This is a genomic window from Limnobacter sp. (genome assembly GCF_036846585.1).
Taxonomy (GTDB): domain Bacteria; phylum Pseudomonadota; class Gammaproteobacteria; order Burkholderiales; family Burkholderiaceae_B; genus Limnobacter.
Map to the genome: position 1 here is coordinate 1 of NZ_DAIUBR010000026.1, position 45,732 is coordinate 45,732.

Annotated in this window: 42 protein-coding genes; 12 read left to right on the top strand and 30 right to left on the bottom strand. The window is 50.1% G+C overall.

The annotated features are described in order from the left end of the window. The 7 genes from V7028_RS11660 to V7028_RS11690 form a co-directional block, all read left to right on the top strand. Positions 1–429: hypothetical protein (locus tag V7028_RS11660; protein ID WP_334120256.1), on the top strand; the 429-nt coding region annotated here is incomplete at its 5' end. Between the two features lie 32 nt (positions 430–461). Next, entirely contained in the window at positions 462–1,097 is a 636-nt protein-coding gene (locus tag V7028_RS11665; RefSeq protein WP_334120257.1) for a hypothetical protein, read from the top strand. Beyond that, complete coding sequence (locus V7028_RS11670; RefSeq protein WP_334120258.1) at positions 1,081–1,722, top strand: HAD family hydrolase; 642 nt, start codon at positions 1,081–1,083, stop codon at positions 1,720–1,722. Before V7028_RS11665 ends, V7028_RS11670 begins: the two co-directional genes overlap by 17 nt. Then, positions 1,715–2,470, top strand: a complete 756-nt coding sequence (locus V7028_RS11675; RefSeq protein ID WP_334120259.1) for a hypothetical protein — start codon at positions 1,715–1,717, stop codon at positions 2,468–2,470. The genes V7028_RS11670 and V7028_RS11675 overlap by 8 nt, the downstream gene beginning before the upstream one ends. 1 nt (position 2,471) lies before the next feature. Then, entirely contained in the window at positions 2,472–4,448 is a 1,977-nt protein-coding gene (asnB, locus tag V7028_RS11680) for an asparagine synthase (glutamine-hydrolyzing) (RefSeq protein ID WP_334120297.1), read from the top strand. Then, positions 4,441–5,595 carry a glycosyltransferase family 4 protein gene (locus V7028_RS11685; protein ID WP_334120260.1) on the top strand — a complete coding sequence of 385 codons (1,155 nt, stop codon included), beginning with the start codon at positions 4,441–4,443 and terminating at the stop codon, positions 5,593–5,595. The genes asnB and V7028_RS11685 overlap by 8 nt, the downstream gene beginning before the upstream one ends. After that, positions 5,595–6,935: a hypothetical protein gene (locus tag V7028_RS11690; protein ID WP_334120261.1), complete on the top strand. Its 1,341-nt coding sequence runs from the start codon at positions 5,595–5,597 to the stop codon at positions 6,933–6,935. Before V7028_RS11685 ends, V7028_RS11690 begins: the two co-directional genes overlap by 1 nt. Positions 6,936–7,005: 70 nt before the next feature. On the opposite strand, the gene V7028_RS11695 is transcribed toward V7028_RS11690, so the two are convergent. The 12 genes from V7028_RS11695 to V7028_RS11750 all read right to left on the bottom strand — a co-directional run bounded on the left by V7028_RS11695 (position 7,006) and on the right by V7028_RS11750 (position 21,005). Further along, positions 7,006–9,810 carry a YjbH domain-containing protein gene (locus tag V7028_RS11695; RefSeq protein ID WP_334120262.1) on the bottom strand — a complete coding sequence of 935 codons (2,805 nt, stop codon included), beginning with the start codon at positions 9,808–9,810 and terminating at the stop codon, positions 7,006–7,008. Positions 9,811–9,832: 22 nt separating this feature from the next. Further along, the gene (locus V7028_RS11700; RefSeq protein ID WP_334120263.1) at positions 9,833–10,510 is read right to left on the bottom strand and encodes a hypothetical protein; all 678 of its coding nucleotides are present in this window, start codon (positions 10,508–10,510) and stop codon (positions 9,833–9,835) included. A 104-nt stretch (positions 10,511–10,614) separates the two neighbouring features. After that, positions 10,615–10,914 (bottom strand): hypothetical protein, encoded by a 300-nt coding sequence (locus tag V7028_RS11705; protein ID WP_334120264.1) that lies wholly within the window; start codon positions 10,912–10,914, stop codon positions 10,615–10,617. Between the two features lie 160 nt (positions 10,915–11,074). Further along, positions 11,075–12,268 (bottom strand): GumC family protein, encoded by a 1,194-nt coding sequence (locus tag V7028_RS11710; protein ID WP_334120265.1) that lies wholly within the window; start codon positions 12,266–12,268, stop codon positions 11,075–11,077. A gap of 15 nt (positions 12,269–12,283) precedes the next feature. After that, on the bottom strand, positions 12,284–14,650 hold the full coding sequence (locus V7028_RS11715) for an SLBB domain-containing protein (protein ID WP_334120266.1): 2,367 nt from the start codon (positions 14,648–14,650) through the stop codon (positions 12,284–12,286). Positions 14,651–14,737: 87 nt separating this feature from the next. Further along, positions 14,738–15,754 carry an MraY family glycosyltransferase gene (locus V7028_RS11720; protein ID WP_334120267.1) on the bottom strand — a complete coding sequence of 339 codons (1,017 nt, stop codon included), beginning with the start codon at positions 15,752–15,754 and terminating at the stop codon, positions 14,738–14,740. A 412-nt stretch (positions 15,755–16,166) separates the two neighbouring features. Next, the gene (locus V7028_RS11725) at positions 16,167–16,499 is read right to left on the bottom strand and encodes a type II toxin-antitoxin system PemK/MazF family toxin (protein ID WP_334120268.1); all 333 of its coding nucleotides are present in this window, start codon (positions 16,497–16,499) and stop codon (positions 16,167–16,169) included. Continuing rightward, entirely contained in the window at positions 16,405–17,403 is a 999-nt protein-coding gene (locus V7028_RS11730) for a lipase family protein (protein ID WP_334120269.1), read from the bottom strand. The genes V7028_RS11725 and V7028_RS11730 overlap by 95 nt, the downstream gene beginning before the upstream one ends. A 182-nt stretch (positions 17,404–17,585) precedes the next feature. Further along, a complete protein-coding gene (locus V7028_RS11735; RefSeq protein WP_334120270.1) occupies positions 17,586–18,065 on the bottom strand; it encodes a DUF6795 domain-containing protein in 480 nt (159 codons plus the stop codon). 78 nt (positions 18,066–18,143) lie between these two features. Beyond that, positions 18,144–19,202 (bottom strand): Fic family protein, encoded by a 1,059-nt coding sequence (locus tag V7028_RS11740; RefSeq protein ID WP_334120271.1) that lies wholly within the window; start codon positions 19,200–19,202, stop codon positions 18,144–18,146. A gap of 200 nt (positions 19,203–19,402) precedes the next feature. Further along, on the bottom strand, positions 19,403–19,717 hold the full coding sequence (locus V7028_RS11745) for a transposase (RefSeq protein WP_334120272.1): 315 nt from the start codon (positions 19,715–19,717) through the stop codon (positions 19,403–19,405). A 121-nt stretch (positions 19,718–19,838) separates the two neighbouring features. After that, positions 19,839–21,005 (bottom strand): nucleotide sugar dehydrogenase, encoded by a 1,167-nt coding sequence (locus V7028_RS11750; RefSeq protein WP_334120273.1) that lies wholly within the window; start codon positions 21,003–21,005, stop codon positions 19,839–19,841. 84 nt (positions 21,006–21,089) lie between these two features. Between V7028_RS11750 and V7028_RS11755 the strand changes: the two genes are divergently transcribed. After that, positions 21,090–22,028 (top strand): UDP-glucuronic acid decarboxylase family protein, encoded by a 939-nt coding sequence (locus tag V7028_RS11755; protein WP_334120274.1) that lies wholly within the window; start codon positions 21,090–21,092, stop codon positions 22,026–22,028. On the opposite strand, the gene V7028_RS11760 is transcribed toward V7028_RS11755, so the two are convergent. The 17 genes from V7028_RS11760 to V7028_RS11840 all read right to left on the bottom strand — a co-directional run bounded on the left by V7028_RS11760 (position 22,004) and on the right by V7028_RS11840 (position 41,201). Then, complete coding sequence (locus V7028_RS11760; protein ID WP_334120275.1) at positions 22,004–23,953, bottom strand: polysaccharide biosynthesis protein; 1,950 nt, start codon at positions 23,951–23,953, stop codon at positions 22,004–22,006. The two genes, V7028_RS11755 and V7028_RS11760, sit on opposite strands and share 25 nt — an antisense overlap. After that, complete coding sequence (locus V7028_RS11765; RefSeq protein WP_334120276.1) at positions 23,953–24,513, bottom strand: sugar transferase; 561 nt, start codon at positions 24,511–24,513, stop codon at positions 23,953–23,955. The genes V7028_RS11760 and V7028_RS11765 overlap by 1 nt, the downstream gene beginning before the upstream one ends. Positions 24,514–24,531: 18 nt before the next feature. Next, positions 24,532–25,455, bottom strand: coding sequence for an NAD-dependent epimerase/dehydratase family protein (locus V7028_RS11770; RefSeq protein ID WP_334120277.1), 924 nt, complete (start codon positions 25,453–25,455; stop codon positions 24,532–24,534). A gap of 13 nt (positions 25,456–25,468) precedes the next feature. Then, the gene (locus V7028_RS11775; protein ID WP_334120278.1) at positions 25,469–26,224 is read right to left on the bottom strand and encodes a glycosyltransferase family 2 protein; all 756 of its coding nucleotides are present in this window, start codon (positions 26,222–26,224) and stop codon (positions 25,469–25,471) included. Continuing rightward, on the bottom strand, positions 26,221–27,588 hold the full coding sequence (locus tag V7028_RS11780; protein WP_334120279.1) for a capsular polysaccharide export protein, LipB/KpsS family: 1,368 nt from the start codon (positions 27,586–27,588) through the stop codon (positions 26,221–26,223). Before V7028_RS11780 ends, V7028_RS11775 begins: the two co-directional genes overlap by 4 nt. Beyond that, positions 27,585–29,066 (bottom strand): lipopolysaccharide biosynthesis protein, encoded by a 1,482-nt coding sequence (locus tag V7028_RS11785; RefSeq protein WP_334120280.1) that lies wholly within the window; start codon positions 29,064–29,066, stop codon positions 27,585–27,587. The genes V7028_RS11780 and V7028_RS11785 overlap by 4 nt, the downstream gene beginning before the upstream one ends. 1 nt (position 29,067) lies before the next feature. Continuing rightward, a complete protein-coding gene (locus tag V7028_RS11790) occupies positions 29,068–30,435 on the bottom strand; it encodes a surface carbohydrate biosynthesis protein (protein WP_334120281.1) in 1,368 nt (455 codons plus the stop codon). 3 nt (positions 30,436–30,438) lie between these two features. After that, positions 30,439–31,494 carry a pseudaminic acid synthase gene (gene pseI / locus V7028_RS11795; protein ID WP_334120282.1) on the bottom strand — a complete coding sequence of 352 codons (1,056 nt, stop codon included), beginning with the start codon at positions 31,492–31,494 and terminating at the stop codon, positions 30,439–30,441. Next, positions 31,487–32,002: a UDP-4-amino-4,6-dideoxy-N-acetyl-beta-L-altrosamine N-acetyltransferase gene (gene pseH / locus V7028_RS11800; protein WP_334120283.1), complete on the bottom strand. Its 516-nt coding sequence runs from the start codon at positions 32,000–32,002 to the stop codon at positions 31,487–31,489. Before pseH ends, pseI begins: the two co-directional genes overlap by 8 nt. Next, positions 31,999–33,036, bottom strand: a complete 1,038-nt coding sequence (gene pseG / locus V7028_RS11805; RefSeq protein ID WP_334120284.1) for a UDP-2,4-diacetamido-2,4,6-trideoxy-beta-L-altropyranose hydrolase — start codon at positions 33,034–33,036, stop codon at positions 31,999–32,001. Before pseG ends, pseH begins: the two co-directional genes overlap by 4 nt. Continuing rightward, positions 33,026–33,718 carry a pseudaminic acid cytidylyltransferase gene (gene pseF, locus V7028_RS11810; RefSeq protein ID WP_334120285.1) on the bottom strand — a complete coding sequence of 231 codons (693 nt, stop codon included), beginning with the start codon at positions 33,716–33,718 and terminating at the stop codon, positions 33,026–33,028. Before pseF ends, pseG begins: the two co-directional genes overlap by 11 nt. Further along, positions 33,715–34,878 (bottom strand): UDP-4-amino-4,6-dideoxy-N-acetyl-beta-L-altrosamine transaminase, encoded by a 1,164-nt coding sequence (gene pseC, locus V7028_RS11815; RefSeq protein ID WP_334120286.1) that lies wholly within the window; start codon positions 34,876–34,878, stop codon positions 33,715–33,717. Before pseC ends, pseF begins: the two co-directional genes overlap by 4 nt. Before the next feature lies 1 nt (position 34,879). Continuing rightward, positions 34,880–35,884: a UDP-N-acetylglucosamine 4,6-dehydratase (inverting) gene (pseB, locus tag V7028_RS11820; protein WP_334120287.1), complete on the bottom strand. Its 1,005-nt coding sequence runs from the start codon at positions 35,882–35,884 to the stop codon at positions 34,880–34,882. 3 nt (positions 35,885–35,887) lie between these two features. After that, the gene (locus V7028_RS11825; protein ID WP_334120288.1) at positions 35,888–38,137 is read right to left on the bottom strand and encodes an N-acetylneuraminate synthase family protein; all 2,250 of its coding nucleotides are present in this window, start codon (positions 38,135–38,137) and stop codon (positions 35,888–35,890) included. After that, positions 38,134–38,826 (bottom strand): acylneuraminate cytidylyltransferase family protein, encoded by a 693-nt coding sequence (locus tag V7028_RS11830; protein ID WP_334120289.1) that lies wholly within the window; start codon positions 38,824–38,826, stop codon positions 38,134–38,136. The genes V7028_RS11825 and V7028_RS11830 overlap by 4 nt, the downstream gene beginning before the upstream one ends. Further along, complete coding sequence (locus V7028_RS11835) at positions 38,819–40,045, bottom strand: O-antigen ligase family protein (protein ID WP_334120290.1); 1,227 nt, start codon at positions 40,043–40,045, stop codon at positions 38,819–38,821. The genes V7028_RS11830 and V7028_RS11835 overlap by 8 nt, the downstream gene beginning before the upstream one ends. 73 nt (positions 40,046–40,118) lie before the next feature. Then, positions 40,119–41,201: an AI-2E family transporter gene (locus V7028_RS11840; protein WP_334120291.1), complete on the bottom strand. Its 1,083-nt coding sequence runs from the start codon at positions 41,199–41,201 to the stop codon at positions 40,119–40,121. Positions 41,202–41,391: 190 nt separating this feature from the next. On the opposite strand from V7028_RS11840, the gene V7028_RS11845 reads away from it, so the two are divergent. The 4 genes from V7028_RS11845 (at position 41,392) to V7028_RS11860 (ending at position 43,845) form a co-directional block, all read left to right on the top strand. Continuing rightward, positions 41,392–43,131, top strand: a complete 1,740-nt coding sequence (locus tag V7028_RS11845) for a hypothetical protein (protein WP_334120292.1) — start codon at positions 41,392–41,394, stop codon at positions 43,129–43,131. Positions 43,132–43,199: 68 nt separating this feature from the next. After that, entirely contained in the window at positions 43,200–43,448 is a 249-nt protein-coding gene (locus V7028_RS11850) for a nucleotidyltransferase family protein (protein ID WP_334120293.1), read from the top strand. Between the two features lie 38 nt (positions 43,449–43,486). Then, entirely contained in the window at positions 43,487–43,726 is a 240-nt protein-coding gene (locus V7028_RS11855; RefSeq protein ID WP_334120294.1) for a HepT-like ribonuclease domain-containing protein, read from the top strand. Beyond that, positions 43,723–43,845 (top strand): HepT-like ribonuclease domain-containing protein, encoded by a 123-nt coding sequence (locus V7028_RS11860; RefSeq protein ID WP_334120295.1) that lies wholly within the window; start codon positions 43,723–43,725, stop codon positions 43,843–43,845. Before V7028_RS11855 ends, V7028_RS11860 begins: the two co-directional genes overlap by 4 nt. On the opposite strand, the gene V7028_RS11865 is transcribed toward V7028_RS11860, so the two are convergent. Beyond that, positions 43,822–45,732, bottom strand: a 1,911-nt coding sequence (locus V7028_RS11865; RefSeq protein ID WP_334120296.1) for a S8 family peptidase, incomplete at its 5' end; no start/stop codon positions are given. The two genes, V7028_RS11860 and V7028_RS11865, sit on opposite strands and share 24 nt — an antisense overlap.

The following is a 45,732-nucleotide window of genomic DNA, read 5'->3' on the forward strand; positions in this document are numbered from 1 at the left end:
AACGTAAACTATACCGATCTGATTGAAAACTCTGTGACATTGAAAAGAATTCTCACCATAGAAGATGACCCTTCAAAACAGGCCAGATTTGGATCGACAGAAAATATAGAGTACGACCTGCATTTTTTATTTGGACACGGATTAGACACCACGAACTTCCAATCAATAGCTGCGAATGGACTTGCATTTCTCATATACTCCTTTGGAATTTTTGGAACTCTGATGCTATCAGGAATGACAGTATATTTATCACAAACAAAATTATCGACTTTAGTTATCGTCGCTTTTTCTCTAACGACATTTCCTATGTTCTCATACATGTTTTATTGGGTTTTTCTAGCTTGGATAATATCAGGGTCTAACAACCGAGCAACAACCTTTCATTTACAACAATCACAACCATCAAAAAGCTATAAAATCATTTCTTAAGAATTTTTTTAGCAATATCACAATAATCAATCATGAAAATACTTGCGCATCGAGGAAAATGGAAATCAAACGAGGAGAAAAACTCAATCACTTCTCTTCTTAACTCTTTTAAATTTGGCATGGGAGTAGAAACAGACGTAAGAGATTGTAATGGCAGAATAGTAATATCACACGATCCGCCAAGAGATTTAATCTCAACATCCTTAGATGAACTTCTTGAGAATATGTCCACTGAAGACAAGAATTTTTTCATAGCATTAAATATCAAATCAGATGGCATACAACGCTCTCTTCTCACGTTGCTGAATAATCACAAAATAAATAATTTTTTTGTCTTTGATATGGCTATACCAGATATGCTCGAGTATCGAAAACTTAATATTCCCTATGCAACTCGGTTAAGCGAATACGAAAATCCCAACGATCTCACAGAAGACGCAGACTGGATATGGTTGGATTCTTTTCAGAAGGACTGGTTTGATAGGAATTTTCTTATCGCATGGCTAAATAAGGACAAAAAGATAGCGGTTGTATCACCAGAGCTACATGGAAGATCACATACTCCTGTTTGGGAAATTCTAAAAGAATTTCACAACCATCCTAATCTCTATCTTTGTACTGACTTAATTGAAGAATCAGAGAGGTATTTTCATGAAAACCAATATTAAAGCAATAATATTCGACATGGACGGAGTTCTGATAGATGCAAAAGATTGGCATTATGAGGCCCTCAATCGTGCATTAACTTTATTTGGAATGGAAATAAACCGTTATGATCATTTAGTTACATATGATGGTCTTCCGACACGAAAGAAACTAGAGATGTTGAGTATTGAACGTGGCCTGCCTGTTTCTCTGCACACATTTCTAAATGATTTAAAACAGATCTATACAATGGAGATTACTGCAACTCGATGTCGACCAAGTTTTCAGCATCAATATGCACTTCATAAGTTAAAAGATTCAGGGTATCGTATTGCTGTTTGCTCGAATTCGGTTCGAGCCTCAATTAATCTGATGCTACAAAAATCCTCACTTTCGCAATATATTGATTTTTCTTTATCCAACGAAGACGTGAAAAACAGCAAACCAGACCCGGAAATATATCTAAAAGCCATATCCAAACTTAACATTTCGCCACAAGAATGTTTAATTGTAGAAGACAATCCGAATGGAATAGCAGCAGCGCGCGCCTCGAAATCTCATGTCTTGGAAGTCAATTCAGTACATGATGTAAATTTAAGCAATATTCAATCTGCTATTATCAAAGCCGAAGAGGAATCAAATGCTTAATGTTATTATTCCAATGGCCGGAATATCAAAAATCGCTGATGATCTTGAATATCCCTACCCATCGCCGCTAATAGAGATTAATGGAAGACCATTGATCCAACTTGTGATCGAAAATATCAAAAGTTTAGCTTCGAATATAAACTTCATAGTGATTCTACGCGAGGATGACTGTCGAAGATTTCATCTAGATAGCACTATTCAACTTTTAACATCTAAGGATATAAAAATCGTTCGACTTAAACAGGAGACGGCTGGCGCGCTTTGCTCCACTTTGCTCGCCGTTGACTATTTTTCCACTGATGAACCATTGCTAATAACGAATTCCGATCAACTTTTTGAGAACAATTCACTATCCAAAATTATGACGGAAATTAATAGAATTTCACCAGATGCGGCTTGCCCTATTATTGAATCAGTTCACCCAAGATGGTCTTATGCTCGGATTATTGACAATAACATCATAGAGACAGCAGAGAAAAATCCGATTAGTTGCAACGCCATTCCCGGTTTTTACTATTTCAAAAGTGGTTTTCAATTCGCCAATCTAGCAATGCGAACTATTATTAATGGACGTCACACCGAAGGTCGATACTATACTTCTGCAGTACTAAATGAATATATTTTAGAAAACTTGAATGTGTGTGCAATTCCGATTTGCAATGACGACTACGTTTCTTTTTTCACTGCACAAAGAGTACTTGACTACGAAAGACGCTCTACTAAAGATAACAAATACGGCTTGGTTTAATATGTGTGGAATAGTCGGGTTTATATCAGCAAAAACACCAGTTAAATTTGACATCAATGAATCACTTGAAAAGATGTGTCAAGCACTCAAGAATAGAGGTCCAGACGCCGGAGGTGCTTGGGTAGATAATACATATGGTGTAGGCTTGGGTCATCGTCGCCTAGCAATTTTAGATGTTAGTCCGGCAGGTTCCCAGCCTATGACATCCTCCAATGGACGTTATGTTTTAGCATTTAATGGTGAAATTTATAATCACCGAGAATTAAGAAAATCACTATCTTCGCTGGAATTATCTCGTTTTAAGTCATCTAAACTTGAAAATTACGACATCATATGGAATGGCCAATCAGACACAGAAACAATACTTGCATGCATTGAAAGATGGGGCATTAAAACTACCTTAGAGAAAGCCAATGGAATGTTCGCGATCGCATTGTGGGATCGAGCTAATTGTTCGCTTACCTTAGCCAGAGATAAATTCGGAGAGAAACCCTTGTACTACGGGTGGCAAGGAAAAGGAAGTGAATCGGTCTTCCTCTTTGGATCCGAGCTCTCTGCTTTAAAATGTCATCCAGTTTTTGAGTCTAATATAAATAGAGATTCAGTATCTTTGTTTATGCGCCACAATTGCGTGGGTGGGGAGAACTCCATCTATAGTGGAATTCAAAAGCTTCAGCCTGGCCACTACCTTACGGTGTCGAACAAATCACACACCCTAGAACCAAAAGCATGGTGGTCATTATCCAATATAATCATGCAAGGCGTTAGACAACCCTTTTTGGGCTCTTTGGAAGACGCTACTAATAAGCTAGAGGAACTACTTAATAATGCAGTTTCAATGCAAATGATTGCAGATGTTCCTTTAGGAGCATTTCTATCCGGCGGCGTCGACTCCTCCACCATTGTTGCATTAATGCAAGCGCAGTCTAGCAGGCCTGTGCGCACCTTTAGCATTGGTTTTCACGAGATAGGGTATAACGAAGCAGAGCATGCTAAAGCAGTTGCAAGTCACTTGGGAACAGACCACACAGAGTTATATATAACCCCAGAGCAGGCATTGGCTGTAATTCCACAACTGCCCTCACTTTATTCTGAACCCTTTGCAGACTCATCTCAAATACCTACTTATCTGGTTAGTCATCTGGCACGACAACACGTTACCGTTTCGCTTTCCGGAGACGCTGGAGATGAGTTATTTTGCGGCTACACGCGATACCAAGTGACGGCACGTCTTTGGGGAAAAATTTCGTGCTTGCCTGGACCACTCAGGAAAATTGCAGCTTGGCTTATCAAATCGTTTCCGCCACACAGTTGGGACAAACTTGGTAGGTTACTGTCAGTATCAAGGGCGGGGGATAAACTACACAAAGGAGCTGATCTTCTAAACAGCGCATCTGTAAATGAATTGTATAAAGGAATGGTATCTCATTGGAGTGATCCTGCCAGTTTAGTGATAGGATCAACCGAGCCGGCAACGGCACTAACCAACTCTTTGGATGCGCTAAAGGAATTAGGAGACGTCGAGAGAATGATGGCGCTGGACATGCTTACTTACTTGACCGATGACATTCTTGTAAAGGTGGATCGTGCTGCCATGGGAGTAAGCCTTGAAACACGAGTCCCCTTCCTTGACCACAATGTGGTTGAATTTGCGTGGTCTTTACCCCTAGAATATAAATTACGAAACGGTGTCACAAAATGGCCATTGCGACAAGTGTTATATAGACATGTGCCGCAGAAATTGATTGAACGACCGAAAATGGGGTTCGGCGTACCAATAGACCAGTGGTTGCGTGGGCCGTTACGTGACTGGGCGGAGTCTCTGCTATCAGATTCACGATTGCGAGCTGATGGTTTCTTTAGACCTGAACCTATTCGACAAAAATGGCAGGAACATTTGTCTGGGCAACGTAACTGGCAGAATCACCTTTGGAGTGTGCTCATGTTCCAAGCTTGGCTAGAACATCAAAATGACTAATCGAAAAATTGCTTATATAGTAAATCATGTGGCATTTTTCGTGTCGCACCGCTTACCGCTAGCTATTGGGGCCAAGAGTGCGGGTTTTGATGTCGCTCTGTTCACTGGACAACCCGGTAGTGATTTAATGGAGGGCGAAGCAGTTAAAAAACTTGCTGAAGAGTACATTCCACACAAACGAGCAATATTCCGAAGCTCAGGATTAAATCCACTCATAGAACTTTTGGGATTATTACAAATTGTAATATTCTTATTAAAGTTTAGGCCCGATATAGTTCACTGCGCTTCTCCGAAAGGAGTTCTTTATGGTGGCATTGCAGCGCGAATTTGTAGAGTTCCGGGCTTAGTATTGGCCGTATCTGGCATGGGGTATGCGTACACGAAAGGCTCAGAGAAACGTTGGACAAGAATTTGTATTAGACAAATCTACGGTTTTTTGGCGAAGCTAGCTTTTAGTCATCAGAATCTAAAAGTCATAGTTCAGAATAAAGATGACTATTTATCATTGATTAACTCTAAACTAGTAAAGAAATCTAGCTTGACTCTTATCCCTGGCTCCGGAGTTGATTTATCTCTATTTAATAATTGCCTTCCGGACAAGAAAAAACATATTGTTTTACTTCCGGCTCGTATGCTTAAGGACAAAGGCGTGTCGGAGTTTGTATCTGCTGCACGAAAAATTAGAATAATTGAACCGGAATGGCGGTTTGTTTTAGCCGGTGCAGCTGACTATAAAAATCCATCATCCATCTCTCAAACAGACCTTCGGAACTGGCAGATAGAAGGTATAGTGGAATGGATAGGTCACGTGGATAACATGGTGCCGTGGTTCCGAGACGCAGCTTTGGTCTGTCTTCCTTCCTACCGAGAGGGTATGCCAAAATCACTTCTAGAAGCGGCGGCCGCGTGTTGTGCAATCGTAACCACCGATGTGGTTGGCTGTCGAGAAGCGATTGAGCCAGCCGTAACCGGAGACCTGGTGCCAGCGCATGATATCGATGCCCTGACCGAAACGTTGCTTTTGCTTATTCAGGACAAAAGCCGCCGCCAAACCTACGGTAAAAACGGTCGAGAGAGAGCTCTCAGGCTTTACTCTATTCATTCAGTAGTAAATCAAACCACACAAATCTATAAAGGGTTATTTTGATGAATAGCTCCAAGGGAAAGCTAATTCTGCTTGAGTTAAATGAAATAAACTTTGATGTAGTTAATAAATACCTGGATTTACATGCCAATAGATTTCCGGCACTCAAATCCATACTTGCCGGCCCATGGATAAGGACAACCTCTGAAAACAAGTATGAAGAGTTAGAACCATGGATACAATGGCCGTCGGTGCACACAACAAAAACTTACGCTGAACATGGTGTGTTTCGCTTAGGGGATATTGTTTATTCCGATACACCCCAAATATTTGAAAAATTGGAAGATGCTGGCTTTAAAGTCGGTGTAGTTTCGGCAATGAACGCTGCGAACCGACTCAAGAACCCCGCATACTTTATTCCAGATCCTTGGACTCAAACACCACCCGATTCATCCTGGTGGAGTAGATCATTGAGTGAAGCTATATCCCAAGCAGTAAACGACAATGCGCAGGCTACAATTAGTTTGAAATCAAAGTTTCGGCTAGCTCTTGGATTACTTCGCTTTGCTCGGATCTCCCATTACTCAAAATATCTATCCTTAATTATTAAAAGCAGAAAAAAACCTTGGCTGAAAGCATTAGTACTTGATTTATTTTTACACGATTTTCACTGGAGTATTTTTAAATCAAAAAATCCCAATTTCTCCACGTTATTTTTGAATGCTGGCGCCCATATACAGCATCATTATTTTTTTAACTCGATCCCATTACGAAAGGATTTAACTGAACGAAATCCAGAATGGTATGCAAAAAGTAACAATGACCCTTTAGCAGATGCGCTGGATTTATATGATTTGATTATAGGTGAGTATTTCTCTCGCTCTGATATAGATATAGTATTAGCTACCGGACTAGCACAAAAACCATACAACCAAGTTAAGTTCTACTATAGACTACAGTCACACTCCGATTTTCTTAAAGATTTAGGCATAAACTTCAGTAGAGTTTTCCCGCGGATGACCAGAGACTTCCTTGTTGAATTTGACAACGAAAATCAAGCTATTGAAGCCAAGAGAATATTATCGAGTGTGGTAGTGCAGAACGAAGGGTTGCAGCTATTTGGAGAAATCGACTACCGTGGCACTAGCTTATTTGTGACATTGACGTACCCCAATGAGATTAACAGTAACACGCTTTATACGAGAGGTAATCGAACAGAGCATTTGTTGCCTAGAGTAACCTTTGTGGCAATCAAAAACGGAACTCACCAAGCAGAGGGCTTTGCATTCTTTACGCCAGGAATTTTATCGCATGCTCCATCCAACTTATCCCATGTCGCATGTTTAGGAATGACTATCATGAAATACTTTGGCCTAAACGCATCGGAAAGACCACCGCACTGATTAATCGAAAAATCACCTGCACAGTGCAAACAAAAAAATAAACATGAGATCCTCATAACCATAGAAAAAACTAGGGCCGATAGTTCAGTATTTTAGGGTTGCGCACTTTGGCTTCACTGTACAAACTCAGTGGTCGAATCAATTTAGCACCACCATCTCGCGTCAGCGGTCGCCATAAAAACTGTGCATCTCCGGGAATAGATTTCGTAAAGAAAGCACTGAACGGAATTGACACGTAAATTCCTTTGTCAAAACTTCCCTCACCAAAGTCTTCCGCACTTACATTGGTGCGCGTGGCGAATGCGCCCATGCGCACACCGCTGTTGAATTCCCGGGAAACATCCACTGTTACCCCTTTATCCCCAGCCAAGTACTGCCCCGCGCTAACCGTGGCCAGTATGTCTTCAATGCCGGTGTCCACGTATGCAGTAATGTGGCCGGTATTCACTTCATATTCCTGCAAATCAAAGTCTTGCTCAAAGGCCCGCTGGCGCACTTTGTTTACGTCTACGCCCAAGGCAAACCGCCCATTGAATGGCCGGTACAAATATTCACCACCCACACCTGCAAACATTTGTTCAAGCAAACCACCATACACGCTGTAGTAATGCCCTTCGCTTAGTTTGCCCATGTGCATCAAATTCAGATTGGGAATGGTTAGGTCGGAAGTAATGGCGTATTCACGAAGATTGGTTCGCACCTGTGGCAAACGGCTAACACCTGCTTGTTTGAATTTCTCGTAATTGTCCGCAAGGCGATAAGCCAGGCGCCCATCAAGCCAGGTGCTTTCACTAAAATTAATTCGTGTGTCGTTGGCCAACAGGAACTGGTACAAATAACCATCGGCACCGCCAATCAGCTGGCGGTAACCCAAAGCCACTGTGTTGTTGAACCGTTTCAACGGTTCTTGGTGCAATGTGCGGTAAGGGAAGTTGTACCCCTCAATGGCGGCTTGGTCGGGGTAATCTTCTGTTGCTTGCGGATCATATTCAGTGCGGCGGGAAACAAACTTGTCACGATCAATTACATGTTCGCCCATGGTGGTGCCATTGCGTTCATAACGCATGCTGAACCATTTAATGTCTTCAGGCAGGTTTTGGTGCAGCACTTCTGCAGCGCGGTCCAGGCTTTGGTTGTAATAAGCTGCATCGCCGTTGCGTACATTCAGCTTTACTTCGCTACCGCGTTGTTCAACCTGGCTTACTTTCCAGTCGGTTTGTTGTTCCAGTTGCTTCAGTGTTTTTTCCCAGCTTACGCTGTTGGCGCGTGGGCCTGTTGTAACTTGCAGTGGCTTGGCTTCAGTAATTTTGGGTGTGTTGAAGGTACTTAAATTTTCAAACAGGCTAAGCCCAACACTTAGGGTGTTGCCACGTTCCATGCCCAAATGCAAATTAACGGAATCGGAAATCTTGTACACAACACCGAAGTTGATTCGACTGTCTTGAACCTGCGGGTTTGATAGTGGTTCACTTTGGTAGTTGTTTCCATCGTACTCAACTTTCACCACCAGGTTGTCAATCGGTGTGTGCCACTGCACACCACCAAACAGCGATGTGCGGCCACGAAAATAGGTTCCAGCGGAAAGTTGACCACCCTGCGCCGAATCAACTGTTGGGCGATTGTCAAACTTGTTTGAAATAAAACCCAAGGGGTTGCCATAATCGCCAGCAGCACCCAAATAACCCCAACCCAAGCCCAGCGATGCATCAAAATTTCCAAAGCGTTTGTTGGCCACCAGGTATTCACTGGCAAACAGGGCGGTGCCGCCTACATCGTTCAAGCCAATTGCAATTTCAGGAAAGTAAGCACTTTCTTTCCACAAACGTAGTTTGGCATCAATGTTTTTATCAAGGTACTTTTGGTCGCCACTAAAATCTTGCGGACCAAAATCACGGTTCGTAATTTTTGTGTAGCGAAACCCGCCTTCTAGCCAGTCGAATGGCTGCAAAATAAAGCTGTAGCGGCTATAGGGTTCAACGCGGCTAAGCGTTACGCTGGCGCTACCAGCTTCCCGCATGCGGGCAGTTGGGGTTTGCATTAAACCCACCCAGCCAAATGTGCTGCTGCTAACCGGTAAGTTGCGAAGGGGCCGCTTGCTGGCCGCTTCAGCAAATGCTTGTGAATTGTGGGTTTTGGTTTGTATTGCAGCGGGAACAAATGCATTGCCCTGCGTGGCCAGAAAATTTGCCAACTGTTGTTGCGTGCTGGCATTCAAGGTGCTGCGCCGTGAAGGGGCCAACAACCAAGCCCCGGGCATGGGCGCTATTGGGTTGGTGGCATTCCACAAACCCACATTCAACTGCTGTACTTCACCGGTGGGTTGTACAAGCCACAACACATCAATGGCATAGGCAGCACACGATTCTGCGTAGGCCAGCGCTGCCACACCAGCTTGGTACGGCAGCTGGCACAGCCCTTCGTCAGTTAGCACCGCCAGTGAATGGGCAACAGGGGGTAGTACAAGGCTGTCGCCCGGTGCCAACACCGGGTTCAGGTTGGGCCGCATTTCAAGAAAATCAGCATCCGCGCTTTGCAATACCAAACGCCCGGTGGCGGGCAGTGCATTCACCAATTCAGCATAAGGGTTGGCTTGGCCAGCTTTGGTGTGCATGAGCAGGCTGGTTAGCAATTGGGTGCGTTGTAATTTCTGTTGTGCCAACAAGCCAGGTTTGTTCAACACAAGCGGAGGCAAATACCCCTGCCCGGCTTGCAGCACGGTGGGCAACAAGTTGTTGCGCCGCAGATAAACCGACAGGCGCTCACCGGCCTGTACATTCGGCAATTCCGGAGAAGCCGTTACGGGTGGGGCAGACCACGCAGGCAAGGAAAGTGTGGCAAAAACCAGCGCCGCTGCGCATTGTGCATACGTGTTCATACTGCGTTTCAATTTCATGGTTTCACAGGTTTTGCGCTGCGGTGCGCCTTAGGTATTCAATGCAATAGTTGGGGGTGGGGCAATGCTGGCCATACACCCAGCCGGGTTGCCCTTTTACAGTACCCAATACTTGCAAATTGTTGTTGAATTCGGCAGCAGGCCCAGCCACCGTGTTTATACCTTGCCAGGCTTGCAAACTGAAGCCTGCTTGTTTGGCTGCTCGCTTCATCAGCGGTGTGCTTTTCAGGTTCAATGTTTCCGCTGGCAAGGGGTTTAACTGCTGCTTTAACTGGTACACACCACCACTGGGTGAATTTAACACCCATGAAACAGGTTCGCCCTGTGCATTGCGCTGTACATCGGCTTGTTGCAGAACCTTGGGCACACCTTCGCTGCCCACTACTAAACCGCCTTGGGTACGCAGCACCTCCAGTGAAGCACTGACCCAGGTTTCAACCGGGATGCCACCGCCCGCAGGCTGGTCGACTGTGGCCAGCACCATCAAAGCGCGGGCTGAGGGTGAAACCACTTCAAGGTAAACATAGCGGGGGTCTAGCGGCTGCGCAGCGTAACCGCCAGAAAATGCGCTACTGTAATAGGCCTTAACGCCTTCAACAGCTGTGCCACCGATATTGGAGCACGATTGCAAAACCGGAATAAATGCCAGCAAGAAAACCAGCCGAAAAGCCAAGCGCTGCATGGTTTGGGTTATCCGAAAATAATTAGAACAATTTGGATTGAACTACTCAAAACAAAAAAGACCCTAAGGGGGCCTTTTTTGGGTACGGCATAGACAGCAGCTATTTAATTGCTGGTGCTTGTCGCGGTAGTCGTGGCAGCCACCGCGCTGTTGTCGTTGGCAACAGAGACAGCCACCGCCAAACCGATAGCACCTGCTGTGGCAGCAGCTACACCTAAACCACCAGCTGCTGCACCAGCGCCAACACCAACACCGCCTGCTGCACCAGCACCGGCGCCACCCGCTGCACCACCTGAAGCTGTGCCGCCTGCCGCACCGCCAGATGCCTCAACACCAGTTGGGGACTGGGCAATGGCAACACCGCTAAACGCCAACATGGAAATAATGGCCAAAAACTTCTTCATAGAATTCTCCCTACCTAATTAGGATTTATAAACGCGCGTTTTTAGAAGTTACAACAAATTTAACAGACGCGCTACCTTTCAAAAGCTTATTTCAAGCCAAAAACAACCATCAACCAATTTTGGTGGGGGTTACGGCAATAACCGCCGAAAAGCGCGGGCCTTAGCCTTTGAAGCCCCATGCCTTTTTTAAAGCCAGCAAGCCTTGTTTGCTTTCTTCATTGTTGGCGGCTTTTCGCAAGGCAGCACGCAAAAATGCAATAAGAACCGCCAAAAACCCCGCAGCCAGCACAGTGGCTAACACGATAATTGCTTTTTTAGGTTTGCTTTTGCGTTCAGGCGGTACAGCGGCATCCAATTGCTGCACGTTGCCACCGTCTTTCGCCTCATCTACTTTGGCCAGTTCAAACTGTTTGGCCATGATCTCGAACACAGCTTCTTGGTACTTTACCTCGCGCAGGGCGCGAACGTATTCAAGGCCTTGTTCAGGCAAGTTACCGGCTGAAACAAGGCCCAGTTCACCGCCACTGCCGCCTTTGTCAAGCTTCTTTAATTCAGCACGCAAGCCATTCAATTCAGCCACCACGCGGCGGTAATCTGAATTCTCGGCTGTGGCAAAGGTGCGCATGGCACTAAGTTGCACTTCACGCTGGGCAATTTCGGCACGTAAGCGGGCCACCGCACCAATGGTGGCTTCGGCCTGGCTTTTCAGTTCAACAAGGCCTGTGCGTTCTTGTGTTTCTTTTAACGCCACTTCGGCATCAGAAAGTTCTTCTTTGGCCTTGGCAAACTGGTCTTCAAAGAACTGGCGGCGCTGTTGGGCCTCTGTTACAGCAACACGGGTCATCAAGCCCTTCAGCACTTCGTAGTACGCATTGGCCACATTGGCTGCAAACTTGGGGTCTTTGTCGTCTACCTCGATGGTAATAACATTCGACTTTTTGTCGCTGCTTACCCGCACAACTTCATCCAATGTTGTGTAAACGTCTTCACGCAAATCGGCTTCGTAGTAATTCACCAAATCGAACTGATCAATTATTAGGTCTTTCGCGCTGCGGCTTTTCAGCATAGCCATTACCGTGTCGGCGGTTGTGCCCCCCGCGCTAACACCAGCCAAACCTGCCAAACCACCCAAGCTGGCCAGCGCGGCGGCCGCTGCCCCGCCACCACTGCCGCTTTGCGGCGGCAACAGTGTGGTTTTCGCCGTGAATATGGGGGTAAGCAGCAGGCTGACAACAATAGCCACAATGCCTGCCACAAAGGGCAAACCGAAAATCAGCTTTTTTTCTTCGCCAAGGGTGGTGGCCAGTTCCACAAGGCTGATTTCGTCGTCGTAGGAATCAATATTCGAGTTCATGCTTGTGGCCTCGGCTTAATCTTTGATGGCGTTAACAGAAGCCGCACCCAAACCAATCTGGAACAGAATTTGGGAATAATCAAGCAGGGTTTTTGTCAGCGACACGCGTTCGAAATCTTCAGGCACATAAATGGCATCGCCGGGCAAGGCACGCTTGCCATACAAGCCACTGACAAACGGCACCCAACCTTGCTGGGCACTGTCCACTTTGCCGTTGGCGCGAATTACGAAGATGGAACCTTTGTCGGAACCCTTGGCTGCGCCGCCTGCCATGCCCAGGTAATCAAACACGGTATTGCCAGATTCAAACGCATAAGCACCCTGGCTGTACACAGAACCAAACACCACAATTTGCCCCGGCACGGCGGGAATGGAAACAACATCGCCATCGACCAATTCTAGCGGCGGCACCTCAGCAATACTCATGGCATTGGGTTTAATGTCCAGCACCACCCGGCCATCGGGTTTCAAATTACGCAAACGCTGCAGGTAAGCACGCTGGGTTTCAGCCTGCTTTTGTGCATTGGCTGCATCGGCTGCGCTAAAGGCAGAAGCAGTGTTGCTGGCCTGGGCAGACACCAGCATGCGCTCGGCCTGATCAAGCGCTTTTTGTTTTTGTATTTCCTGTTCAGCCACAATTGAACGGCGGCTAAGCTTGACACCAAACAAATATGCATCCTCGGCCAGACCACCGGCTTTTACAATCACGTCCCGAAGGGTTTCACCGGGCGCAATTTGGTAATAACCGGGGGCTTTTACTTCGCCGGTCACTTTGATCAGTGCGGTTTTTCTGGATTGAGGTATTTCTGCATCATTCGCGCTGAAAATGGTCACCACATCGCCTGCCTGCAACAGCAGGTTTTGGCTGGGGTCGCCAGCCATGGCTTTGCGCAGGTTAAAGGGTATTAGCGTGGTTTGAAGTTCTTTCCGGTCCAGGCGCTCGACCACAGCGTAATCCCAGTTAATTTGGGAAAGCAGACTGGTGATGGTGTCTTCAAGCACTTCAATTTTTTGTTCGCCTTTCTCGCCTTCGTCTGTCTTGCTAAAAAGCTTGGAATCGTCCAGGCCAAGTTGGCTTTGCAACTTGGGATCGCTTACCGCTTTGCGTGCCTCGCCTTTGTTGAACTGAACTAGCGCCCCTTTCTTTTTGAAATAACTGTCTTGAATTAGCGCATCAGTGTTGGGCACCAGGTCGGCAATGCGCATGCCTTCGAAATAGGGGTAACGCGCGGCGGCGGCCACATTGCCTTTCAGGGTTACGGCATTGGCAAATTCATGACGGGCTTGGAACAGGGTAACAATGTCGCCGTCTTGCAGGGTGGCCTGGTTCAATGCGCGGCTGTAGCTAAGTTGCTCCACGGCGCGCGGTGCTTTGGGATTGGCAACATTGAAGCCTTCGATAAGAACCGTGTCTTGTCGAAGCAGGGTTCGATCTACCCCGGAAATTTCAAGTATGTCGATCAAGTTTTCGCCGGGTTTCATTTCAAAAATTGCAGCAGATGGGCTGTCGATGTTCAATGCCACGCGCGCACCCACTTGGCCTACAAGAATAACGTCGCCAGCACGCAGTTTGCGGTCGCCGTTCAGTTCGCCTTTGCGCAACAGGTCGTAAAGATCGAAGGTGGCCACTGTTTCGCCACCACGCTTTAACTGCACATTCCTGAAGCTGCCATTGATGCCAGGCTGCGCCACGGAAAACACCACCGAGGCCAATGTGCTGGTGCTGCTTACTGTGTGCAGGCCGGGGGCCAAGGCCTGCCCCGCCACATATATGTTGACCCCGCTGAGCTTGCCCAGCGTGGCGCTTAGATTGAAGTTTTTGTAGTACTTGCTGATTTCAGCAATAAGAAACTGGTCCAGGTTGCGAGCCCGCACACCAGCAACAGGAAAGGTGCCCACGGTAGGAATGGTGAGTTGCCCGTCGCGGTCAACAATGGCTGTGTGGTTTACATCGATGGCGCCCCATACCCGCACCAAAATCTGGTCGCCAGCACCAATTTCATAGTCTGCGGACACCGGGGTATTGGAAGCACCGCCCAAGGAGAATTCTTTTTGAAGTGCACTGCTGCCAAACGGATAGAGCAGCTTGCCGGTGTTTTCAAACACGAACCGCTGGAATGGACTTAATTCACGATCAGGTAGCGCTTTGGGCTTGTCGGCTTTGGATGAATCAGAATCAGACTCCGCTTTGTCTTCCCGGCCTTGAATGGTCTTAAAACGGTTCAGTTCTTTGTCGGTAAGGCCCCTGCTGGGGAGCTGGTTTGATTCTTCAGAAAAACCGGAACGATCAGTAAAACCTGACAAGCCAGAAGAAGGTTGTTGCTGCGCAAACACACCGCCCGCGAACAGCAAGGCACCAAGGAACACAAGAACGCGATTCATGCAAACAAATTCCAGGGAATTAAACAAATTGATTAAAGCTGCCAAAGCAGATGCACCCAATACTATCAGAAGGATTGGGGCTTGCCGTTAATGAGCCAGGCGCACGGGCTTTTGGAAAAAAATACCCAGCCGAACCATGCGGCGATAGGCGCGCTGATAAACAAAGAAACTGAGCACCAGCCAAGCCCCCACCATGCCCAGGCTTTCCGGCCAGAAAATTGCGCCCAGCATGGGCACTGCGGAATAAACCCACATGAAGGGGGATGTCATGGCGTTGCGCTGCCACGCAGGTGCATTGGGCATTAATTTGCGAGACACCACGCGGCGATAAATCAAACTGTGCAGGTGTGACGCATCTGGGGTGCCGGGGCTGCGCCTGCGCTTGCGGCCAAGCCTGCGATACACACTGAACAGGGTTTCAATGAAAGGATAGCCACACACCAGCAGCATGGCCCATGGGCTGACGGCACCCACATTGCGAACGGCAAGTGCAACCGCCAAAACGGCCACAAAATAACCCAGGGAGTAGGCGCCGGCGTCGCCGAGAAAAACCAGGCCTTTCGGGAAATTGAGAAACATGAAACCCAACACGACTGCAACGCCGCCCAAGGCAAGGTTAAGCACAACGAAATCGTCTACGCGAAATGCGATGGTCGCCAAGGTAAGCAGCATAAGCACCACCACACCACTGGCCAAACCGTTGAAGCCATCAATAATATTCACGCTATTGGCAATACCGGAAACGGCAAACGCGGTGAACAAGATACCAATGGGTGCCAAGGCCAACAGAAAATCGACACCGGGCAAGCTCACGCTGCTGATCCAGTAGCCACTGAGCAGGGCAAATGCGAAACCGCTGAGGGCTGTGGCAAGCAAGCGTGCCATGACCGATACTTTTTTGGTGATGTCCTCAATCAAACCGGCACCGAAGGCGGGCAGCGACCCCAGCAAGATCAACCCTAGAAGGTGCCGCGTTTCCTCGCCCAGCGCGGTGTGGCTGGGCAGTGCCCACCAGGTGCCAACAGCCCCTGCCAGCAGGGCAATACCGCCGATGCGCGGGGTGGGAATGGTGTGGAACTTTTGAACGCCACATGTGCCGTCCATACTGAATGCGCCGTGCCAGCGCTTAGTGGCAACAATTAAAATGCTTGCCAAGAAGGAGCAAAAAAGCCCTGTTACTGCTGCTGGCCAAAAGACTTGGAATGTCTCGAGGTTTTGCATGTTGCTCCCGATTTATAAATTGCCCGGCCTACTTAAAGCGACCCGCTTGTTGAAACTATTTAACTTCAAAGGTGCAACTTGCTTTCCAATATTAAAGTGCACAATTGTGCACCTGCAACATGGCAGTTTTATTACCAACAACAGCCCTTCAGTATAGCACCACCAATGCGTTTGGTTAATTTTTGTAAAACTTGTTGCCCGCAAGATGATACCCCGCAACATGGAATGTAGATGCGAATTTATCCCCCTATAAATGAGGGGGCGTAACTTTACGGACAGGTGGATTGTGTGCGGTTTACTTCGCAATGCCTAGAAACACTGCCAAGGTACGCTCTATTTCAATAAGCCCGTTGGCACCGATACGCCCGAAAACTGGGCCTACCTTGTCGCGCTTCACCGTGATGGCTTTATCGATCATGATTTGTGAAGTTTTTTGCAGCCCGTTTTCTTCGCTAGGTTGGACTGTTACGCGAAGCAAAGGCGCTGAGGCAAGCGCGCTTAGCCCGAAAACCACCTGAACCTGCGGTGAAAGATCACCGCCCCACCAGCTGAATGGCCTGCTTGGCCATGGCGTTGACCGATTGGTGCAGCAGCCCGAACACCCAGCGTATGGTGGCCACTGATGCATCTGCCACCATCTGGGTTGAGCGCCCAAGGTAGGCCATGACCGCATTGAGCAGGCCTTGCATTTCTTTGGCTTTTTGGTGGCTTGCCTGTGCGTACCGGGCGAGAATTTCTGCCATTTGATCGAGCACGGTGAATGCCCCTGTGCCGTATTGGCTGACGCTAAGCAGGCTGTTGGCGCCCAGCCGGGTCAACATGTCGTTGATGGCCATGTTGATCATTTTCAACAGGCGGCCACTGAGCATGGCGCCGGGCGTTTTGATCATTTGTTCAAAAGGGTGTGCATTTTGACGGTTGGCGGGGAACATGGAGTTGTAAAGGTGCTGCTGCTTGCCCTTGCTTTGGCTTTGCATTTGCGTCCAGGTGCTGTTGACCATGGTTTTGTAGCCGTTGCCCAGCATGTGTTGCATGGGGTTGATTTTCAGCATGCCGCCGTCGAGCAAATAGGTGCCGTGTACGTAGGGTGAATGCACGAAGGGAAAGCATGGAACCATGGTGACAATGTCGGCTTCATTGGCCACGCGGTATACATGTGCGGCATTGATCTTCTTGCTGAGGTGTTCTGCATAGGGCACCAGCCCTACGCGCGGGGCGGCCACGCTGTACAGGTAGGAGTTCATGCCCAGTTCGGCACAAGCGGCTGCATTGATGTTGGCCAGCGCGCCGCCCAAGCTGTGGCCCATGCAGTGCACGGCGGTGGGTTTGAAACCCAGGTTCTGTTGTTTGATAAAGGCGTTCAGTTGCTGCACGTAGCTTTTGAAGGTGTTGCCAAAGCCTTGATGTATCAAGTGCCCTGTGGGGCCGGGGGTGGACGCTGCGTTAATGTCGGTGCCCCAATCGGAAGCGGTCAAAGTGCCACGGGTGGCGATCACAATTTCAGTGGAGCGGCCGCCGTTGAGCTGAGCCATGAAACCGAAGCCACTAAGGACTGGGGTGAACAGGCTAGAGGCGGCGGTGATAATTTTGAGAGAATCCTTGTTGACAAAGGGTAACTTCACATTCACCTGCCTCCTGAACATTTGCTCACTCAGTGATTCAGTGTTGTAAGCGAAAAGAGACAGATCAAAAATCTGTGTTGGATTCAATTCATTCATGGTTGACGAACCCCGTTGTGTTTGCAGCGAACAATTCTTCCATCGGAATCTTCCTCATATTTGGATAGATCACAGTCAACCCTTAAGACTCCACCAATGGCCTCAGAACCAAGATCAAAATCTAGCTTATCGTGAGCCCAAAACGTGTATTGTGTTCCCTCATGGCTGACCCACAAAAATTGAGTCACGCGTGGGTTCGCCGACAACAAATCGGGCCTTAGAAACCTTCGTTCCTCAACCACAGCAAACTTGAACTGGCCTTGCGCATTGGTAGTTGCGGTGTCGGTGTATTTCCCGCCTTCAAACCCGCCGCTGTAAAGTTCGCGCGTTGCAACAACATTTGCCAAGGGCTTGCCAGCCCAATGAATCAACCCTTCAATTGGCGAGCAATAAACAATTTTCCTGAACACAAAAGCCTCCGAAGGTTGAGGAAAAAATGGCAGCAGCAATACCAAGGCGAACAATGCGCGAATCATGATTGAAGCGTTACCGTGTTGATCAATTCAACACGTTAGCATTGCGTAGGCGGATCTCAAAAAGACACGCCCGGCGGGTCACTGGATGGAGGTAGGGCAATACCAAACACCCCGGCCACTGCCCTGCTGGCTTAAGTGCCCGCGCTCTACCAAATTGCGCAGATGGTGTTTGACAGTGTTTCGATTGGCCCCGGTAATTTGAACAATTTCAGACATGGTTGAACGTCCGCGTTCGCGCACTAGGTCAACAATCTGCAAAGACAGCTCTGGCAGGCGAGCCAATACAATTTTTTCTCGCTCAACTTTACGTTCAAGCCGCTGCACTTGCTCGGCCAAGGAACGCAAGAAAAAAACCAGCCAAGGCTGCCAGTTCGGTTCATTGGTGCGAATGGTCCCCTGTGTTTGGCGCAACGCCAAGTAGTAGGCTTCTTTGTTTAGCTCTATCACGCTTTCCAATGAGCTAAAAGGCACGTAGGCATAGCCAGCCTGAAGCAATGTGAGTGTGGTGAGGGCTCGGCTGATACGGCCATTGCCATCCTGAAAAGGATGAATTTCCAAAAAAACCACGACAAAGATTGCAATAATCAACAAGGGGTGCAAAATCCTGGATTCGCGTTGCTCGTTCACCCAAGCGACCAACTCAGCCATCAACCGCGGGGTATCAAAAGGCGATGCCGTCTGGAAAACAATGCCTATTTGCTGACCTTGCTCATTGAAAGCGGCCACGCTGTTTGTGTTGGTTTTGTACTGCCCACAGTGCCAAGCGTCTTTCTGGCTAAACTGAAGCAAAATTTGATGAAGTTGTTTGACATAATTTTCAGTAAAGGGAATGTTTTGCCATGCAGCAAACACGATATCCATTACCGCTGCGTAGCCAGCCACTTCCTGTTCATCACGGGTATCGAAACGTTTGATCTCAAGATTAGCCAACAACTGCTCAACCTGACGGTCGGTCAACTTGCTACCCTCAATACGGGTTGAAGACCCAATACTTTCGATGGTGGCCACGCGGCGTAGGGCTGACAAACGCTCGGGGGCGAGTGTTCCAAAGGCGCGCCAAGCCCCCTTGAATTCATCGATTCTGGATATTAACGCGAGAATTTCTGGCGTGATCTGGAGGGTGTGGGTTTTAAGCATGACCCAATAATAGACCCATTTTGACCCATTAACAACAGACTCGCCCAACGAAGGTCAGAAGTGGCTCGGTTGGTTTGAACAGCCTGACCCCGCTTGATAAGTAAATTGGGGTGGTCTGAAATCTGTGCGATGTTATCCACTTGGAGAACTCGGGGCACACCGGAAACTGCATCTTACGCTTAGTGTGTGGGTTCGGTCTGTCATTTGTCTGCGCTCAGCAATCCCGCTTTGTTGAGCGCGCTTTCTAAAAAATCAATCTCCAAAGCCTGTTGACCTATTTTGGCGTGTAGTGGCTTTAAGTCCACCGCCTCAATGACTTTGGACTCAAACCCAAACGCACCGCTTGCATTGGCCAACAGTTGCTTTTTCCATTCAACGATTTGGGTGGGGTGCAGTTCGAACTGCTGGCACAATTCTGCCAAGGTTTTGTCTTCTCGCAACGCGGCCAAAGCCACCTTGGCTTTGAACTCAGAATTGAACACGCGCCGTGTGCGGCGCCCTGACGATTTACTCATGATGGTCTCCAATACAGGCTGTTAAAAAGCCTACCTTAAAAACCCCAATTTATACTTATCTCAACTGTTCAGTTTTGCCGGGCCACTTCTGCCGCCCCGGGGCCACCTGAAACGCTGCAAGTTAATCGTTACCAAATAAATCCCTGGTATACACCTTGTGTGCCACGTCACTTAATTCATCAACACGCCGGTTACATAGAATCAAATCGGCCTGTTGCTTGAATTGCTCAAGATCGTTCACCACCCTGCTTCTGTAAAATTCGGACTCACTCAACACAGGCTCGTAAACAATCACTTCAATTCCCTTGGCCTTGATGCGCTTCATGATGCCCTGAATGGCTGACGACCTGAAGTTGTCGCTACCCGCCTTCATCACCAACCTGTAAACGCCCACAACCTTGGGGTTCCTGGCCACAACATCCGCTGCGATAAAGTCTTTGCGTGTGGTGTTGGCGTCCACAATCGCTTGAATCATGTTTTGTGGCACATCGCTGTAATTGGCCAGCAGTTGCTTGGTGTCTTTGGGCAAACAATAACCGCCATAACCAAAGCTTGGGTTGTTGTAGTGGTTGCCTATTCGGGGGTCGAGTGCCACGCCTTCAATAATTTGGCGGGAATCTAAATTGTGCCGCGCTGCGTAAGTGTCCAGTTCATTGAAATAGGCCACACGCATGGCCAGGTAGGTGTTGGCAAACAGCTTGATGGCCTCAGCTTCTGTGCTGCCGGTAAACAGGGTGGGTATATTTTGCTTGATGGCTCCTTGCTGCAGCAAGGAAGCAAACTGTTGGGCGGGCTCGCTTTGCTCGCCAACCACAATGCGGCTGGGGTAGAGGTTGTCGTGAAGAGCTTTGCCTTCACGCAAAAATTCAGGGCTGAATATGATTTGCTGCGTGTTAAATCGTTTGCGCAGTTGTTCCGTATAGCCCACCGGTATGGTGCTTTTAATCACCATGGTGGCTTGTGGGTTAATAGCCAGTACATCGGCCACCACCGCTTCAATTGATTTGGTGTTGAAGTGGTTGGTTTGCGCATCGTAATCGGTGGGAGTGGCGATGATTACAAACGTGGCCCCCCTGTAGGCATCTTCTTTGTGGGTGGTGGCTTTGAAGTTGAGCTGCTTGTTGGCCAGAAAGTCCTCAATCTCAACATCATGAATGGGCGATTTTTTCTGGTTCAGCAAATCAACCTTGGCTTGAACAATATCAAGCGCGACCACTTCATTGTGCTGGGCCAGCAGCATGGCGTTCGATAGGCCTACATAGCCGGTGCCTGCAATTGCTATTTTCATGAGAAACCCGGGCTTACGCCCTGTAAATGTTGAATGGCTTTAGAATAACGGATTGCGCAAAGCACAAAAGCGGAACTCGAACGAATGAAAAGCAGAATATTGGTAACTGGTGGTGCAGGTTTTTTGGGGTCGCACCTGTGCGAACGTTTGCTGGCCGAGGGCAACGAGGTAATTTGTGCTGACAATTATTTCACCGGCAGCAAAGAAAATGTGGCGCATCTGCTGAGCAACCCTTATTTTGAGTTGATTAGACACGATGTTACGTTTCCGCTTTACATCGAAGTAGACCAAATTTACAACCTGGCTTGCCCTGCAAGCCCGGTGCATTACCAGCACGACCCGGTGCAAACCACAAAAACCAGTGTGCACGGCGCAATCAATATGCTGGGTTTGGCCAAGCGCGTGAAGGCCAGAATTTTCCAGGCCAGCACCAGCGAGGTGTACGGCGACCCGGAAATACACCCACAGCCAGAAGAATACTGGGGCCGCGTGAACCCGATTGGTATTCGAAGTTGTTACGACGAGGGCAAGCGCTGCGCCGAAACCCTGTTTTTCGATTACTACCGCCAACACAACCTGGACATTAAAGTGGCCCGAATTTTCAACACCTACGGCCCTCGCATGCACCCCAACGATGGCCGCGTGGTGAGTAACTTTATTGTGCAAGCTCTGAAAGGCCAAGACATTACGATATTTGGTGACGGTAGCCAGACCCGCAGCTTTTGCTACGTGGACGATTTGATCGAAGGTTTTATTCGCTTGATGAACACCGAACCCGGCTTTACAGGGCCGGTGAACTTGGGCAACCCCGGCGAATTCACGATGCTGGAACTTGCAGAAAAAGTAATTGAATTGACAGGATCGAACAGCAAGCTGACCTTCATGCCGTTGCCGCAAGATGACCCCAAGCAGCGCCAACCCAATATTGAACTGGCAAAGGGGAAGTTGGGGTGGGAACCGGCAGTGCGGCTTGAAGAAGGCTTGCGAAAAACAATCGATTACTTTAAAACCGTGGTTGGTTGATTGCTTTCTTGATAAACCCAATCGACCAGTTGGGTTGTACCCGTGTACCCAGCCACCATAGTTTGCAGCCAGTCAATGCTTTCTGGCAGCCTTTCAAGTTGAAGGGAGTGTTGCAGGGCCTGTAACTTGCCCTGCAATTCTTCCCAAGGCAAAAAGCTTTCATGGGCTTTCATAATGCGAGGGTGGCTGGTGTTCTCGGGGTTGTCACCGATCAACAGTTCTTCATAGAGCTTTTCGCCAGGGCGCAAACCGGTGACCTGGATTTCAATGTCACCTTGCTGATTGTTGCTGTCCAGAACGGTAAAGCCCGACAATTCGACCATGCGCTGTGCAAGATCATAAATTCGCACGGGCTGACCCATATCGAGCACAAATACATCCCCACCTTTTGACATGGCGGCAGCCTGAATAACCAACTGGGCGGCTTCAGGAATGGTCATAAAATAACGGGTAATATCTTGGTGAGTCAGTGTAATTGGGCCGCCTTCCTTGATTTGACTGCGAAACAAAGGTACCACTGAGCCCGAGGAACCTAATACATTGCCAAAACGCACCATCGAGAAACAAGTGCCATGCAACGGTGCACCACCCTGCCCTGTTTCAGCCAAGGCTTGCAACACCATTTCAGCCACGCGCTTGCTGGCCCCCATGACATTGGTGGGGCGCACTGCTTTGTCGGTGCTGATCAACACAAAATTTTGAACGCCAAACCGGGCGGCACTTTGCGCGCAGGTTAGCGTGCCCCAAATGTTGTTCAGCAGGCCCTGAGCAATGTTGTGTTCAACCAGTGGCACATGCTTGTAAGCTGCAGCGTGGTAGACGGTTTCAGGCTTCCAGGTGGACATGAAGCGATCCATGGTGGCCTGGTCACGAACGGAGGCCAACAGGGGCACAACTGAAATGCCCTGTTGTTCAAAAGGCTGAAGCTCGGCGTGGATGTTGTACAACGCGAATTCACTTTGCTCAACCAGCAAAACACGGCTGGGTTTGCAAGCCACGATTTGGCGGCATAGTTCGCTGCCAATGCTGCCCCCCGCGCCCGTGATCATGACGGTTTTGCCCATGATGTGGCGATTCATCAATTCCGGGTTGGGAGCAACTGGGTCACGCCCAAGCAGGTCTTCAATGTCGAGTTCGCGAACGTCAGTAGTACGCACCCGGCCAGAAAGAAGGTCGCCCAAGGTAGGCACCGTGCGCACGTGCACGTTGTGGCGCCCCAGTTCGTTCAAAATTTCATTTCTGCGCTGACGGCCTATGGAAGGCATGGCCAACCATATGTCGGTGGCCTCCAGCCTGCCAATCAGCTTTGACAGGTTAATGGGGTTGTAAACCACGCGACCATCGATGCGATTGCCTTGCAGTGTTTTGCTGTCGTCGAGAAAACCAAGCACACGGAAATCGCGACCACGATCCAGCGCGGCCAACAATTGACGACCAGTTTCACCTGCGCCATAAATAAGCACGCCAGGTAGCAGCCTGTTGCGACTGGAAAACCGATGATCGCTGCCAAACCAATAACCCACAGTAACCCGACTGGCGGCCACCGCCAGGAAAAACAGTACTGGCTGGATTATGCCCATGGAGCGCAACAATTCAGGCACGCTGATTACGGTAAAAATAAGTGCATACAAGAAGCCGTAAAGTAAATTGGCCTTGGCCACGGTCAGCAACGCATTCCAGCCGCTATACCGAAAAATGGCATGGTACAAACCAAACTTGGTGAATATGGGTGTGGCCAGGCCAATGGAAACGCCGATGTACCAAAGATGCTGGGGCTCGAACCGCACCCACTCCTCTAGGCGCAGACAAAGCGCGGCCCACACGGTAAACACGGCCAAGGTCATATCAAGCCCCACCGCCAACAAGCGCTTGGCAATGCGCGGCATGTTGAGCAAGGGCTCGGTAATTCGTTGGCGAGCCCCCATTAGTGAGAAACCCCTTCGGTACGAACCACTTTGAGAAAGGTCAAAAACAGTATCTGGATATCAAACCACAAGCTTTGTTTTTGTGCATATTCAAGATCAAAGGCCACCTTTTGGGGAATAGGAATTTCATCGCGCCCGTTAACCTGTGCCCAACCGGTAAGGCCGGGTTTAATCAGATGAACATTGCATTGAGTGCGTGCCTCAATGAGATCGTGCTGATTGAACAATGCCGGGCGCGGCCCCACAAAACTCATTTCACCTTTAAAAATACACCACAGTTGTGGAAGCTCGTCGAGGCTGCTTTTGCGCAAAAACGAGCCAATGGGTGTGAGGTAGATTGTCGGATCTTGAAGCAGGTGGGTGGCTACTGCGGGGGTGTCTATTCGCATGCTTCGAAACTTCGGCATTTTGAAAATGTGGTTGTTCTGCCCCACCCGGTCAGACCAATACAGAACAGGCCCCGTGGAGGTAGCACGCACCAACACGAAAAGTACCATGCAGGGCAGTACCAAAAAAGGCAAGAGGGCAAAGCAAAGTAACAGATCCAGTAGTCTTTTCATGCGTTTCGGCGTGTGCGGTTAAACTTCAATGGGTAATAGGCGAGCGCGGTAACCCAAAGTGCGCTGAAGGTGAGCGGAATCAACCTGCAAATTGGCAGTCAGTTGATCGGCCATGGCTTGCTTGCCCAACAATTTACCCACCCAACGCAACCAGTTTAGCGGAAGCCCGAACAAGCGAGGCTGAACCCCCAGACAATTGCCGACACCGTTAAGAATATCGGTAGTCGAATAGTCGACTGAATCTGCAACATGAAAAATCTGCTGGTGTGCCGAAGCATGGAAGGCTAACAATTCAATGGCCTGAACCAAGTTTTCTACATGCACAAGACTACGCTGATTGCGCAAGCCAGCCAACGGTAAAGGGATACCTTTATTGACCCAGGCTGCCAACTTGGCGAGATTGCCCGGCGCGCCAAGACCATGAACCAAGGGGGGACGAACAATAGCGTAGCTGCCGTTCAAGTGCCGGGCGACATCGGCCAGCGCCTGCTCTGCTTGCAATTTGGACAAAGCATAGGGGCCGGAAGGATTACACGGCGTGTGTTCGTCAAGTTTATTGCCAGGGATGGTGATATTACCCACAGCACCAATCGAACTGACCAATACAAAACGATGAACACCCGCGCGAAATGCAGTTTCGGCAAGGTACTGTGTCCACTGCACATTCACTTGCTGAAAAGGCTCATGCTGCTGGGCCAGCCGGGCATTGGTGATGTGCGCCAAACCGCCCACGTGCAACACCACATTGACACCCTTGCAAGCTTGGGAAAAAGTGGCTTTGTCGGTAACCGACTGCATGAGGTACATCTGCCCACTGTACGGAATATGCAGAGGCAAAGGGTTGCGCAACAGCAGCCGAACGTCATGACCCTGCCCTTGCAAATGCGCAAGTAAGTGTTGCCCAACAAAACCTGAGGCACCTGTGAGCAGAATTACCGCCATATCTTATTGCCTTTTAAAACTTTCGGTACTTAAGCAGGCCGCGCATGGCATATTGCAAGAAATACCAAGCCGACTGAATTACATTGAGCTTTTCAAGGTCGCGATAAGCGCGCCAAACATGCAAAGCCGATTTCTTTTTGTTGCGCGACACAGACTGCCCGAGTACACGGTAGCGCATGAGGTCTTTGTTCAGTCCATGTGCCATGTTTCCACGCTTGAGGATTTGAAGCCAGCAATCGAAATCATCGTAGTAGGTTTTACGCATAACCACCGGCCCAGACTTGCTACAGTCCACCAATACGGTTGATGTGGCTATTGCGGTGTTGCCCAGCAACTGGTGATAGCTCAACGAGGCGGGCACGGTGACCGGTTTGCCAACCTGTGCGCCATCTGCAGAAATTCGCCGAAAGGCGGTGTACACAATGGCGGCCTGAGTGGCGTGCGCGTGGGTCAGGGAATCCTGTAACTTGGTGGGCAACCACAAATCGTCGCTATCCAGAAATGCGAGCCAGCGGCCTTGGGCCTGCGCAATTGCACCATTGCGGGCAGCGGCCGGACCGCCATTTTGAGGCATGTTGATCAAGCGAATTCTGGGGTCACGCTGGCAATAGGCTTGAACCACTTCAGCAGTGTTGTCGGGTGAACAATCGTTGGCAATCAGCATTTCCCAATGCGGGTAAGTTTGAGCCAGCACCGATTCAATTGTTTCGCCGACATACGCGGCAGCTTTGTAGGCAGGCGTGATGATGGAAACAAGTTGATCGTTCATTCCCGCCCCTCCAGGGCTTGGAGCATGCCTTGCGTGAAATTGTCGACGCTGCTGTCTTCGGCCACATACAGTTCACCGGCCACTGTATGTTCCCACACTTTGGCAAAATACCTTTGGATGCCTTCTTCGGTGCGCGCGATATGCCGACCAGCCAGATTACTTGCAATGGTTTGCGGTAAATCTTTTAAATTGGCAACGTACTGAACAAGCGGGCAATGGGTGTAGAACGCGTCGCCCAGTGCAATCACTTGCTTGTCAAGCAACAGGGCCTCTGCTCCACTTTTTGAATTGATCGACACCACCAGATCAGTTTTTTTCAACACCTCATAGTTGTTGGTCGAGGGACGGAGTAGTTTAAGATTGTCATGCTTTTTGAGCAAGGCAAGTACGCGAGCACTGTCGATTGCACCAACCATGGCGGGGTGTTCTTTGAAAACCACGGTGTGGGTGTGCGGTACAGACCTGCAAATGAAATCGACCAAAGCCAGCTGGTCGAGCAAATGCGGAGTGCGCAAGGTAAGTGCCATGTCGCCGGGCACGTGCAGGGGGTAATACACAAACTGACCACAGTCGGTCAAGCTTGAGTAGCTGCCACGCAGACGAAAACTGCTCCACAACATACGTGCATGGGTGGCTACATAACCACCGATGTATCCAAATTCTTGCCGCTTACCCAACAGGTATTTGTCGACTACTTTTTGCGCCAGACGCTTGGCATTGCGTACATTGACAATCTTTTTCCAGGCTGTGGTGTACTGGTGTTTGTCTTTTTGAGGAACAACGATTGTGCTTTTGCTGACCGTGTCTTGAAGATAATCCTGCACGGCTCGAGGAATTTCGTCATTTGAAGAATCGGAAATACTGAGCGCCTTGAAACTGTTTTGAATGTAAAACAAGCGGCCACGAAAAAAACTGGGTTCGATGAAGTAGTTGTTAATACCTTGGTTGCGTGCAGCAAAATAACTGCCGATGACCGAAAGGAATCCGCCCAGTTCTTGAACCATCATGAAGGGGCCCTTTTCACCGAAAGTGGTGCAAGCTTGTGAGGCCGCCTCAAGCGCAACGAGTAATTTTCGCTGTAGCTCGGTTGAGTCATGCAGACCAAACGCAAACCGTTCATGGCCGAACCAAAAATTGAGCTGATCGATGCCGTACTTCTGCATGACACTGTCGAAAGACTGTGATGAGACATCCACCTGTGTTGCAGAAAAAACCTGCAAGCCAGCTTGCTGAAGCATTTCAGTGCTGCGGTCGTCGAAAGAAATGAACGCTGCTTCATGCCCTTGCTTACGCAGTTGCAAGCCAACCTTAAGCCAGAACGCAGTTTGATATTCGGCCAGTGTAGTGATGAGAAAACGTTTCATGATTTGAATTTTTGAATTAGGTTGTGCCTGAAAGCAAGGCCGAAACTGATCACTATCATTGCTGTTACAGACAACGCGCCAGCCAATGCCAGCTGTAACAGATTGCCGACCTGCGATGCGAAGTAATAACAAGGCAATGAAAAAGCCAGCACACTTACTACCACCACAGACAGCTTGCGGTAGGTACCCGAGGGCAAAGCAATCGCCTGTTGAATAACCCTGAACTGAAGTACAAATGCTATGCAGGCAGCAACCACCTGCCCAACGATGAAGGCGAACTCGCTAAGCCAAGACTGCAGCAAAAATCCAATGAGCAATTGTACAACAATGAACAATACGGCTATTCGGTTAAACCTTGAAACCGACTGAACCCGACCAATCAGGGCAGAAGCACCAAAGCCTACCAAACCTGCAAGGGCCGGAAATACAAACAATGCGCTTTGCCAGTACCACAAACCCGAGAATTCATTGGAGAGCCACAGACGCAACATAGGCTCGGAAAAGGCCATGGCACTGGCATAAAGCGGCAGTACAACGCAGGCCAACAATAACGTACCATTGCCTATAAGCTTGGCCATGTCGGTTGCACCCTGAGCCCCATGATCAAGCCGTGCAGCCAAAGGCTGGACGATACCGTTGACCAAGCCAACAACTGATTTGGCAAAACGCGGAATTCGGGACAACGCTTCGTATACGCCAACACTGCTTGGGCCGAGCAAAAAACTGATCAACAACACAGGCCCATTGGATTGGGTTGTGCCAAGTATTTTGCTGGCACTAAGGCCGGGGCTGCGGGCACGAATTTCGGCCCGGGCAATGCGATCAAACCCCGAAAAAGATACGCGGTGTGGGTCAAGCAACCTAACTGCGAATACCAGTGCAAGTACTGCACGCCCCGATTGCGCAAATAAAAATACTGCGCAAACCCAATACAGACCGAATCCTTTCCATATGATGTAAACCGCGCCAACCGTGTAGGCCAAAGCCGCTGCAACTTCAATTAAGCGCTGTAATTTGAAATTTTCGAAACCCTTGATAATGCCCTCAAAAACCAATGACGCAAACAACAAAGGCAACAACAAGGCAGTAAGTTCTAGCGCCAGCTGAAACTCGGTGTATAGCACGCCTGTAATTGACATCCAGTTACCCAATGACGGGGCCAATAGGTAAAGCACACCACCCAGAACCGCCCCGATACCCAGTGCCAGCAAACCGATTTGAAGCAACACCGCAAGGGCGTGCGCCCACTGGCCTTCAGCCCTGGCCCGTGCCACACTGTGAGTGGCAATTTCACCAAACCCAAGATCGAAAATACCCATACCCATTAACGGGATGAACAAACGTGCCATTGAAATAACACCAAAGCCCGCCACACCATAAGCCGACACAAGATAAGGCACCAGCAACAAACCCAATACGCTGACGGCAAAGAATGCGACGCCCGAGATGAGTGTGTTTTTAATGAGGCTTTTAAACATGTCAGTTGACAACAGAACTGGATTGAATACAAATGGTGTTGCCGCTGGCCAACCTTGGGCGTACTACAGTTACTTTTGTTGCAGGTGATGCGATTGTATCGAGGGAACTGGGCGGTGCTACTGCTTCGATTCGATTGAGCAACGGTTGAACCTGCTCTGCTGTAAAAAGCTTGCTGGACTTTTTTTGAACAAACGCAGGATCTGCGAATTTTCGTTCAACCCACATGGCCAACCGTGCACCCAGTGCGCGACGAATACTCCAGACCAGCCTGGACTTTAGAGACGGCGATGGAACACCAATGCTGCGACTGGCAGACTGCCCAAGCACTTGCATGACTGAATGAACCGTACGGGCTGATGATTGCCCATCGATGCTGTGATAAATACTTTCAATTTGCTGTGTTTTCGCAGGGGCGGGGGCGGCAAACAATTCCTTGAGGGCCAACAGGCTTGATGCATGTTGACTGACCTGATGCGGCCCTGGCACGCGCAACGCAGGTGTATCAAGCCAGGCGGGTGAAATGGCAGGCTTGCCCAGCATGCTGGCTTCCACTGCGGTGCTGCAATTAAGATGCAACAGCAGGCTACATTGATTCAGCCATTCAAGTGATGTTCCTTCTTGTCTGATCTGAAAATTCGCATGTTTGCTCAAACCCTCATAGGGGTCTCGAGACTCAAACGGGTGTGGGCGTAATACAAACTGTTGAGCAGGAAATCTTTCGCAAAGCGTATCGATCAATTTGACCATACCTTGATTGGCCTGCCGCGCATCGGCAATGTATTGCGTAGCGAATTCGGCATCGAACCCGGCAGAAAGCATGGTTTTAAATTCATCATGACTGCCCGCGGAATACCGTGGGTTAACAATCGGGAAGTTGGTATTGACCAGCACATAACCTGGCTGAATTTGTGGCTTGGGCAACGCATTGCGCCACGGGTCGGCGCAAAAGTCGTAGCGCGGGCAACCCGTAATGGAAATGCGGTCGGCGGGCACAACGCCTGCCGTTTCAAGCGCCGTTGCCTGGCTACTGCCCCAAGTGCAATACAAGTCGAGGTGCTGCGCGCCACCACTGCTGCCCACCAGTTTGGCAAACTCTTCCGGTGTTTTCCCGCCGGTGCCTTCGGTGTCCAACACCCCCACCTTGATACCTTCTTGCAGGTAGGCGTAAACATGCTGAAGATTATTATTGCGCACGTAGTTAAGCAATACAAAATCGGGGCGAATTGCGCGAATATCAAATGATTGGTCGTACATGGGCACAAGCCACACTTGAAAGTTGTGCTGTGCGAAGTGCCAGGCCAGCAAAACGAGTCCGTCCAGATCACGTAGCGGATTGTCAACAACCAAACAAATTTTCTGTAGTGACATGGTTTATTCCAGGCACTCGGGGCGAACTGCTGTGTTGACCTCAATGTCTTTGTTCACTTTGCGCCCCAACAGTGAATCGAAATACTTGGGCGCCATACCAAAGCCGGGGCGTACGCTGCGAATGTGTTCGGCGGTGATGGTGTCGCCTGCCTTCATTGGTTTCACAAAATAAAGCGATCGGCGAAATTGCGCGTTGCCTACTTCGCTGGACTTGCGCCCGTAATCAACATTGCCCATAGCCTGCCATGCCGTTTTGGCACCCAGGCAGAGTTGCTCCAGTTCATCGGGTTGAAGGGAGAAACTGTCGTCGGGCCCACCATCGCTTCGGTCAAGCGTAAAATGTTTTTCGATAATGCATGCGCCTAGTGCAACGCTTGCGATGGCCGTGGTGTTGTCCAAGGTGTGGTCGGAAAGGCCGGTGAGTACGCCAAAGCGGTTGATCATGTCGGGAATGGTTCGCAGGTTGTAATCACCTGCGGGCGCGGGGTAGCCGCTTACGCAATGAAGCAGAGCCAATTGCGAGCAGCCGCCTGCGCGTGCCGCATCTACAGCCTCTCGTATTTCTTCTGCGTCAGCCATGCCAGTAGAGATAATCATGGGCTTGCCAGTTAAGGCCACATAACGAATCAATGGCAGGTCGATTGCCTCGAAGGAGGCAATTTTGTAAGCGGGGGAATTAAGATCCTCGAGCAGGTCCACTGCCGTGGTATCGAACGGTGAACTGAACATGGTAATGCCCTGCTTGGCAGCGTGAGCGAACATTTCACCATGCCACTCCCAGGGAGTGTGAGCTTCCTCGTAGAGTTTGTAGAGCGATTTACCATGCCACAGACCGCCACTTATCATGAACTCTGGGGCTTGAGAGTTCAACGTGATGGTATCGGCACGGTATGTTTGAACTTTGACGGCATCGGCACCACGCGCTTTTGCAATGCTGATTAATTGCAAAGCCTTGGACAAGTCGCCATTGTGATTGGCTGACATTTCAGCAATGACATAAGGCGCATATTGCGGGCCAATGGGTCTTCCGGCAATTTGATACTCAGGTATTTTATTCATTCGATTTTTCCTGTGAATGAAGCCACTCGCTGCGAAGCAAGCCGAAGTGAATAAGATTGACGTACTGGGTTTCAACCTGGATTTGACCACGTTGTTCGCCTTCTCGCGAGAAACCAAGGCGCTGGTGATACGCCAAAGATGCCACATTAAACGCCAAAACAGCACCGCATATTTTGTGAATCCGGTATTGATTAAAAGCCAATTTAAGCGCGGCCATGCCCATTCGTAAACCCGTGCCTTTGGCTGCCTGTGGGCTGGTGTAAAAGCCCCACTCGACAACCTGACCTGCCTGAGCACCGGAAAAGTTGACATGCCCGAGTGGCTGCCCTTGTTCTTCGTACACCAACAGCACTTTTTTTCCTTCGACTTGGGTGCGTTGAAACCAGCTGAGGTGGTCGGCGTACTCAATCCTGGATTGAGTGAGCATCATTGATCTGTTTTCTTCATGATTGCGCCATTCAAGCAGAAGGGCCAAGTCGCGCTCAACAACAGGACGAAGCAAACTCATAACAAGGCTCCTACTGACTGGGCCACTCGACTGGCCCCCGCCCCATCCACCAAGGTGGCCGCCTTCTCGGACATTTCAAGGTAGGTTTTAGTGTGGTTTAGTTGCTGCAAGCACCTGTTAAAGTCTGTATGAAGCTGGGCCGGGCTGAGCAATACAAGGGCGGCCCCGGCTGCCTGCAAACCCTGCAAAACAATGGTTTGGTTGGCTGCGATTCCAATTGCGACAGAGGGCAAGCCCATGGTGCAGCGCTCCCATGCACTTGACCCGCCTGCGCCTATTGCAAGGTCGGCACACAACATGAGTTCGCCTACATTAGCCACTTGGGTGTGCACAGCAATTGGAAGCGATGATTTTCCAACAAAAGCCCGCAATTCTCGGTGATGCGGATAGGCATTGCCAACAACCACATCGATCAGCGAAAGCTGTTGCGCTGAATTGGAATTGAGCTGTTGCAATACACTGAGGGTCACGTTGGTAGGGTCGGCACCGCCCAAGGAAATGAGTACTCGCGCAATGCGGTCGAATTGCAGTTTCCTGGCCAGAGATTGCGGCCGCAGTTCTGCAAACTCTGGGCGAAGCAAGGCGTAACGGGTTCCGATCAGGCGTCGTGCACTGGCTGGCACCAGCCCGTCGTAGTCAGAACTTTGGCGTCCAAGGTTTTGATCAAGCAGCAATGTACATTCATGCTTGCGATTGGCAAGGTCATCCACGACAACCATCGGCACCTTGATTTCAGCTTGAACTACAGATTCCCAATGGTGATCGATTTGATAGTGGTCCACGACAACTGCTTGTGGATTGTAATTTCGGCATAACTCAACAAACTTCAATGGACTGTCGTTGCCCAGCATTTCAACCGGGTAAGTTGATGCGATCAAACCTGTCAGGTTACCTGGCAAATTGGCGCAGAAAAAAACTGGCTGAAAACCCATATCGCCAAGCCTGCCTGCCAGCGTAAGGCACCGCATAACATGGCCGGTACCCATGCTCGACGATGAATCGACCCGGAACGCGATTATTGCATTACTGGCCATGATCCAAGGCCCTGAACATTAACTCGGCACGAACCCAGTCCTCAGGAGTGTCAATGTCTTGAACCCGGGAGCGGGGTAGCAAATAAAGGCCCGATTCAGCGCCGAAGATTGGACGACCTTCCAACCATGCTTCGGTCGTTCCCCAATAAAATTGGCCTGCATCATGAAATGCCTCTTCAAGATCTTGAGAACGGGTGGATGCATGCTCAGGATAAAACATGGCCACGCAGCCCGCTTTATCAAGACGAATCGCACGCTGAATTGGAAACGTAAAGGTGGTAGCAGAAAATACGTAATCCGCCTGCGTGGCCTGCAATTGATTTAAAGCCTGCTGCAGATCATTCACCTGTATGAACGGGGCCGTGGCATATACGCAGCAAACTTGCTGAACTTGCGCGCCCTGTTCAAGCAGAAAATTAATGGCATGTTGAACGACAGGAATAGTCGGTGTGTGATCATCAGACAAATGCGCTGGCCGAATGAAAGGAATTTCGGCACCTAAACCTTCAGCACAGCTGGCTATCTCGTGACTATCGGTTGAGACCAATACGCGATCGAAACACCCACTCTGCAGCGCAGCCTGAATGGACCAGGCAATCATGGGCTTGCCGCAAAACGGTTTTACATTTTTCCCCGGAATTCGTTTGCTGCCGCCACGGGCAGGAATAATGGCGACTTTCATTTCGACAGAGATTGACGCAAAGCGTCTAACACTTGGTCTTGCTGCTGAAACGACAAAGACGAATACATGGGAATACTGACGGCTTCGGAGTAAAACTTCTCTGCATTGGGGAAGTCACCTTTTTTAAAACCCAGGCGCTGGTAATAAGGCTGTAGATGAATGGGAATGTAGTGCAGGTTGACTCCGATTCCCTTGGCCCGCATGCGATCAAACACCGTGGTGTGATTAACGCTGATTTGATCCAGGTGAAGACGAATGATGTACAAGTGCAAAGCGGAATGGGTGTCTTGGTGCTGGTATGGTCGCATAACAGCAGGCAGGTCAACCAACAGCGTGTTGTACCGGGTTGCAATGGCATGACGTTGCTCGATAAAAGTATCAAGCTTGTCCATTTGACTCAAACCCAACGCTGCTTGCAAATCGGTCATTCGGTAGTTATAGCCCAACTCGATTTGTTGGTAGTACCACGCCCCATCGGGTTGGTGTGTCATTAGCTCCGAGTCGCGTGTAATACCGTGGCTGCGATACAACTGCATGCGCGTGGCCAATTCTTTTTGGCGCGTCGTGGCCATACCACCTTCAGCAGTGGTAATGATTTTAACCGGGTGAAAACTGAATACCGTGATGTCGCTGTATTCGCAATTGCCAACGGGCAGGCCAAGGTAGCGCCCACCTATCGCATGCGAGGCATCTTCGATTATTTTAAAACCGTATTGCTTGGACAGTTCATTGATTTCCCGCATAGGGCAGGATTGCCCGCTGAGGTGCACCGCGATCAATACTTTGGGTAGGCGCGCTGCTGCTTCGGCTTGCTGAAGCTTTAACTGCAGCGCTTCAATACTGAGGTTGTAGGTGGCTGGATCGATGTCTACGAAATCAATGTTGGCTCCGCAATACAAAGCGCAATTGGACGAGGCCACGAATGAGATGGGGCTGGTCCAGACCAAATCACCGGGACCTACTTCAAGCGCCATGCAGGCAATGTGCAAAGCAGATGTAGCGCTATTGACCGCAACAGCGTGAGGCACCTTACAGTAGCTTGCGACCCTGTTTTCGAACGCGGGTACGGCAGGGCCCTGCGTAAGAAAATCGGAGCGCAAAACATCGATTACCGCATCGATGTCTTGTTGATCAATTTGTTGGCGACCGTAAGGAATCACGTTAAACCTCGAGTCCCAGGTGTTGCTTCATCAGCGTTTTCAATTGCACTGGTGTGAGAAAGTCGGTGTTGGTTCCACTGTTATATGCAAAGCCGGGCTGAACTGCCTGCCCGCCTGTTGCCTTGCAATAGGACTCGACCGAGTGAGCACCTGCCGAAGGCAATATCGCGTAATAACACCCCAAGTCGACTGTGTTGAAACTGTCACTTTCGGTGATCATTTCTTCATGTATTTTCTCACCGGGACGAATGCCGACAACTGGGTGTTCGCAGTCTGGCCCAATGGCCTGAGCTACGTCGGTAATTCTATAGCTCGGTATTTTAGGCACGAATATTTCGCCACCCTTGGCGTTCTCAAGTGCCCACAGCACCATATCAACACCTTCTTGAAGGCTGATATTAAAGCGCGTCATTTCGGGATCGGTAATGGGCAACACGCCGGTGTTTCGCTTGTCCATGAAAAATGGAATAACCGAGCCGCGAGAACCCATTACGTTGCCATAGCGAACCACTGAAAGCTTCAAGTCGCGGCCGCCACGTATGTTATTGGCTGCGGTAAACAATTTGTCGGAACACAACTTGGTAGCACCGTACAAATTGATAGGTGCAGCAGCTTTGTCTGTCGACAAAGCCACCACGTCTTTAACACCCGCATCGAGGCAAGCTTCGATCAAATTCTGGGCACCCAATACGTTGGTTTTAATGCATTCAAACGGGTTGTATTCTGCCACAGGCACCTGCTTCAATGCGGCTGCGTGAATGACAACATCAATGCCTTCAAGCGCACGGCGAATGCGATCCTGATCGCGGATGTCGCCAATGAAATACCGAATGGCTCGGTGCTTTGCTGGGTCAAACTCTTGGCTCATTTCGAATTGCTTGAGTTCGTCCCGAGAAAAGATAACCAGCCTTTTAACGTCGGGATACCGCTCCAAAATTGTTTTTGTAAATGCTTTACCGAAAGAGCCGGTGCCACCAGTAATTAGAACTGATCGATTATTCAACATGAATTAAAACCACCTTTCCAGCCTGTCCAAGGCCAACCAAAAACCTTCTCCACCATTCTTGTGCCCTTGCCAAATTTCAGGAATGAAAGATGATTGGGGTGAATGATGAGCCAATACTTCAGAGACCATGCCGAAATCGACGTGACCCTCTCCAATTTGCAATCCCTCTTCGTCAATGCCTTTTGCATCAACCAAGTGGGAATGCGCAACAAAAGGTGCAACCGCTTCCATAAATACTTTGAAAGATTGTCCAAAGTGCGTGCAGGTGAGCTGCGAATGAGAAACGTCCAGGCAAACCCGATAAGCGTACTTGGTGCAAAAATCAACAATGTCTTCCTGCAGCATGAAGGCATTGTGATAGCGTTGACCACCGAAATGCCACGGGAACGGGGGCATTGTCTGCGGAATGATTTCCACCCCTTCGGCATCTACTTCTTTCAAGCTAGCTGCGATTTGTTCATGCATTTGCATGCGGCGCTTTTCGTCAACAAACCCGTCTTGGGTAAAGCCACCCGCGTTAATGATGATGGGGGGGCGATCGTTGCCCCTGAAATACTTTCTTAGTTCACGCGTTACATCCACAACGCGTTGCAGTTCGCGAATGGAGCGCTGACGGTAGTTTTCATCAAGCGAACACAAGTCCATGACGTGGTCGCCTTCGAATAACTCGGGGCTGTGTACGACCAAACCCAAATCCCATTGACGATCAATAAAATCGCCAATGTTCACCTTCAAGTCTTGATAGCTGAGATGAAACTCCATGGTGGTGAAATTGGATTTATCGACCATGCTACCAAAATCGTGATAACGAACCGGCACACCAAACGGGCGCTTGAAGGCGTAGTTGCGGGAGGTGATGGAATGCACTTCAAGATCAGAGGGATAGAAAAAATCACCCACCTTGAATTCGTGTTTGGCCTTTCTGCCAATTAACTCGCTGCGACGATACGGCTGCAAACCTTTGCCTGGGCTACGCACTTCAACCATATCAGCAGTGATTGTTTCACCTGCTTTCAGATCGCAATTGATGATCAAGCTTTTGGCGAGTACCTCACGGTTCATCATTTCGCCTTGGGTGACTCGGCGGGGCTCGTCGGTGCCCAATGCTTCTTCGAGCTCGCGGATGCTTTGTACCATTTGCTTGAACTCATCGGGCAGCAAGCTGACGCGATGGTCATTACCTTCCATGCCACGGTCTAAGGTGAAATGTTTTTCGATGATCTTCGCACCTTTTGCCACCGCAGCAATTGGTACGTGAACGCCACGTTCATGGCCAGAGTACCCCACGGGGCACGAACCAATTTCAGCCAAACGCTCGAGATAATTCAGGTTCACGTCTTTGAATGGCGCCGGGTATGTTGAGTTGCAATGCAGCAGCACATAATTGGCGTTGTTTCGCTGAAGAAGCTTAACCGCAGCACGAATTTCAGCTTCATTGGACATGCCGGTAGACGCGATAATCAGCTTGCCGGTTTTGGCCATTGCTTCAAGTAAATCGTGATTGCTAAGGTCGGCCGAGGCCAGTTTGTAGGCTTGCATGCCATAGGCCTCGAGCGTGGCCAGGCTTTCCAGATCCCAAGGCGTGCACAGGGGCTCCATGCCAAGTGATTTACAATGATCGAAAGCCTGAATCAGCTCGTCCTCTTTCAACTGAAAGCGTGCCAGCAAATCGAGTGTGTATTGCGCGCCAAGGTCTTCGCTGGGGTCTGCCGCATCGCCGCCAGTATTTCTGTACATGCTGGCCATGTTCCGCATTTGAAACTTCGCACAATCGGCACCAGCTTGCGCCGCTTTCTCGATCAGTTGTTTGGCCAACTCAAGACTGCCATTGTGATTGTTGCCAATTTCAGCAATCAAATAAGCAGCGTGACCAGGGCCGATTTTTCGATTCCCGATTGCCAGTTCTTTCGGATTCTTGAAGGCCACCGCCATAAGGTGACCCAGGCGATCAGTTAGTGGAATGACCGTTACCCGGGCATCGAAGCGTTTTTCGATCTCGGCGTAATCCTGGTCAATTTTCAGGCTGAGGAACTCGCGATTACAAATGGCGGAAACAGGCGTAGTCAGGTCAATTTCGACACCAGACATAACCCAGCGCCGAAAATCCCCGTCTGTCATGACCCCTTCCAAGTGACCAGACTGATCCAGTGCAAACACAATACCAGACTTGTTTTCGCCAATTTTCTTGAGGGCATTGACCACGCTGTCTTCGGCGTAGATCACATAATCGCCCAAATTTCGCTCTATTCTCATTCCTGAATTCCTGACATCAAGGCTTGTACTACTTCAAAGTCGGCCAAGGAATCGATTTCCCAGCTTTCTTCTTCGCTCATTTCAAGCATGGCAACTTTGCCACCCAAGCGGTTGTTCATTTGCTGAAGTATAGAGGTTCGTGTGATGTAAATCGAACCATTTTCCCTGTACCACACATCAGACTCGGGAATATCTTGTCGCCTTGGCCTGTTCTTGAAATCATACAAAGCTTGCGGCTGCGAGGGGGTTTTCCAGAAAAAATGGTGATTGCGGCAAACACCGAGCAAAGAATCTGCCCGTTCAGATTCAAATTGCTGAATTGCCTTTTCCAACACACCCTTGCGCCTGCAAGGCGAGGTTGGCTGAAGCAAAATGACATTTTCAGCCTGATCGCCAGCTTTTCTTAATTCCTCCACCACATGAAGAAGTACAGGCTCGGTGGGCGTGGTGTCTTCGGCCAAGTGTACCGGACGCAAGAACGGCACTTCTGCACCGGCCTCTCGGGCACATCGAGCTATGTCTTCGTCATCTGTTGACACGACGACGCGACCAACCGAAGGAGATTCAAGTGCAGTGGCCACAGACCAGGCAATCAGCGGTTTACCGCAAATAGGGCGAACGTTTTTACCGGGTAGCCCCTTGGAACCGCCCCGGGCCGGAATAATGGCCAAATACTTGGTGTTAGGCATGATTGCTTGAGTAACCTAATGCTGAAATTAACAGGATAAACGCGATGCTTTCCGAGAAGTCGTAGTGAAACGAGTTCAGGAAATTGCCAACTACAAACATAAGCAGTACTGGCGCAATGTGCAAAGCACTCCATTCGTTGGCGTAGCTTCCGCGAATTACCAACAAAATAAAAGCCAAATAGAGTCCAAGGCCTAAAATACCACCCTGAATCAGCAGCAGCAGGTATTGATTGTGCGGATTCTGAAATGGTTCAGCACCAAACTCGCTGGCATAAGGTGCCACAGCATTCCTGACCCCGCCAATACCGTGACCCAACAACGGCGCATCAGCAAATGCTTGCCCGCCCGAGATTTGCAGCATCATTCGCTCACCCACGCTTGATTTCTGATCCTCACCAGTTCGGAAGTCACTGACCTCTTGAATCCCTTTGTCAATTCGCTGTTGAACATTGTCAACCGTAAAGTAAGCCGTGCCTAAGATGATCAAAGTGGCTGCGGCGCCCGCGACCAAGCCCTTCAAACCAAACCGCTGAATACCGAACACCAGCGGAATTACGCCAAACACCACCCAGCCAGTTCGACCATCCACCATGGCAAACAGATTGATGAACGCAGCCACAACCAGCACAGCGTAAATGATCACCCAAACCAGATTCTTTGGCTGACAATACCGGCCCTCCTTTACGCGACAACCAAGGGCAAGCAGCCAAAAATACAAAGCAATCGCCATGAAAAAATTATGCGTAATGTGCTTCTTGAACACAGTGGGGTTGGATGAAATGGCGTATTCGCCATCTGAAACCACCCCAAAAGCCACAAGATCAACCTGAAGCCACACCATATATGACAAGGTCAAAGTGATCGCCATGGAGGCCAAAAAGGCTTGCCCGACCAACAGACGATCTTGAGCAGAATGAAACGCGGGAATCAACAAGGGAATTAGTAACAGGCGGCCGTATTTGCTCAGAAAATCGCTATAAAGACTAGGGTCATTGGTGCCGTACATGAACGTGATCAGCAAAAAAACTACCAGCGCCATCAATACAAGCGTTGAGGTACGCCGGGCTATACCAGCCAATAGCCGCCAGCTTTCGGGTTTGAGATAGGTAAAAACAAGAGCCAACAAGATGAATAAATTCACCGGCGCTGGCTTGATGGGCAGAAAAAATGCGGCCCCGGCCAGAAACCAGGCCGGGTTGATTCGTTGAACCCAATTCAAGCGATTACCCCAAACAATGGAAAGAATGGCCTGATTTTACAGTGTCAACGCCAAAAAAACCTGGAGGTTCTCTTTAAACCCACCCCCACCGCTGCCAATGCATTTTCAAAAATGCGTAGGTAACAGGCGCGGTGATCAGCCCCGGCAGGCCAAAAGCCACTTCGCCCAGAATGATGGCCATGAGCATTTCAGGCACGCTGGCGCGTACATTGCGGCCAATGATGTAGCCGTTCACGAAATATTCAAGCTTGTGGATGATGAACAGGTAAACAAGCGAACCCAAAGCCACAAAAACGCCATAGCGAATGGTCAGCACCAGAATTAGCGTGTTGGCCATGATGTTGCCTGCAGCGGGAATAAGGCTGGCCACGGCAGTGAACATCAGCAACAGTTCCCGGAAAGGCAGTACCACATCAAAGGCAGGCAATATGCCGTAGATAAACACGGCGGTGCAGAAGGTATTCCAGATGCTGACGTACACCTGCGCGCCCATCAACAAGGTAAAACAACGCACGTACTTTTCCAGGGTTTGAAGCCAGGCTACAGCAAGCGGCCGTGGGGCTGTGCCGTTGCCATTGGCGGCAGGCACCAACAAGGCTGCAGAAACCCCCAAAATAAGCGCGAACACAAATTGCAGGAAGATAAAAAAACTTGCCCCGCCGAAGTTGCGAATGTAATCAACGAAATCGCTGTCGTCTTTGCTGATCATCTTGAACAGGTCGCCGGGCTTGCCCGGAATGTGCTCTTTAATGGCCTGAGGCAGGCTGGCTGTGACCGAGTTCAGGTTGCGTAGTGCTTCTTCAACCAGTTGCGGGCCTTGCTGGGTCATGGTTTGAATCACAAAACGCACACCGCTATTTACGCCAAGACACAACAAAATAACTGCCGAAGCCACTACAGCAGTGGTAAGAAAGGTGGGCAGCCAGCCAAACAGCGCGCGCATGAAGCGGCCTTTGAACTTGTTGATGTGGGGCTGCAACAACAGCACAAAACCCCGACGGGTAAAGCGGGTCAACGCAAAAATGGCCAGCCCTGCGATAAGACCAACGCCAATTTTGAAAGACAGCATGCAGACCCAGATGGCCAAAATGCCGATGACGGACGCGTATTCCCATCGAACGAGTGAGTTTTCTTGATGCTGAACCGGGTTGGTCATGTAAAAGTAGTCTTGGCTGATTATTGGCGGTTGTATGACCAAGTGAATTCTGATTCTATCCCACTTTTTGCGCAAGACATGCATCCGCATTCCGGGTGATCCCTTGAGAACAACCACAAACCATGTGTTTATCCCCTTTTCCCTTGCACTGCTACAGTGCCCCGCAAATGACAAAACTGGGGTGATACACATGGAACGATCTTGGCTGAACAAATACGGCGTTCTGCTGCTGGCTACAACTTTAACTGCCTGTGGTGGCGGCGGTGCGGGCACAAGCGGCAACACCAATGAAAGCGGCACGGGCGTTGATGGCAACAATGGCGGCACCGTACTGCGTGGTGTGGCTTCACACGGTGGCCCATTGGCTGGCGTTGAAGTGGTTGCCGTAGAAGCAAACAGCACCCGCGGTGCACGCGCCACCACCCAGGCCGATGGCAGTTTTGCCCTGAATGTAACCGGCCTGAACCACCCGCTGCGCCTGTTTGCAAACAACAACCGCACACCTGAGAACTTCGCACTGACATCGCTGGCCTTTGAAGGGCAAAACGTAGCCCACATCAATGAAGCCACTCACGCCTTAACCCAAGCCATGGGCAGCACCCCAACCACAGCCAAACTGCAACAGTTCAGCCAACTGCTGCAGGATTCGCTGGCCAATTACACGGACGATGCGCTGGCCCACGTACGAATTGCCTTTGTGGGCAATGGCATTTTGCTGGAAAGCCGGGCCAACCCAAGCCTGCGTGCAACCATTGACACCACGGCGACCAACCCTGCCCCTGCCTTGTTGCCTGCCGTTACTGCCACGCAAACCATCGACCCTGCGCAACTGCGCGACCTGGCACTTAACTTCGGGGCCGCCCTTGCTGTGCAATCAAGCAGTGTCAGCAAGCTGGACCCTGTAATGCACATTGACTTTCAAGACAACGAGGGCTTTACCGCAGCCGAAGTGGCCGCGCTTAGCAACCTGATTGATATCAGTGTGGAAGGCTTTGAAGTGTTGCGCTGCTTTGCAGACACACCCGACACACAAGACCGTTGCCTGGTTCGCATGATGCTGAAAGCCAATGCCTTCGAGGAACTGGACTTTGGCAACCCAAACTTTGCACAAGTGGAAGTGAGCGACAACTACGATGTAATTGTTGAACGCCGCAGCACAGGCCCGGATGCCGGTGTGCTAAAAATGGCAGGTGGCCAGTTCCGCCCCTATTCTGCCAACACACGGCTGCAACACATTGCCCAAACCAGTGTGCAAGCCGACGGCAGACTTTCTTCGATCAACCCGATCCGGACCGACCTTGAACTGAATATTGAAGCGTCCAGCGGCAACGTAAGCCTGCTGCCTGCTTCACGCGCCAATCAAAGGGTGCGCGGTGCACTGTTGCTGCAAACACAAGGCGAAAACACCAGCAGCCTGTTGACCTTGCGCAGACCAAACATTGGTGAATGTACCGACGTGTTGAACCTGGTTCGAAACCCCAGCAACAACAGCGACTGCAGCTACCAATTCACCGTGGGTAACCTTGGCAACCTGGAAGCAGGTTCACGCAACGGCCAATTAAGTGTGGGGATCGAGATCAATAACATTGCCGGTGCAAGGCTGTTTCCGTTTGTTCGCGTAACGCGCGGCGCGTCTGTCCGTTCTGCAAACTTCCCAACCCTGAACGCGAATTCATTGCGCGCACTACATGCCTACGGCACCGCCATGGCACCCGCCACCACGCTGACCATTGAACTGTCACCGCCTGCCGGGTTCAACCAGGTATGCATTGCTGCAAACAGCGATGAAACAAGCCCGTTTGCCTGTGTACGAAAAACGCGGCAGGTCAGCATTCCCAACGCATTGCTGCCACCGCGGTTAAACAGCTATGTGCTTTACACCACTGACAACGAGGGCAACCGTTTCGTGCAGCGCTATAGTTTGCAGTGATTGTGAATTATTTCTTTTATGAAGGCATCGCGCTATTATCGGGTTTGTTTTCGTAGATGGAGTAATGCTTGAAACCATCTGTCGCCTTTGCAGCACACCGTGAAACAATTCGCAGAATTGTCGAATCGCACTGTGCAACAAATGCACGGATTTTTGGCTCGGTACTGCATGGCGAAGACTTGGAAGGTAGTGATTTGGATATTTTGATAGATCCGACTCCTGAAACCACTCTTTTTGATATCGGAGCGATTCGACACGAGTTGTTTCAACTTCTTGGTGTCCCCGTGGATGTGCTGACTCCTAAATCGCTCCCATAAAAGTTCCGTGCTGCGGTTCTTGCTGAGGCCGTCCCCGTATGACCCGTGATAAACAACGAATAGCGGTCTATCTTGCACACATTTTAGAGGCAGTTGATCGGATAAATCGCTATACGGCAGAAATGACAAAAAGCGATTTTCTTGACAACTTGCTTGTACAAGACGCAGTAATCCGCAACTTTGAAATCATCGGTGAAGCTAGCCACAACATCGAAATTCATCACCCAGAATTTGCTTTAGCCCATCCCGAGTTACCACTTGCATTGCATATCAAATGAGAAATGCAATTGCTCACGGATACTTTAAAGTCGATTTTGAGATCGTTTGGAATACAGTCCAAAAAAGTCTTCCTCAACTTTACAACATGATCAAATCAGTAAGCCTTACCTTGGGTTGAAACAGATCTCCAGATAAAGAACCCAAACCACAGGCCAAACAAGCCCAGCAAGTTCAACGCCCCGCCACCGCCGCCCCCCTGAGAAACAGCCACAGGTGGGGTGGTTGTTGAACCACCGGTTTCGCCGCCAGGCGTGAAGGTGCGTTCAGTCACGCTGGAATTGGCCAGGCGAATAACACTGGTGTTGCTGCGGTTGGTGCTGGTGTCGGTCACGGTGAGCGCGAATTCAGCAATATTGGCGGTCATGCCAGACTGAACCTGCAAAGTGCTGCCTGTGGCACCAGCCAACACCACCGGATTGCCATACACCTGCTGCCAACTGAACGTAAGGTTTTCAGCTGCCCCGGCGCTGTTGCTGGACAACGCTGCATCAATACTGAAGGGACCATCGCTGCCCACCACGGCCGATTGCGGCACGTTGGCAACAGGCAGGGGGGTGGCCAACGCGCGCACCGCAGCCAGCGTGGCCAGCGGGTTGAGCAAGCCGGCACCACAACTGGTGCCAGTGCAATTGCGCCGGGTAGCTACCCCTGCAGTAATGGTGAAATCGGCATTCGGTGGGTACGCCAGGGCGTTGTCGCGCAGCAGGCCATCAATTTCACTGGGGGTCAAGCTGGGGCGCGCTGCTTTCAACAGCGAAACGGCACCTGCCACCATGGGTGCAGAAAAACTGGTGCCCGCCAACAACAAGGCGGTGTCGCCATTGGTGGCTGGCGTGGTGGCGCCACTGTTGCTGGCCCCGGCATAAAAACCCGAGGCATTGCCGGGCGCGTGCAGGGTCAAATAGCTGTTGCTGGCCCCTTTTGCTGTGTAGGTGGCCAGTTGCCCGTCTTGTTCAGCAGCGCCGGCCGCAATGGTACCAGGGCAGTTGGCTGGGTACTGAATTGCACCGCCCGAATTGTTGCCCGCTGAAACCACCACCGTGACCCCTTCCGCCCGCGCGTCGGCAATCGCTTGGGCCACTGTGTCGCTTGCAGTGCAAACACCATCGAGCAATGCGGTGTCAGCCGCAAAGCTGAGGTTGATGACATTGGCCGGGTTTGGATTCACGCCAATGGCGGGGTCGACATTGCCCGAGCCAGTGGCCCAGTAAAAGGCGTCCACAATGTCGGAACTGGTGGCAATACCACAACGGCCGGAAACACGAACAGGAAGCACCTTGGCATTCCAGTCCATTCCCGCCAGAAACTGCCCGTTATTGGACTGCGCTGCGGCCACCGAAGCCACCGACGTGCCGTGCCACGAACTGCTGGTAGACCCGTCGGAACAGGTAAAGCCTGGTGGCGGTGCATCACCGGGATCGGAAGGATCGGGGTCGCGGCCATCGCCATCGTTGGAACCGGAATCAAACACAGTACCTGCTTCCACTGTGCCTGTTTGTGGCGTGACGCGGGTCACGAAGTCGTAGCCGGGAAGCAGCCTGCCCTTGAGTTCACGGTGTTCAAACAACACACCGGAATCAAGCACAGCGATGACCACCGCGGCACTGCCACGGGTTTGTTCCCACACGTCCTGCATGCGCAGCGACGCATAGGCGCCCGCGTGCATATAACTGGCCTGGTTGGGTGCATAGACTGGGTCGTTGGGGGCCGGAACTGCTGTGCTTTTCAAGGAAATATCCGGGCTTGCAAAACGCACGCCTGGCATGGCTTTCAAGGCGGCGCCAATGGCCTGTGAACTTTGCATATTGCCCCGCACAGGCATGCTTTGCATTTCAATCAGGTAACTGTCGGGTTGCAGCAGTGGACGAACCATGTTCACAGGCACGCCAAGCGCGGTTTGCGCCTTTTGCACCATGTCAGCCGCTTGTGCTTTGGGCATATTGACCACCCAGCGCATGGGGGTGGGTGTTGCTGCCGGGGTAACGGGTTCGGCATGGACCAATGA

Bases quoted from the DNA above. Each gene is read 5' to 3' on its own strand.
- V7028_RS11665 (WP_334120257.1), top strand. From the start codon at position 462: ATGAAAATACTTGCGCATCGAGGAAAATGGAAATCAAACGAGGAGAAA.
- V7028_RS11670 (WP_334120258.1), top strand. From the start codon at position 1,081: ATGAAAACCAATATTAAAGCAATAATATTCGACATGGACGGAGTTCTG.
- V7028_RS11675 (WP_334120259.1), top strand. From the start codon at position 1,715: ATGCTTAATGTTATTATTCCAATGGCCGGAATATCAAAAATCGCTGAT.
- asnB (WP_334120297.1), top strand. From the start codon at position 2,472: ATGTGTGGAATAGTCGGGTTTATATCAGCAAAAACACCAGTTAAATTT.
- V7028_RS11685 (WP_334120260.1), top strand. From the start codon at position 4,441: ATGACTAATCGAAAAATTGCTTATATAGTAAATCATGTGGCATTTTTC.
- V7028_RS11690 (WP_334120261.1), top strand. From the start codon at position 5,595: ATGAATAGCTCCAAGGGAAAGCTAATTCTGCTTGAGTTAAATGAAATA.
- V7028_RS11695 (WP_334120262.1), bottom strand. From the start codon at position 9,810: ATGAACACGTATGCACAATGCGCAGCGGCGCTGGTTTTTGCCACACTT.
- V7028_RS11700 (WP_334120263.1), bottom strand. From the start codon at position 10,510: ATGCAGCGCTTGGCTTTTCGGCTGGTTTTCTTGCTGGCATTTATTCCG.
- V7028_RS11705 (WP_334120264.1), bottom strand. From the start codon at position 10,914: ATGAAGAAGTTTTTGGCCATTATTTCCATGTTGGCGTTTAGCGGTGTT.
- V7028_RS11710 (WP_334120265.1), bottom strand. From the start codon at position 12,268: ATGAACTCGAATATTGATTCCTACGACGACGAAATCAGCCTTGTGGAA.
- V7028_RS11715 (WP_334120266.1), bottom strand. From the start codon at position 14,650: ATGAATCGCGTTCTTGTGTTCCTTGGTGCCTTGCTGTTCGCGGGCGGT.
- V7028_RS11720 (WP_334120267.1), bottom strand. From the start codon at position 15,754: ATGGACGGCACATGTGGCGTTCAAAAGTTCCACACCATTCCCACCCCG.
- V7028_RS11725 (WP_334120268.1), bottom strand. From the start codon at position 16,499: ATGCATCAGTGGCCACCATACGCTGGGTGTTCGGGCTGCTGCACCAAT.
- V7028_RS11730 (WP_334120269.1), bottom strand. From the start codon at position 17,403: ATGGCTCAGCTCAACGGCGGCCGCTCCACTGAAATTGTGATCGCCACC.
- V7028_RS11735 (WP_334120270.1), bottom strand. From the start codon at position 18,065: ATGATTCGCGCATTGTTCGCCTTGGTATTGCTGCTGCCATTTTTTCCT.
- V7028_RS11740 (WP_334120271.1), bottom strand. From the start codon at position 19,202: ATGCTTAAAACCCACACCCTCCAGATCACGCCAGAAATTCTCGCGTTA.
- V7028_RS11745 (WP_334120272.1), bottom strand. From the start codon at position 19,717: ATGAGTAAATCGTCAGGGCGCCGCACACGGCGCGTGTTCAATTCTGAG.
- V7028_RS11750 (WP_334120273.1), bottom strand. From the start codon at position 21,005: ATGAAAATAGCAATTGCAGGCACCGGCTATGTAGGCCTATCGAACGCC.
- V7028_RS11755 (WP_334120274.1), top strand. From the start codon at position 21,090: ATGAAAAGCAGAATATTGGTAACTGGTGGTGCAGGTTTTTTGGGGTCG.
- V7028_RS11760 (WP_334120275.1), bottom strand. From the start codon at position 23,953: ATGGGGGCTCGCCAACGAATTACCGAGCCCTTGCTCAACATGCCGCGC.
- V7028_RS11765 (WP_334120276.1), bottom strand. From the start codon at position 24,513: ATGAAAAGACTACTGGATCTGTTACTTTGCTTTGCCCTCTTGCCTTTT.
- V7028_RS11770 (WP_334120277.1), bottom strand. From the start codon at position 25,455: ATGGCGGTAATTCTGCTCACAGGTGCCTCAGGTTTTGTTGGGCAACAC.
- V7028_RS11775 (WP_334120278.1), bottom strand. From the start codon at position 26,224: ATGAACGATCAACTTGTTTCCATCATCACGCCTGCCTACAAAGCTGCC.
- V7028_RS11780 (WP_334120279.1), bottom strand. From the start codon at position 27,588: ATGAAACGTTTTCTCATCACTACACTGGCCGAATATCAAACTGCGTTC.
- V7028_RS11785 (WP_334120280.1), bottom strand. From the start codon at position 29,066: ATGTTTAAAAGCCTCATTAAAAACACACTCATCTCGGGCGTCGCATTC.
- V7028_RS11790 (WP_334120281.1), bottom strand. From the start codon at position 30,435: ATGTCACTACAGAAAATTTGTTTGGTTGTTGACAATCCGCTACGTGAT.
- pseI (WP_334120282.1), bottom strand. From the start codon at position 31,494: ATGAATAAAATACCTGAGTATCAAATTGCCGGAAGACCCATTGGCCCG.
- pseH (WP_334120283.1), bottom strand. From the start codon at position 32,002: ATGAGTTTGCTTCGTCCTGTTGTTGAGCGCGACTTGGCCCTTCTGCTT.
- pseG (WP_334120284.1), bottom strand. From the start codon at position 33,036: ATGGCCAGTAATGCAATAATCGCGTTCCGGGTCGATTCATCGTCGAGC.
- pseF (WP_334120285.1), bottom strand. From the start codon at position 33,718: ATGAAAGTCGCCATTATTCCTGCCCGTGGCGGCAGCAAACGAATTCCG.
- pseB (WP_334120287.1), bottom strand. From the start codon at position 35,884: ATGTTGAATAATCGATCAGTTCTAATTACTGGTGGCACCGGCTCTTTC.
- V7028_RS11825 (WP_334120288.1), bottom strand. From the start codon at position 38,137: ATGAGAATAGAGCGAAATTTGGGCGATTATGTGATCTACGCCGAAGAC.
- V7028_RS11830 (WP_334120289.1), bottom strand. From the start codon at position 38,826: ATGCCTAACACCAAGTATTTGGCCATTATTCCGGCCCGGGGCGGTTCC.
- V7028_RS11840 (WP_334120291.1), bottom strand. From the start codon at position 41,201: ATGACCAACCCGGTTCAGCATCAAGAAAACTCACTCGTTCGATGGGAA.
- V7028_RS11845 (WP_334120292.1), top strand. From the start codon at position 41,392: ATGGAACGATCTTGGCTGAACAAATACGGCGTTCTGCTGCTGGCTACA.
- V7028_RS11855 (WP_334120294.1), top strand. From the start codon at position 43,487: ATGACCCGTGATAAACAACGAATAGCGGTCTATCTTGCACACATTTTA.
- V7028_RS11860 (WP_334120295.1), top strand. From the start codon at position 43,723: ATGAGAAATGCAATTGCTCACGGATACTTTAAAGTCGATTTTGAGATC.